Here is a 56,750-nt window from a genome sequence, read left to right on the forward strand (position 1 = left end):
ACCAGCAAATGATCTCGCTGTTATCACCGTTCCAGAACAAAGGCAAAGCGCAGCTGGAAGTGAAAATAGGCGAAACCAATGGTCGTCTGGAAGGCGATCGTGACAAAGTGCGTTTTGTACAGACCAATATGGGGCGGTTGATTCTGGCAGCACAAATGGATCGCACTGGTGCCGACTTTGCGGTGATGAGCGGAGGCGGAATTCGTGATTCTATCGAAGCAGGTGATATCAGCTATAAAAACGTGCTGAAAGTGCAGCCATTCGGCAATGTGGTGGTGTATGCCGACATGACCGGTAAAGAGGTGATTGATTACCTGACAGCCGTCGCACAAATGAAGCCAGATTCAGGTGCCTACCCGCAATTTGCCAACGTTAGCTTTGTGGCGAAAGACGGCAAACTGAACGACCTGAAAATCAAAGGCGAACCGGTCGATCCGGCGAAAACTTACCGTATGGCGACATTAAACTTCAATGCCACCGGCGGTGATGGCTATCCGCGCCTTGATAACAAACCGGGCTATGTGAATACCGGCTTTATTGATGCCGAAGTGCTGAAAGCGTATATCCAGAAAAGCTCGCCGCTGGATGTGAGTGTTTATGAACCGAAAGGTGAGGTGAGCTGGCAGTAATGAACCCCGTCGCGGCGTCATGATATGACGCCGCCATTTATGAATATTGAAATCTTGCATCGTAATCGCGATGTGTCAAACCAAATGCCATCAGCATATAATTCTGCGGATCACCAGGCTGTTCTTCATCTGCTTCAAACCAAAGTGTCACGCCTGAGCGATTGACGTGGATTAAGAGTGTATGGGGCGATTGACGGCGGATTTGCAGATCAGCGCCTTCGTTAACAAGCATGTTAAATACACGCGTAACGTTCAACTCAGCGACGTTATTCAATATTCCTTTATCAAATCGGATCGCTTTGCCCAAATGGATTTGGCTCAGATAATCGCACCAAATCATATATAGCTTGTTGTTTTCGAAATGAAACTCAACATTACCAAATAGCCAGATATAAAAACCATTTCCCATATCATTTTTAGAGTCCGGCTCAACAAAGTTTTGTTCCAACCATGCCATTGTTTGCCCCAGTTCGACAAAATCGAATTTTCCGTTAAAGACAAAATTGTGGAAGCTAACATCAACAAGATGGTCAAATTTCATCTTTCGCTCCTTTGTGAATTTTTTACATGCTTCAAAAGCCAGCGTAATTTACATCGGTGCAGGCGACTCTCCAGTGTTGAGCGAAAATTTGCGATGTCGACATTGGACCGATCTACCGCAGCAACCCCCGTGTATTGTGGGATCGGTGAAGGGATTTTTTGTAACTTTCCCAGCGCCAGCAGTTGTTGAATGATCCTGCTACCGTCGTGGTAATCATCGTAAATAGCCACTGGCAGAGGCTGCCAGGCGGGGGGCGATTTGATAAATCCGGAAAAAAAATACGGGTCCAGATCGCCGAAATCAAAGCCGTAGGCGAGGGGAACTTCAATATTTTGCTCTGTTTTTTTATTCTCAAATGTACAATGAAAACCGTGAAAACAATACTGCCACTTTCCCATTTTGCCTTTTCGCTTACGGTTGCATTTGAAGGGGGCAAAGGTAACTAGCGGGTTATTTTCCGCCATCTCAACGTTCAGTTGTTCAGCCAATGCAAATATAAGCTCTGTCGCCAGCTTACGATATTCTTTCGCGCAGTGTTCGAAAAAATCCTGATGGCGGTTAATCTCTTCAAGCGATATTAATCTGGCGATCCTGATAACCGGGTCGGCAGAATGCATGCCAACAACAAATTCATCGAGCTGTGCTTTCAGCACCAGCCCGAATTCCTCACGATACCTCTCTGCTTCGCTGGCAAAATGCAGATGTAATACCTTCTCTCTCGATGTTTGCCGAAGTAAGGCGATATCCGGTATCTCATCTGCACAAGCGATACTTAATGTCTCTGTAATCCTTTCCACATCTCATCTTCCGTGTGCATCACTTAATCGCGACGGGCGATATCAGCAAATTTGGCATCGAGTATCTTTGCCAGGTCGCTTGCCGCCAGTTCGATATCCAGTCCGCGCTTGCCGCCGGAAACATAAATAGTGGCAAATTCTTGTGCGGGGGCGTCGATAATCGTTGGCAGACGTTTTTTCTGCCCCAGTGGGCTAATCCCCCCTACCAGATACCCCGTCGAACGCTGCGCGACCATCGGATCGGCCATCTCAACTTTCTTGGCACCCAGCGCTTTTGCTACTTTTTTAAGATCCAGTTGACCTGCGACCGGCGTAACAGCCACGGCAAGGTGTTTCATATCACCGTTCACTGCGACCAGCAGCGTTTTGTAGACCTGATCCGGATTCAAACCTAATTTTTTGACGACTTCATCGCCAAAATTGGTTTCAGCAGGATCGTGCTCGTAGGTGTGGATTTGAAACGAAATCTTGTTTTTTTCGAGTAATTTAACTGCGGGTGTCATGGTAATTTTCCTGCCTTAAACAAAAAAACGAAGCAAGCATACGCCTGATGGCGGTCCAAAAAAAAGAGTCATCTTGCCTAAGAGTATTGGCAGGATGGTGAGATTGAGCGACAATCGAGTTACACCGTCGCTTAAAGTGACGGCATAATAATAAAAAAATGAAATTCCTCTTTGACGGGCCAATAGCGATATTGGCCATTTTTTTAGCGCAACATCTGCGGCAAATTCCCTTCTCCATACAGGTGTAGTGCACCGACCGCGACCACATAGCGCCCCGGCGGCATGGCGCGTAATTTGTCCCGCCAGGCGAGGTTTCGCTGATGCATCAGCACATCGTACAGCGACTGACTGAACGTATTGGGCAGCGTTATATCATTATTTTGCGGCGGTGCATTCAGCCACCAGCTCATCATTTGTTGCAGCAACCGTGCGTTGGTGTGCCAGTGGGTCAGCGTATCGTCCAGCAGCGCCAGTCCTTTGTCAGGGAGCTGGAGCAACATGGCAATCTGGTTTTCAGCCCCTTCCAGTTCAATCACGGGTTTATGTTGTTGCTTAGCCGCCTGCAATAGCTGGTAATCGATACCGTATTCTGCCCGCAGCCCCAGTTTTTGCGCCTGCGTCGCCTGAAGAACCATCGCGATTTGCCACAGCGGTTGGGTAGAAAAGAGCGACGGAGAAATGCCCATCTCCTGGCTAATGTGCTGCAGGTTTTGGAGTTGGTCCTCGCTAATGCGCTCTTCCAGGGCCTCGCAGGCAGGCAAATTGGCAAAAGGCGTATCGCTGGTGGAAACATCCGCCTCGACGATCAGCGCATCGGCGTTTTTGAGCTTTTTGAGCAAACGGGTGGGCAGGGGAGCCATATCGTGGCTACCCATATGAATACTGCCGATCAGATGAAAATGGCGATTGCCGGGAAGAGAGATATCGATAGCAGGCCAGGTGTAATGATTACCGCGCAGCGCGGCCCAAAGCGTTTTTACCCGGTACAACAGATCCATACGACCTCCCTTTGTGAAATATCATGCTAGCGCGCGGGGAGGGATGGCGCAAATGGAGTTGATTGTTGCACTTGTGCACAGTGCTTGTGTGCATTACAATGATTAAATAATGGACAAGGAGATGAGAGAGGAATGGCTCAAAAGAAAAATATAAGGAGTTTTCGTGATGCCTGGTTGGCTGATTTTTTTGTCCATTCAACGCCACATCGAAAGATCCCTGCTGAAATCCATACCACGTTATCACGAAAGTTGGACATCATTAATGCTGCCACTTCTCATCGGGATTTACGCTCCCCTCCGGGGAACCGATACGAAGAGTTATCCGGGAAATTACAGGAATACTCCTCCATTAGAGTGAATAAACAGTACCGACTGATTTTTAAATGGGTTAATGGCAAGGCCGAAGAATTGTTTTTAGACCCACACAACTACTAAAACATAGCTGTCGTATTGACGAGAAAGGTAAAACTATGAAACAGGCAACAAGAAAACCGACGACACCCGGAGATATTCTTCTCTATGAATATCTGGAACCGCTCGATTTGAAAATCAATGAGTTAGCAGAGTTGCTGCATGTTCATCGTAATAGCGTCAGTGCACTGATCAATAACAATCGTAAACTCACCACTGAGATGGCATTCCGTCTGGCGAAAGTTTTTGATACCACAGTCGATTTTTGGCTAAACCTCCAGGCGGCAGTTGATCTTTGGGAAGTTGAAAACAACATGCGTACCCAGGAAGAATTGGGACGGATTGAAACAGTGGCTGAATATTTGGCACGCCGTGAAGAGCGTGCAAAAAAGGTCGCGTAGAATAATTTCCCTATAACGGATGCGCCACCCTAAAGCAGCGCATCCGCAATGATGTACTTATTCCTTCGGTTTAAACCGCAGCAATCGGTTGGCGTTACTCACTACGGTGATCGACGAGAGCGCCATTGCCGCTCCGGCAACCACCGGGTTAAGCAGTGTTCCAGTGAACGGCCACAAAATACCGGCGGCGACCGGAATACCAATGCTGTTGTAGATAAACGCACCGAGCAGATTCTGCTTCATGTTGCGCAGCGTTGCGCGGGAAATTGCAAGCGCATCCGCAACACCCATCAGGCTATGGCGCATCAGGGTAATCGCCGCGGTTTCAATGGCAACATCACTGCCGCCACCCATCGCAATACCGACATCCGCCTGAGCCAGCGCTGGCGCGTCGTTAATGCCGTCGCCTACCATTGCCACCTGACGTCCTTCACTTTGCAGACGTTTGATCGCTTCGGCTTTACCGTCTGGCAGCACGCCGGCTATCACCTCATCAATCCCTGCTTCTTTGGCGATCGCATTGGCGGTGGTCGGGTTATCCCCGGTTAGCATCACCAGGCGATATCCCGCTTTATGCAGGCGTTGCAGCGCCGCCACGCTATCACTACGCAACGGATCGCGTACAGCCAGCAGGGCTACCGCTTTCCCGTCAACCGCCAGCAGCACAGGCGTTGCCCCTTGCGATGCCTGAGCTGAAATATCTGCTTCAATTGCTTTGGTATCGACCTGTTGGTCATTTAACAGCGCCTGATTGCCCAGCAATAACGCATGACCTTCAGCTTCACCGCTCACGCCCAGCCCGCGCAATGTGCGGAAACCGTTGACCTGCGGTAGCTGCATATCACCTGCTTTATCGAGGATCGCCCGTGCCAGAGGGTGGCTGGAACCTTGCTCCAGCGCCGCCGCCAGACGCAATGCTTGCGCTTCATCAATATCAGCAAATGTTTTTACTGCGACAACCTGCGGCTTCCCTTCGGTCAGCGTCCCGGTTTTATCGAACACTACGGTGTCGAGCGTACTGGCGCGTTGCAGCGCGTCGGCGTCCCGTACCAGCACGCCAAACTCAGCCGCCCGCCCGACGCCCGAAATAATCGACATCGGCGTCGCCAGCCCCAGCGCACACGGACAGGCAATAATCAGCACCGTGGTGGCAATCACCAGGGTATAGACAATCTGCGGTGCCGGACCAAAGAAATACCAGATTGCCGCACTGATCAGCGCAATCACCACCACTACCGGCACAAATACGGCTGAGATTTTATCCGCCAGCTGACCGATTTCTGGCTTACTGCTCTGGGCCTGGCGCACCATACGAATAATCCGCGACAGCGTAGTATGGCTGCCAACCGCACTGGCGCGAAACAGCACGCTACCGTCCTGCACCACTGTCCCGGCATGGACGCTATCGCCTTCGCCTTTTTGCTGCGGGATAGGTTCGCCCGTCAGCATCGCTTCATCCAGCCATGCTTCGCCCTGGGTAATCTCTCCATCTACCGGTACGCGATCGCCGGTCGTCAGGCGCAGCAACATACCTGGCTGCACTTCCGCCAGTGGCACGCTTTTTTCACCTTCGTCAGTAACCAGGCGCGCCGTCGGCGGAGTTAAATCGAGCAATTTCTCCAGCGCCTTTGAAGAACGCTGACGTGCGCGCGCTTCCAGCATATGACCGAGATTAATCAGACCGATAATCATCGCACTGGCTTCATAGTAAAGATGCCGCGCTTCCATCGGGAACCACTGCGGCCACAGGTTGACGCTCATCGAATAGAGCCACGCCACACCCGTTCCCAGCGCCACCAGCGTATCCATCGTCGCCGCACCGTTCAGCAGGCTTTTCCATGCGCTGCGGTAAAAATGCCCGCCGGCGAAAACCATTACCGCCAGGGTTATCAGGCCGATAACTAACCACAGGCTGCGGTTGTCAGCGGTGACCATCATGTTATCGCCGATCATCCCCCAGACCATCACCGGGATACCCACCGCCAGCGCGACAATTGCCTGCCAGCGGAAGCGCTTCATCGTAGCGACGGCGGTTTCTTGCTGGCGCTCGCGGCGTTTAGCGTCATCTTCAATCGCTTCCGCGCCGTAGCCCGCTTTTTCCACCGCCTGCACTAAATCTTGTGGGGAGGCACTGCCCATCACCAGCGCAGTACGCTCCGCCAGGTTTACCCGTGCCTGAGTGACGCCCGGTACGCTTTGCAACGCATTTTGTACGCGGGTGACACAGCTGGCGCAGCTCATGCCGCTCAGCAGCAACTGCTGGCTGTCATCGTCATCGGCGGTCGCTGCCGGAAGCGCCTCAGAAACCGCTGTCAGTGCTTCCGACGGGATTGATGACTCCGCCAGCGGTTTAGCCTTTGGGTGGCTTACAGATGCGTCATAACCCGCTTGTTTGATGGTTTCGATTAGCTGTTCTGCACTGGCAGTCCCGGTAACGTGCGCTTCAGTGATAGACACATCCGCCTGTTCAACATCCGGGCGCTGTTCGAGACTTTCTTTCACGCGTTTAACGCAGTGACCGCAGGACAGGCCGTCCAGGGTCAGGTCGATAGTTTGTGACATAAAACACTCCTTTAAGACAGTTTTGACTGGCTGTGATAAAGGTTAAACCTTCCAGCAAGGGGAAGGTCAAGAAATTAATAAACCAGGCGGGTAAAAGTCCGTAAAGATTAAAAAATCGGCTCGATTTGCATCAGGATTAGACATTTATCTCTTTGTTTTCCTGTAGTTAAGTTGCGGGTGCTAAGTTAAATCAGGATGCATGAAAATCGGCACCGGGGTGAGGAATTACCTCCCGCATCTATAAAAAGGAGTTAACAAAAAATGTTAGATGCAAACAAATTACAGCAGGCAGTGGATCAGGCTTACACCCAATTTCACTCACTTAACGGCGGACAAAATGCCGATTACATTCCCTTTCTGGCGAATGTCCCTGGTCAACTGGCGGCAGTGGCTATCGTGACCAGCGATGGCAACGTCTATAGTGCGGGTGACAGTGATTACCGCTTTGCGCTGGAATCCATCTCGAAAGTCTGTACGTTAGCCCTTGCGTTAGAAGATGTCGGCCCGCAGGCGGTACAGGACAAAGTTGGCGCTGACCCGACCGGATTGCCCTTTAACTCAGTTATCGCCTTAGAGTTGCATGGCGGCAAACCGCTTTCGCCACTGGTAAATGCTGGCGCTATTGCCACCACCAGCCTGATTAACGCTGAAAATACTGAACAACGCTGGCAGCGAATTTTACATATCCAACAACAACTGGCTGGTGAGCAGGTAGCGCTCTCTGATGAAGTCAACCAGTCGGAACAAACAACCAACTTCCATAACCGGGCCATTGCCTGGCTGCTGTACTCAGCCGGATATCTCTATTGTGATGCAATGGAAGCCTGTGACGTGTACACCCGTCAGTGCTCCACGCTCATCAATACTATTGAACTGGCAACGCTTGGCGCGACGCTGGCGGCGGGTGGTGTGAATCCGCTGACGCATAAACGCGTTCTTCAGGCCGACAATGTGCCGTACATTCTGGCCGAAATGATGATGGAAGGGCTGTATGGTCGCTCCGGTGACTGGGCGTATCGCGTTGGTTTACCGGGCAAAAGCGGTGTAGGTGGCGGTATTCTGGCGGTCGTTCCTGGCGTGATGGGAATTGCCGCGTTTTCACCACCACTGGACGAAGAAGGCAACAGTGTTCGCGGTCAAAAAATGGTGGCATCGGTCGCTAAGCAACTCGGCTATAACGTGTTTAAGGGCTGATCATGATGAACACGGAAGGTAATAACGGTAACAAACCCCTCGGTCTATGGAACGTCGTTTCCATCGGCATTGGGGCAATGGTGGGGGCGGGGATCTTCGCGCTGCTGGGGCAGGCTGCGTTGCTAATGGAAGCCTCGACCTGGGTCGCCTTTGCTTTTGGCGGTATTGTGGCGATGTTTTCCGGTTATGCCTATGCGCGTCTGGGGGCGAGCTATCCCAGCAATGGCGGTATTATCGACTTCTTTCGTCGCGGATTAGGCAACGGCGTTTTTTCGCTGGCGCTCTCGTTATTGTACCTGTTGACGCTGGCGGTGAGTATCGCCATGGTCGCCCGTGCTTTTGGCGCTTATGCCGTGCAGTTTTTGCATGAAGGCAGTCAGGAGGAGCACCTTATTTTGCTCTACGCATTGGGGATCATTGCGGTGATGACGCTTTTCAACTCCTTAAGCAACCATGCGGTAGGGCGGCTGGAAGTGATCCTCGTCGGCATTAAAATGATGATCCTGTTATTGCTGATTATTGCCGGTGTCTGGTCGCTGCAACCGGCGCATATTTCCGTTTCTGCGCCCCCCAGCTCCGGGGCGTTCTTCTCCTGTATCGGGATAACCTTCCTTGCCTATGCGGGCTTTGGCATGATGGCGAACGCGGCGGATAAAGTGAAAGATCCGGAGGTCATAATGCCACGGGCGTTTCTGGTGGCGATTGGCGTTACCACGTTGCTTTATATCTCGCTGGCGCTGGTTTTGCTTAGCGATGTATCGGCATTAGAGTTAGAAAAATATGCCGATACCGCCGTAGCGCAGGCTGCTTCTCCGCTCCTCGGGCATGTGGGGTATGTGATCGTCGTCATCGGCGCTTTACTGGCGACGGCTTCAGCCATCAACGCAAACCTGTTCGCCGTGTTTAACATCATGGACAACATGGGTAGCGAACGCGAACTGCCGAAGCTAATGAATAAACCTCTGTGGCGGCAGAGTACCTGGGGTAACATCATCGTCGTGGTGTTGATTATGCTGATGACGGCGGCGCTGAATTTAGGCTCACTCGCCAGCGTTGCCAGTGCCACCTTTTTGATCTGCTATCTGGCGGTGTTTGTGGTGGCGATCCGCCTGCGTCATGATATTCACGCCTCGTTGCCGATTCTTATCGTTGGTACGTTGGTTATGTTGTTGGTGATCGTTGGCTTTATCTACAGTCTCTGGTCCCAGGGCAGCCGTGCGCTGATATGGATTATTGGCGCACTCTTACTCAGCCTTATTGTGGCAATGGTCATGAAGCGCAATAAAACCGTATAACATCTCTCTGTGCGCAGTACCTCCTGTATTATTGTGGTGGCGGTCGATATTCGCACTGGCAAAAAAACGTGCTTGAATATCTGTTGAAACCCTTTAACAAAGCACAGGAGGCGTTGCGCGAACGATGAACATTAGCGATGTAGCAAAAATTACCGGCCTGACCAGCAAAGCCATTCGCTTCTATGAAGAGAAGGGGCTGGTGACGCCGCCGATGCGCAGCGAAAACGGTTATCGCACCTACACGCAGCAGCATCTCAACGAACTGACCTTACTGCGCCAGGCACGCCAGGTGGGCTTTAACCTGGAAGAGAGCGGCGAACTGGTGAATCTGTTTAACGATCCGCAGCGTCACAGCGCCGACGTCAAACGTCGTACGCTGGAGAAAGTAGCGGAGATCGAACAGCATATCGAAGAACTGCAATCCATGCGTAACCAGCTGCTGGCGCTGGCGAATGCCTGCCCCGGTGATGACAGCGCCGACTGCCCGATTATCGAAAATCTCTCCGGCTGCTGTCATCATCGGGCGGGGTGATTAAGGCTTGCGAAAATAGTCGTCCATTATTTTCGTTAGCTCCGGACGTTCCCCGTCATCATTGATGGCAAAATCCAGAAAAAAAGCATCTGCTTGCGGCGTTCGGTTTTGCGCCATCAACCGGAAGGTGAGGGGGCCTGACCAGGTTTCGGATGGGCTGATGTGCTTATCAGGGCCGAAACTCTCCCATGCGCTGGGCGGTAATGTTTTGCACGCGGTGAGTTTTGGTATGTGGTATTGCAGCTCTGTTTTGTGCAGACATTCCCCGCCAGGAAATACCAGGGTTTGTTGCTCATCATTAAAATGGGTTGCCGTGCTGAGCACCAGTGTTTTGAGCGGTCGCCCTTCCAGCGCGGCGGCAGTAGCCTTATGGTGTCCGTCGAGTAGAACGCAGAGATAGGAATCAGGGAGATACCAGGCCAGACCACGGGCAATTCCAGTTTTCGAGAGCAGACAAAAACCGGGCGGCTCCCTGTTCATCCTCCGCAAAACCGCTGTAGACAAATTCCGCACAGGTAGGGCATCCAGCCTCGGACCAGAAACGTATTAACGGGACATCCTGCCAGCAGAGCGAATGGATAAGACCGTGCGAGTGCGGATCGTAAATCACACATTGACGCAGAAATCCTTTCCCGGACTTCACCGAAAAAATGACGCCCGCAGCGGTATTTTTCAGCAGACGTACTTCAGGTTTTCGAAAGGGGGAAACATGGCTACTCCTTAGCCGAACATTCAATTAACACTATGTGGGGGGCTATATGCCGGATGCGGCGTAAACGCCTTATCCGGCATGGGTTTTGGTACAGATTTCCAGGTGTGATAAGACGCGTCAGGCGATGACCGCACGGATAATCAGCGTTATTCCTTCTATCGCAATCACCTCAACATGCGTACCAGCGCCGAGATCCTCGCTGGCGCTGACAGGCCATGAACTGTCACCGACGCGCATATGACCGCGCCCGTTGACCAGCGGAGATTCCAGAACAAAACGTCGGCCAATCAACTGCTGCCCGCGCTGGTTTAAATGACTGTCGCTGTGCTTTTGTTCGCGCACCCGCCGCGACAACCATTTCCACCACAGCCAGGCGGCGAGCAGCGTCAGGACGGCAAACATTACCCCTTGCCACTCCCAACCCAGCGGCAGCAACCAGACCACCAGACCGGTAATCACCGCTGCCACGCCGCTCCACAACAGATAACCATTGCCGCCCAACATCTCGGCTGCCAGCAGCAAACCGCCGAGACTTAGCCAGAAAATATGTGGATGAACGACCATTAACTCCATCATGGCTGAGTCCGTTTGTTGGCGCTGTCTTTCACCAGCTCAGCAATCCCGGCAATCGACCCCATCAGGCTGCTGGCCTCTAATGGCATCATCACCACTTTGCTGTTACTGGACGAACCGATCTGCTGTAACGCTTCGGTGTATTTCTGTGCGACGAAGTAGTTCACCGCCTGAATATCACCGGAGGCGATGGCTTCAGACACCATTTTGGTGGCGCGGGCTTCTGCTTCAGCGGAACGTTCACGCGCTTCAGCCTGTAAAAACGCCGACTGACGTTCGCCTTCCGCTTTCAGGATTTGTGACTGTTTTTCACCTTCGGCTTTGAGGATTTCCGCCTGACGGATCCCTTCCGCTTCAAGGATGTAAGCGCGTTTGGTACGTTCCGCTTTCATCTGCGCGTTCATTGAAGAGATAAGCTCTGCGGGCGGGCGCACATCACGAATTTCGATACGGGTGACTTTAATCCCCCACGGGTTGGTGGCCTCATCGACAATATGCAGCAGACGCGAGTTAATGCTGTCGCGCTGAGAGAGCATTTCATCAAGTTCCATTGAACCCAGCACGGTACGGATGTTAGTCATGGTCAGGTTGATGATCGCCAGCTCCAGATTGCTGACTTCATAAGCCGCGCGCGGCGCGTCAATCACCTGAATAAAGCACACAGCGTCGATGGTAACGTTGGCGTTATCTTTCGAGATAACTTCCTGGGAAGGGATGTCGAGCACTTGCTCCATCATATTGATCTTGCGACCAATGCGATCCATAAACGGCACCACCAGGCTTAGACCTGGCTGTAACGTTTTGGTATAGCGACCAAAGCGTTCTACCGTCCATTGATAGCCCTGCGGCACGATTTTGACGCCCGCGCCGACAATGACCAGCGCGACAAAAATGAGAATCGGGATAAAGATAAGCATCGGAAAAACCTCCTGTTGTACCGTCCATAATCAGCAAAATTGCTGCTTGATTAAACAAATTATACCTGATTACTGAAAGAGAGTTCCCCCTTATTCCTGCGAAGGATAAACTGTTTTTAGTAAAAATCAGAAAAAGGGAACAGCGATGCAGGAAAATAGTCCTTTGCTTCAGCTACAAAACGTAGGATATCTGGCGGGTGATACGAAGATTCTTAATAACATCAATTTTTCGCTGCGTGCTGGCGAATTTAAGTTAATTACCGGTCCTTCTGGTTGTGGCAAAAGTACACTGCTAAAAATAGTTGCTTCATTGATCAGCCCAACCAGCGGAACGTTACTGTTTGAAGGTGAGGATGTCAGCACACTAAAGCCAGAAATCTACCGTCAGCAAGTCTCTTACTGCGCCCAGACGCCGACGCTGTTTGGCGATACGGTATACGATAACCTGATTTTTCCCTGGCAGATCCGTAACCAGCAGCCTGACCCGGCCATTTTTCTCGATTTTCTTGAACGCTTCGCTTTACCGGACAGCATTTTGACGAAGAATATCGCCGAGCTATCTGGTGGTGAAAAACAACGCATCTCATTGATTCGTAACCTGCAATTTATGCCGAAGGTTTTATTGCTCGACGAAATCACCAGTGCGCTGGATGAAAGTAATAAACATAACGTTAATGAGATGATCCACCGTTATGTACGCGAGCAAAATATTGCTGTGCTGTGGGTGACACACGATAAAGACGAAATTAATCATGCGGATAAAGTGATTACACTGCAACCGCATGCTGGAGAAATGCAGGAAGCACGCTATGAACTCGCATAATATTACTAACGAATCATTAGCACTGGCATTAATGCTGGTGGTGGTGGCAATCTTAATTAGCCATAAAGAAAAACTGGCGCTGGAGAAAGATATTCTCTGGAGCGTCGGGCGCGCGATAATCCAGCTGATTATTGTCGGCTATGTGCTGAAGTATATTTTCAGCGTGGATGATGCCAGCCTGACATTATTGATGGTGTTATTTATCTGCTTTAATGCGGCGTGGAACGCGCAAAAACGCAGTAAATATATTGCTAAAGCTTTTATCTCATCGTTTATTGCCATTACGGTCGGGGCGGGAATTACCCTGGCGGTACTGATCCTCTCTGGGTCGATTGAATTTATCCCGATGCAGGTGATCCCTATCGCCGGGATGATAGCCGGTAACGCCATGGTAGCGGTGGGGTTGTGTTACAACAATTTAGGGCAACGGGTCATTAGCGAACAGCAACAGATTCAGGAGAAACTGAGTCTTGGCGCGACGCCGAAACAGGCTTCAGCGATATTGATTCGCGACAGTATTCGCGCGGCTTTAATTCCGACGGTCGATTCAGCAAAAACGGTAGGCTTAGTGAGTTTACCAGGAATGATGTCCGGGCTGATATTTGCCGGGATTGATCCGGTGAAGGCGATTAAATATCAGATTATGGTGACCTTTATGCTGCTCTCAACCGCCAGCTTGTCGACCATTATTGCCTGCTATTTAACCTATCGTAAGTTTTACAATTCGCGCCACCAATTGGTGGTGACGCAATTGAAGAAGAAATGATGCGATGCCGGATGCGTCTTATCAGACCTACATGGCACCTGCAATGTATTGAATTAGCACGGTTTGGTAGGCCGGATAAGGCGTTCACGCCGCATCCGGCGGCTATGCGCGGATGCCTGATGCGACGCTGGCGCGTCTTATCAGGCCTACAAACCAGCACAGCATCGCATTTCAACGGAAAATCAATACAACAACGCATACAGCTGGCGGCGATACTTCGACGCCAGTGCATCACCCGTACCCAGCGCAGCGAGGATCTCCTGGAATGTTTTACGTGTCTGACCATCTGCGGCGGTGAGATCTTTACGCAGATGCCCAAACAGTAACTCCAGCGCCTCTTCATTGCGCCCAACCTGGTGCAGTTGCAGTGCCAGTTGCGTCGCCAGTGCGGCATCTTCTGGATTCTCCGCCACCTGCTGTTGCAACTGTTGAATTTCCGGCGTATCAGCCGCCTGCTTCAGCAGTTCGATTTGCGCCACCAGCCCCTGATAGCGGGTGTCCTGATCCTGCAACGGAATGGTTTTCAGCACGGCTTCTGCATCTTCAGAACGGTTCAGCGCAATCAGCGTTTCTGCCAACAGCAGGCCGATTTCCCCGTTCTGATTCGACAACTGCCAGGCGTCTTTCAGCAATGGCAGGGCGTCGGTGTAATTGCCTTCCTGCATCAGTTGCATCGCCTGCTGCGCTTTCAGCTCTTCTTCACGCGGCAGCACTTTATCCAGCAGGGCGCGGATCGCCTCTTCCGGTTGCGGCCCCTGGAAGCCGTCTACTGGTTGCCCGTTCTGGAACAGATATACGGTCGGAATCGCGCGCAGACCAAACTGGGCGGCAATCATCTGCTCCGCGTCGCAGTCCAGCTTCGTCAGAATAAATTGCCCGTTGTACTGCGCCGCGAGGCTTTCCAGAATTGGGGTTAACTGCAAACAGTGCTGGCTACGTTCAGACCAAAAATAGAACAGCACCGGAGTGGTCATCGACTGTTCAAGAACCTGTTGCAGGTTAGATTCGTTAATGTTGACAATATTTTCTACGGACATGGAGTCGCTCTCTGTTGTCGATATTTTCTTTGACATGGGGGCTTAAGCGCGCGCTTCAACTCACCCCTGCAATATTTTGTCCATCACGCGCCCCGGCAGCAGGCGCTTAAGCACCATTACCGCCCTGGTCACCAGCGTCACCGGATAGCGCATCTTCGGCTTCTCGCTAATAAAAGCATGGCGCACTTTGCCGACCACCGCTTCCGGTCCCAACGTAAAGCGGGCGGCGATGCCAGGATTTTCGACTGGTTTATCACTTTGCGTCTGGTTGACGTTGTCGGTGAAGCGAGTACGAATGGGACCAGGTTCGATCAGGCTGACTTTAATTCCGCTGTGGCGCAGCTCCATGCGCAGTGCGTCTGACCACGCCTCCAGCGCATATTTACTGGCCGCGTAAGCGCCACGACCCGGTGTGGAGATTAATCCCATCACCGATGAGGTCATCACAATACGCCCTTCACGGTGCGGCAACATCGCGGGTAACAGGCGCATGGTGAGCTGGTGTGCGCCGAAAAAGTTAGCGGAAAACTGCTGTTCCATCTGCGCACGGCTGATGGTGGAAAGGGGGCCATACATGCCGAATCCGGCATTGTTAAAGATCCCATACAGACAATTATCGGTCAGGGCGATCACTTCGTCGGCTGCGCGATCAACACTTTCTGGCGAATCCAGATCGATCAACACGCCGGTAAATCCCATGCTGTTCATGCGCTCAACATCATCCGGTTTCCGGCAACCTGCCAGCACATGAAAACCCTGGCGTTTTAATTCGAGTGCGCTTTCCAGGCCAATACCACTGGAACATCCGGTAATTAAGACCGATTTTTGCATAACTTTACCTGTCAGGATCTCCGTTGCTTTATGAGTCATGATTTACTAAAGGCTGCAACTGCTTCGCCATCCAGTCGGCAATAAACGGCTGGGCGTCGCGGTTGGGATGAATACCGTCATCCTGCATCCATTGTGGCTTGAGGTAGACCTCTTCCATAAAAAAGGGCAGCAGCGGAACATCAAACTCTTTGGCGAGTTTGGGGTAAATGGCGCTAAAGGCTTCATTATAACGGCGACCATAGTTTGCAGGCAGACGTATTTGCATTAACAATGGTTCAGCGTTGGCGGCTTTGACATCCTGCAAAATCTGGCGCAGCGTTTGCTCGGTTTGCTGTGGCTGAAAACCACGCAAACCGTCATTGCCGCCCAGTTCAACCAGCACCCAGCGCGGCTGATGCTGTTTCAGCAGAGCCGGAAGGCGCGCCAGCCCTTGTTGCGAGGTGTCACCGCTGATGCTGGCATTGACTACCGACGTTTTACTCTGCCACTTATCATTCAACAAGGCAGGCCAGGCCGCGCTGGCAGACATTCGATACCCGGCGCTCAGGCTATCACCCAGAATCAATAACGTGTCCGCTGCGGCGGCACGGAAGGTTAACAGGACCAGGAACAGGAAGGGCAAATGCCAGCGGAAAACATTGTTGAAGTTCATCATCTTAAGAAGTCCGTCGGTCAGGGGGAGCATGAACTCTCCATCCTCACCGGAGTTGAGCTGGTTGTCAAACGTGGCGAGACCATCGCACTGGTGGGCGAGTCGGGATCGGGTAAGTCAACCTTGCTGGCGATCCTCGCCGGGCTGGATGACGGCAGCAGTGGCGAAGTGAGTCTGGTGGGACAACCGCTACATAATATGGACGAAGAAGCGCGGGCAAAGTTGCGCGCGAAGCACGTAGGCTTTGTTTTTCAGTCATTTATGTTAATTCCTACCCTTAACGCGCTGGAAAACGTCGAGCTTCCGGCGCTGCTGCGCGGTGAGAGTAGCGCAGAAAGTCGTAACGGGGCGAAAGCGTTGCTCGAACAGTTAGGGCTGGGTAAACGTCTTGATCATCTTCCGGCACAGCTTTCTGGCGGCGAACAGCAACGAGTGGCGCTGGCGCGAGCCTTTAATGGTCGACCTGATGTGCTGTTTGCCGACGAACCCACCGGTAACCTTGACCGCCAGACGGGCGATAAAATTGCCGATCTGCTTTTTTCCCTCAACCGTGAGCATGGCACCACGTTGATTATGGTGACCCACGACCTGCAACTGGCGGCACGCTGTGACCGCTGCTTACGGCTGGTGAACGGGCAGTTGCAGGAGGAAGCATGATTGCACGTTGGTTCTGGCGCGAATGGCGCTCGCCGTCGCTATTAATTGTCTGGCTGGCGCTTAGCCTGGCGGTGGCCTGCGTGCTGGCGCTGGGCAATATCAGCGATCGCATGGAGAAGGGCTTAAGCCAGCAAAGCCGTGAGTTTATGGCGGGCGATCGGGCGTTGCGCAGTTCGCGCGAAGTGCCGCAAGCATGGCTGGAGGAAGCGCAAAAGCGCGGCCTGAAAGTTGGCAAGCAGCTGACTTTCGCCACCATGACCTTTGCAGGCGACACGCCGCAACTGGCGAACGTCAAAGCGGTGGATGATATCTACCCGATGTATGGCGATCTGCAAACTAATCCCCCTGGCCTGAAACCGCAGGCGGGCAGCGTATTGCTGGCCCCACGCCTGATGGCACTGCTTAACCTGAAAACGGGCGATACCATTGACGTGGGCGATGCCACCTTGCGGATTGCCGGAGAAGTGATTCAGGAACCGGATTCCGGTTTTAATCCTTTCCAGATAGCCCCACGCCTGATGATGAATCTGGCGGATGTTGATAAAACCGGAGCCGTGCAGCCGGGGAGTCGGGTCACCTGGCGTTATAAATTCGGCGGCAGCGAGAACCAGCTCGACGGCTATGAGAAATGGTTGTTACCCCAGCTTAAACCCGAACAACGCTGGTACGGTCTGGAACAGGACGAAGGCGCGCTGGGGCGATCGATAGAACGTTCGCAACAGTTCCTGCTGCTTTCGGCGCTTCTGACCTTGCTGCTGGCGGTGGCGGCGGTCGCGGTGGCGATGAATCATTACTGTCGCAGTCGCTACGATCTGGTGGCGATCCTCAAGACGCTGGGGGCAGGGCGAGCGCAACTGCGTAAGTTAATCGTCGGTCAGTGGTTGATGGTGCTGGTACTTTCAGCCGTTACCGGTGGGGCGATAGGCCTGTTGTTCGAAAACGTGTTGATGGTGCTGCTCAAGCCCGTTCTGCCTGCTGCACTACCGCCAGCCAGCCTCTGGCCGTGGCTGTGGGCGCTCGGCACCATGACGGTTATTTCGCTGCTGGTGGGGCTACGACCATACCGCCTGTTGTTGGCAACGCAGCCTTTACGCGTATTACGTAATGATGTGGTAGCGAACGTCTGGCCGCTGAAGTTTTATCTGCCGATTGTCACCGTGGTGGTTGTGCTACTGCTCGCCGGGCTGATGGGCGGCAGTATGCTGCTCTGGGCGGTGCTGGCGGGCGCGGTAGTACTGGCTTTGCTGTGCGGTGTCCTGGGCTGGATGCTGCTGAATGTACTTCGCCGCATGACGCTGAAATCGCTACCTCTGCGCCTGGCGGTTAGCCGCCTGTTACGTCAGCCGTGGGCGACGTTGAGCCAGCTTTCGGCATTTTCGCTCTCCTTTATGCTGCTGGCACTGTTGCTGGTGTTGCGTGGCGATCTGCTCGACCGCTGGCAACAGCAGCTACCGCCAGAAAGTCCTAACTACTTTTTAATCAACATCGCTACGGAACAGGTTACGCCGCTGAAAGCGTTTCTCGCGGAACATCAGATAGTCCCGGAATCGTTTTATCCGGTGGTGCGGGCGCGGTTGACGGCGATTAACGACAAGCCGACAGAAGGCAATGGAGATGAGGCGCTCAACCGCGAGCTGAATCTCACCTGGCAAAATACGCGGCCTGATCATAACCCGATCGTCGCCGGTAACTGGCCGCCAAAAGCCGGTGAAGTGTCGATGGAAGAGGGGCTGGCGAAACGCTTAAACGTTGCCCTCGGCGATACCGTGACTTTTATGGGCGATACCCAGGAGTTCCGCGCTAAAGTGACCAGCCTGCGCAAAGTGGACTGGGAAAGTCTGCGGCCTAATTTCTATTTTATTTTCCCGGAAGGGGCATTAGACGGGCAACCGCAGAGCTGGCTTACCAGTTTCCGCTGGGAGAATGGCAACGGCATGTTGACGCAACTCAACCGCCAGTTCCCGACCATTAGCCTGTTAGACATTGGCGCGATTTTAAAACAGGTCGGTCAGGTGCTGGAGCAGGTAAGTCGGGCGCTGGAAGTGATGGTGGTGCTGGTCACCGCCTGCGGTATGTTGCTGTTGCTGGCACAGGTGCAGGTGGGAATGCGTCAGCGTCATCAGGAGCTGGTGGTGTGGCGCACTCTCGGTGCGGGCAAAAAACTGCTGCGCACGACATTGTGGTGTGAGTTCGCCATGCTCGGGTTTGTATCCGGCCTGGTGGCCGCAATTGGTGCGGAAACGGCACTGGCGGTACTGCAATCGAAAGTGTTTGATTTCCCGTGGGAGCCAGACTGGCGATTGTGGATTGTGCTGCCGTGCAGCGGTGCGCTACTGCTGTCGCTTTGCGGCGGCTGGCTGGGTGCGCGACTGCTTAAGGGTAAGGCGCTATTCAGGCAGTTTGTGGGGTGATGTGATAAAGCCGTTTATTTCTACCTGGTAGATAAACGGCTTTATTATTAGTGCATCACGTAATTAAAAAAATGTTATGCCCAAACATATAATTAATATACATTACTAAATGAGATGTTTATTAAGTTTATATTATATAATTAAAATCTATGAAATGGGTATAATCATATGGGTGACATTATATATTTACGCATTACAGGGGAGCAACAAGGGGATATTTCTGCAGGATGCGGGACGCAAGTCTCTGTCGGGAATCGGTATCAACAGGGACATGAGGATGAAATATTTGTTTTTAGTTTTCAGGGAGGAGTAAGTAACACAGGATTTGGCATTAATCATCAAGCGATACAATTTTGTAAAATTCTCGATAAAAGCTCACCGCTGCTGATGAATTGCATTAATAATAACGAACGATGCCGTTTTGAGTTTTATTTTTATCGTATTAATAAATATGGAAAATGGGAAAGGTATTATTATATTGAAGTCCGTGGTGCCACGTTAACTCAGAATCAGATTATAATAAAAGAAAATGAACTCGACTATCAGTATATAACAATACACTACGAATATATCTACTGTAAGCATCTTACAGCCAATACAGAATTTAGTTATTTACTCACACCTGAAAATTATAATCGCCTTTTCCCACCGACGCTCTTACCTGTCGAGGAAAAACCAGAAATACCGCCTGAACGAGAAATTATCCTCACCATTGGCGTATTCTTTGATGGCACAGGAAACAATTTAACCAATACGAATTTACGTATGAGTTTTTGCCAACCAGAAACCTATGGTCTGGATGTCCAGGATTTGGCCTCGTTTAATAAACAATGTATGAGCAAGCAGGGTAAAACGGGATCCGGAGTACAGAGCTATTTGAATTACTATACGAATATTCATTGGTTGAATAAGTTGTATCATCGGCAATTAGTTTTAGATGATGATGTATTTAATATTCAGGAAAAAATATATATTGAAGGTATTGGCACTGAAAATAATAAAGCAGACTCTCTGGTAGGAATGGGGCTAGGAAATAATGATACTGGGGTAATTGCCAAAACTGACCGTGCGATATCACTGCTTCGTGAGACACTGGCAAAGATTATTGTTGATTTAAAGGATGCTAAACTAGTAATTAAGCGTCTACAGTTTGACGTATTTGGCTTTAGTCGTGGGGCGGCAGCCGCACGGCACTTTACTAATCGCGTATTTGAACGTGATCCCGTACTGATTAAAACCATTGCGACGGCATTTCAGTCAGTTGAATATTTAGGTAAACCTTCCGGGGAAGTGCAATTTTTAGGTATTTTTGACACAGTTGCAGCCATCGGAGGGCTGATGGATGGTTTTGACCCTCATGATGGTAATAACTTTCCGGTAAAAGTGAAGTTACCGCCAGGTGTGGCCAAACATGTATTCCAGCTCACAGCAATGAACGAATGTCGCTATAACTTTTGCCTCAACAGCATAAAGGAAAGCTGGCCAGAATTAAGTTTCCCTGGATCACATGCTGATATTGGTGGCGGCTATGACCCACTGGAAGATGAGTACCTGTTTTTAAGTCGCCCGGCGATTGAAACGGTACTGGGAAATGTGCCGGTGGAAGCGACAAGCGCTTACCAAAAAGCAGCACAGCAGGCAGAGTTATTGTGGCGCCATTCAACGCTGGCTCCGATTCTGCCTTCTGGTGTCCTAAAAATTGAATCCAATATTGATGAAATAGCGTCGCCTGACCACTTAGGTAATGTGAGAAAACGGGTCGCTGCAGCGGTGACATTTCGCAGAACGATCACCAATGACTGGTCAAAGATTGCGTTAAGAGTAATGTATGAAGTCGCTAAAGAGGCAGGGGTAGTATTTGATGCCATTTCTGTTGCTGATAAGGAATTAAAAGTTCCCAGTCATTTAAAGGTAATATGTGAAAAAGCAATTTCTCAGGGTAAAGCCGTTCTCTTGTGTACAGCGCCGATGCCTTTTTCTGATGATGAGCTTAAAACCATTGGGAAATATTTACACTGCTCTTCCAACTGGAATACCGTCGATTATCGATTAAAAAATAAGGTGTCTGCTGAAGTATCAGCGTTTAAGACGTTTAGTTTTGTTAATCGGCCGGATGAAAATTGGACCAGAACTATATACGATATGCAAGGGAATAAACAAAATGGAATTTAATATAAAATTACTGTTTGTTATTACGTCTATGGTTCTTAACTTTAACGCAGCAGCGAAAGAAAAAATATCACTGCTTGCACCCTATGATGAATGGTATTTCAATTTTTTTTACCCTAATTCCCTACCAGCAGAAGTTACCTATGTGGAGTTATTAGATACCGATGGCATCTATTATCAGTTCAGAACTCTGGCGAGTACTAATGCCAGTCCAGGAAGTGTTGGACAATGGAGCGAGAAAGTATCAGGGATGTCGTCAGTTTTTAATAAAGCCAAAAACCCACCAATGTCTATCCATTTTTGCTGGGATTCAGTGATTGATAAAAAAGTGTATGAAACCTGGATAACACTGGCGGGAGACGTCTGGAAATTGATGCTCACACCTTATTCACCACCAGGCGGTGGCAGTGAAAAGTATTATCTGCGGTATCTGTTAATCGGGCTGGCTCCGGAAGGGAAAATAGGAGTGTGGCTGGAGAAACCTGACAAGCCCAATATTCGCCTGACGGATAAGCAGATTCTGATAGAAACGGTTTCAGGTGAAAAAATGGAAATGTGTAACGGCCGAAGTGCCTATAAACATGGGTATTCTTATCCGGAAAGTACAAAAAACTTTATCAAAGATAAAAAATATCCCTATGGTAACTGGTAAGTAACAATGAAAATAACAGCTAAAATAATTTATAGATTAACCATTGCGTTAATGATAGCCGGATCAGTCCAGACAGCAGCGAAAGAAAAAATATCACTGCTTGCACCCTATGATGAATGGTATTTCCTTTTTTTCTACCCTAATGCGCTACCAGCACAAGTTACCTATGTAGAACTATTGGACACTGATGGTATCTATTATCAGTTCAGAACGCTGGATGCTACCGCTCCGAGTTCCACTACTATTGGTCAGTGGAGAGATAATCTTCGGGTTGGGGTGTTATCATTCAATAAAGCCAAAAATCCCCCTATGTCTATCCATTTCTGCTGGGATTCAGTGATTGATAAAAAAGTGTATGAAACCTGGATAACGCTGGCGGGAGAAGTCTGGAAATTGATGCTCACACTTTATTCACCACCAGGCGGTGGCAGTGAAAAGTATTATCTGCGGTATCTGTTAATCGGGCTGGCTCCGGAAGGGAAAATAGGAGTGTGGCTGGAGAAACCTGACAAGCCCAATATTCGCCTGACGGATAAGCAGATTCTGATAGAAACGGTTTCAGGTGAAAAAATGGAAATGTGTAAAGGAATTTCCCGGCATGATTTTTCTCTTGGAGACGATGAATATGTTCTTGAGTTTATCAAAGATAAAAAATATCCCTATGGTAACTGGTAAGTAACAATGAAAATAATAGCTAAAATAATTTATAGATTAACCATTGCGTTAATGATAGCCGGATCAGTCCAGACAGCAGCGAAAGAAAAAATATCACTGCTTGCACCCTATGATGAATGGTATTTCAATTTTTTTTACCCTAATTCCCTACCAGCACAAGTTACCTATGTGGAATTATTAGATACCGATGGCATCTATTATCAGTTCAGAACTCTGGATAGCACTATCCCTGTCTCAACAACAATAGGACAATGGCAGGAAAATCTTAGTGGTGGAATGACGGCATTCAATAAAGCCAAAAATCCCCCTATGTCTATCCATTTCTGCTGGGATTCAGTGATTGATAAAAAAGAGTATGAAACCTGGATAACGCTGGCGGGAGACGTCTGGAAATTGATGCTCACACCTTATTCACCACCTGGCGGTGGCAGTGAAAAGTATTATCTGCGGTATCTGTTAATCGGGCTGGCTCCGGAAGGGAAAATAGGAGTGTGGCTGGAGAAACCTGACAAGCCCAATATTCGCCTGACGGATAAGCAGATTCTGATAGAAACGGTTTCAGGTGAAAAAATGGAAATGTGTAACGGCCGAAGTGCCTATAAACATGGGTATTCTTATCCGGAAAGTACAAAAAACTTTATCAAAGATAAAAAATATCCCTATGGCAACTGGTAGTTAACCAGTTGCACAATTTATTAAAGAGGAACGGAAAAGCATTTTTGTGGGTTAATAACCACAGGCATAAGTCTTAACCCATTCCGCCACTTCCGCCCACTCACCGCGAAAGACAACTTTTTCCGCTTTTTTCTCAAGCTGATAGCGATACATCGGGTCGTAATATTCTTCAAGTAACGGCACCAGCCAGGCCAGATGACCGTCGGTGCTGCCGGTGGTGAGTTGCGTTGTCAGCGCCGCATCCAGCCTTGCAGCCAGTTCGTTATAGCGTTGTAGTCCCAGCCGACGTTTAATCGCCGAAAGCCCGTGATGCAGGTATTCGCAATACTCCTGCCAGCCCTGTTCGTCGCCATAAGCGTGGGTAAAATCATGATGCATACGCAAGAAATATTCTTCGTTCAGGCGTTCAAGACGGATCTCAAACGGATCTTCTACCACCGCAATCGTCGCCTGAGTCATTCGTTCGCGCAGACATTCCGGCAGGTGATTCGAACCGATCATCCGGCTTTCATCTTCCAGCACCCACAGGCGCAAATCCTGATGGGCGTCGGTTTTTAGCATTTCGGCAGCCAGCATGTTTTCAAAACTCGCCTGGCTAAGTTGTGGTTGTAAGGTGCGACCAAACGCCGAACCGCGATGACGCGCCAACCCTTCCAGATCAACACCGTTCGGCTGTTGCTGCACTAACAGCGTTTTACCGCTGCCGGTACAACCGCCAATCAGCACTATCGGTTTTTGTGCCAGTTCAATAGTCGCCTGAATCGCGGTCTGGCGCAGTGCCTTATAACCGCCTTCCACCAGCGGATAATCAATCCCCGCGTCATGCAACCAGCTTTGCACAATATGTGAGCGCTGACCGCCACGGGCGCAGCAGAGAATACCGTGCGGATTTTGCAGGCACGCTGCCCGCCAGGCGTCCATGCGCTGCTGACGAATTTCACCCGCCACCAGTTTATGCCCCAGTGCCAGCGCCGCGTCTGACCCTTGCTGTTTATAGCAGATGCCAACGGCGGCGCGTTCATCGTTATTCATTAACGGCAGGTTGATAGCGGCGGGCATTGCGCCTTGCTCAAACTCGATGGGGGCGCGAACATCAATAATGGGCGTATCAGCAATCAGCAGGGCACGATAGTCCTGTTCCGTGTGTCTCTCTTGCATAGTAAAAAGTGAACCTCAAATCAGCTTGCGCGCTATTTTACGCGCCAACGCGCAAGGAAACTTGATTTTTAACTGCGTGGGTTGCCGAAAATTTCTAAAAATCCGCTGATTTCCGGCCTGCGCTGGGTAAACAAGGTCACAATATCTTCTACCGCTTTGCCGCTGCCAAATTTGCGCCATGCCAGACTCAATGGCGAAGGAGGGCGCATCGTTGGGATTACCCGGCTGACCAGTTGTTGATTATCGAGCATTGACTGGCAAAGTGATTTTGGCAAAAAACCAATGCCAACGCCCGCCAGATGGGCGGCGATTTTCGTTTCCATATCGGGAACAATAATCTCTTTTTGCCCCGGCAATCGCCAGGCGACGCGTTTGGTTAAGGTGCGGGCGCTGTCTTCAATATTGACCGCCGGAAAGCGCCGCAACTGTGCTTCTGTTAGCGGCTCTTCAACGTTCGCCAGCGGATGATCCGCCGCCATGACAAAGCGCCATTGCACCGATCCTAAGGGATCAAGACTAAAGGTATTTGCCAGCGCCTCGGTTCCCGTGACGCCGATAGCCAGTGAAAAACCTTCGTACAATAGCGAGTCCCAGACGCCCATATAGATTTGTCGGGAGATGTGAAATTGGGTAAACGGGTAACGTTCATTTAGCCACGCCAGCAGCCTGGCAACGGCCTGGGGGTTATAGAGCAGGTTGTTGATGACGATATTCACCTGGCGTTCCACGCCATCATTCACCTGTTGTAACTCGCTGGGCATACTTTCCAGCCAGCTCAGCCAGTCTCTGGCCTGACAAAGTAGATGCTCGCCAGCCGCCGTCAACGTCACGCTGCGAGTCGTGCGGAAAAACAGCGCCACTCCGGTATTCTCTTCCAGAAGTTTAATGCGATAACTGATCGTCGCCGTGGTTTTACATAATCGTTCTGCCGCTTTTGAAAAACTACCTGTTTCAGCAACCGCAATGAAAGTCCGCAAGGTTTCTGGATCGAACATCTTCAGGTATCCCCTTTTAAATCCGCAAGTTGCGTGATTTTCTTATCCTCTGATTTATCAGTATTTTTACATGATAACCCTGTTCAATTTGTGGACTAAATCTAGTTTTGGAAAAATATTCCAACTTTTGTGTTGATGTTGTTCTCTTAAGGTTTTAGATTGCCTGTTATTGAAACCAAGCTGACCGGTCGGCGGTGGTTGAACGGAATTATGTTACAAGGACAAAAAGATGAAACTTCAGGTATTACCGTTAAGTCAGGAAGCCTTTAGTGCTTATGGCGACGTAATCGAAACGCAGAAACGGGATTTTTTCCATATTAACAATGGACTGGTGGAGCGTTACCACGATTTGGCGCTGGTTGAGATTCTTGAGCAAGACCGTACGCTTATCAGCATTAACCGCGCGCAACCGGCGAATCTGCCGCTGACCATTCACGAACTCGAACGTCATCCGCTGGGTACACAGGCGTTTATCCCGATGAAAGGTGAAGTGTTTGTGGTGGTGGTGGCGTTAGGTGACGACAAACCAGACCTGTCAACCCTGCGGGCGTTTATTACCAATGGCGAACAGGGAGTGAATTACCATCGTAACGTCTGGCATCACCCACTTTTCGCCTGGCAGCGCGTCACCGATTTTCTGACCATCGATCGCGGCGGCAGTGACAACTGTGATGTTGAAAGTATTCCTGAACAGGAACTCTGTTTTGCGTGACGCCTGCAACCGACTTGCATAAGATAAACGAATTGTTCATTGTTTATGCTCATTTGTAGGTCGGAGTTAACGTAGGTATGACGGAAGTTAGACGGCGCGGCAGGCCAGGACAGGCGGAGCCTGTAGCACAGAAGGGCGCACAGGCGTTAGAGCGGGGAATTGCGATTCTGCAATATCTGGAAAAAAGTGGGGGAAGTTCGTCGGTTAGCGATATCTCTCTCAATCTGGATTTGCCGCTCTCCACGACCTTTCGCTTGCTGAAGGTTTTACAGGCAGCGGATTTTGTCTATCAGGACAATCAGTTAGGCTGGTGGCATATAGGATTAGGTGTCTTTAACGTCGGTGCAGCGTACATCCATAACCGCGATGTCCTCTCCGTCGCCGGGCCGTTTATGCGCCGCCTGATGTTACTTTCCGGCGAAACGGTCAATGTCGCGATCCGTAACGGCAATGAAGCGGTATTAATTGGTCAGTTAGAGTGTAAATCGATGGTCAGGATGTGTGCGCCGCTGGGCAGTCGTCTGCCGCTGCATGCTTCCGGAGCGGGCAAGGCGCTGCTTTATCCGCTGGCGGAAGAAGAGTTGATGAGCATCATTCTGCAAACCGGTTTGCAGCAGTTTACGCCAACGACACTTGTGGATATGCCCACCTTGCTGAAGGACCTGGAACAAGCGCGTGAACTGGGCTATACCGTAGATAAAGAAGAGCATGTTGTCGGCCTGAATTGCATAGCTTCAGCAATTTACGATGATGTAGGTAGTGTTGTTGCCGCTATCTCCATCTCCGGGCCTTCATCAAGACTGACAGAAGATCGTTTTGTCAGTCAGGGTGAGCTGGTCAGAGACACCGCCCGCGATATCAGCACGGCGTTGGGACTGAAAGCACATCTATAGTGTCTGTCGTATCCCGCTCTGCGGAGCGGGTTTTTTTGACAAAATTTGAAAGTTGGAAAATTTTTCCAATTAATAGAGGTAGGAATAAAATGGCAAAAATGAGAGCCGTTGACGCGGCAATGTATGTGCTGGAGAAAGAAGGTATCACCACCGCCTTCGGCGTTCCGGGAGCTGCAATCAATCCGTTCTACTCAGCGATGCGTAAGCACGGCGGTATTCGTCACATTCTGGCGCGTCATGTGGAAGGTGCTTCGCACATGGCGGAAGGTTATACCCGCGCAACGGCAGGGAATATCGGCGTATGTCTGGGGACTTCCGGTCCTGCGGGCACGGACATGATCACCGCGCTCTATTCCGCATCTGCTGATTCCATTCCTATTCTGTGTATTACCGGCCAGGCTCCGCGCGCCCGTCTGCATAAAGAAGATTTCCAGGCCGTTGATATTGAAGCAATTGCTAAACCGGTCAGCAAAATGGCGGTTACAGTTCGTGAAGCGGCGCTGGTGCCTCGTGTGCTGCAACAGGCGTTTCACCTGATGCGTTCTGGTCGACCGGGTCCGGTACTGGTGGATTTACCGTTCGACGTACAGGTTGCGGAAATCGAGTTTGATCCTGATATGTACGAACCGCTGCCGGTCTACAAACCTGCTGCCAGCCGTATGCAGATCGAAAAAGCTGTAGAAATGTTAATCCAGGCCGAACGTCCGGTGATTGTTGCCGGAGGCGGGGTAATTAATGCTGACGCAGCTGTACTGTTACAACAGTTTGCTGAACTGACCAGCATTCCGGTGATCCCAACGCTGATGGGCTGGGGCTGTATCCCGGACGATCATGAACTGATGGCCGGGATGGTGGGCCTGCAAACCGCGCATCGTTACGGTAATGCAACGTTGCTGGCGTCCGACATGGTGTTTGGTATCGGTAACCGTTTTGCTAACCGTCATACCGGTTCGGTAGAGAAATACACCGAAGGGCGCAAAATCGTTCATATCGATATTGAGCCGACGCAAATTGGCCGCGTGCTGTGTCCGGATCTTGGCATTGTCTCTGATGCTAAAGCGGCGCTGACGCTGCTGGTTGAAGTGGCGCAGGAGATGCAAAAAGCCGGTCGTCTGCCGTGTCGTAAAGAGTGGGTCGCCGACTGCCAGCAGCGCAAACGCACTTTGCTGCGCAAAACCCACTTCGACAACGTGCCGGTGAAACCGCAGCGCGTGTATGAAGAGATGAACAAAGCCTTTGGCCGCGATGTTTGTTATGTCACCACCATTGGCCTGTCACAAATCGCTGCGGCACAAATGCTGCATGTCTTTAAAGACCGCCACTGGATCAACTGTGGGCAGGCAGGCCCGCTGGGCTGGACGATTCCGGCGGCGCTGGGGGTTTGTGCCGCTGATCCAGAGCGCAATGTGGTGGCGATTTCCGGTGACTTCGACTTCCAGTTCCTGATTGAAGAATTAGCCGTTGGCGCACAGTTCAACATTCCGTACATCCATGTACTGGTCAATAACGCCTATCTGGGTCTGATTCGCCAGTCGCAACGTGCCTTTGATATGGATTACTGCGTACAGCTCGCGTTCGAAAATATTAACTCCAGCGAAGTGAACGGTTATGGCGTCGACCACGTAAAAGTAGCGGAAGGTTTAGGTTGTAAAGCAATTCGCGTTTTCAAACCGGAAGATATTGCACCAGCCTTTGAACAGGCGAAAATCTTAATGGCGCAATATCGGGTACCGGTAGTCGTGGAAGTTATTCTCGAGCGTGTGACTAATATTTCGATGGGCAGTGAACTGGATAACGTCATGGAATTTGAAGATATCGCCGATAACGCAGCGGATGCACCGACTGAAACCTGTTTCATGCACTATGAATAAGGGAGATAAATAATGTTACGTTTCTCTGCTAATTTATCGATGTTATTTGGTGAATATGATTTTCTCGCCCGTTTTGAGAAAGCTGCGCAGTGTGGTTTTCGCGGCGTTGAATTTATGTTCCCTTATGACTACGACATTGAAGAATTAAAACAGGTGCTGGCGAGTAATAAACTTGAACATACGCTGCACAATTTACCGGCAGGTGACTGGGCGGCGGGCGAGCGGGGTATTGCCTGTATTCCTGGCCGTGAAGAAGAGTTTCGGGATGGCGTAGCAGCAGCGATTCGTTATGCTCGTGCGCTGGGTAATAAAAAAATTAACTGTCTGGTCGGTAAAACACCGACTGGTTTCAGCAGTGAACAGATTCACACAACGCTTGTAGAAAACCTGCGTTATGCTGCGAATATGCTGATGAAAGAAGATATTTTATTACTGATTGAACCTATTAACCATTTTGATATTCCTGGTTTTCATCTCACCGGAACCCGGCAGGCACTGAAACTGATTGACGATGTTGGTTGCTGCAATTTGAAAATTCAGTATGACATTTATCACATGCAGCGGATGGAAGGTGAATTAACCAATACCATGACTCAGTGGGCCGATAAAATTGGTCACCTGCAAATTGCTGATAATCCGCATCGCGGCGAACCGGGAACCGGAGAAATTAATTACGAATATCTCTTTACGGTAATTGAAAATTCTGACTACAACGGTTGGGTTGGCTGTGAATATAAACCCCAAACCACCACGGAAGCCGGTTTACGCTGGATGGACCCGTACCGTTAAAACGTAACGCTATTCAGACAATGCTTTTTTAGGCCGCTAAGTTGGCAGGGGATCGTGTTGTCTGAATTCAGGAAAAGCGAAATTTAAAAGAGGTTAATTATGAAACTGGGATTTATTGGCTTAGGCATTATGGGTACACCGATGGCCATTAATCTGGCGCGTGCCGGTCATCAACTGCATGTCACAACCATTGGTCCGGTTGCTGATGAATTACTGTCACTGGGCGCCGTTAGTGTTGAAACTGCGCGCCAGGTAACAGATGCATCGGACATCATTTTTATTATGGTGCCGGATACGCCACAGGTTGAAGACGTTCTGTTTGGTGAAAATGGTTGTACCAAAGCCTCGCTGAAGGGCAAAACCATTGTTGATATGAGCTCCATTTCCCCGATTGAAACTAAACGTTTCGCTCGTCAGGTGAATGAACTGGGCGGCGATTATCTCGATGCGCCAGTCTCCGGCGGTGAAATCGGCGCGCGTGAAGGGACGTTATCGATTATGGTTGGCGGTGATGAAGCAGTATTTGAACGTGTAAAACCGCTGTTTGAACTGCTCGGTAAAAATATCACTCTCGTGGGCGGTAACGGCGACGGTCAAACCTGCAAAGTGGCAAATCAGATTATCGTGGCGCTCAATATTGAAGCGGTTTCTGAAGCCTTGTTGTTTGCTTCAAAAGCCGGTGCGGACCCGGTACGTGTGCGCCAGGCGCTGATGGGCGGCTTTGCTTCCTCACGTATTCTGGAAGTTCACGGTGAGCGCATGATTAAACGCACCTTTAATCCAGGTTTCAAAATTGCGCTGCACCAGAAAGATCTCAACCTGGCACTGCAAAGTGCGAAAGCACTGGCGCTGAACCTGCCAAACACCGCGACCTGCCAGGAATTGTTTAATACCTGTGCGGCAAACGGTGGCAGCCAGTTGGATCACTCTGCATTAGTGCAGGCGCTGGAATTAATGGCTAACCATAAACTGGCCTGATACCCGCAATAAAAATGGCCGATATCAGAAAATGAATCGGCCAGCAATATTAAAAAAAGAAAGCAGCCAAAGATGTTGCTTCAGTATTAAAAATAATATTTTTATTTTATTTGTTCCTCATAGCTAGATTAAAACAACGTTATTCGATACGTGAAATTAAGAGGGATTTATGGAACATCAGAGAAAACTATTCCAGCAACGCGGCTATAGCGAAGATCTACTGCCGAAAACGCAAAGTCAGCGGACCTGGAAAACATTTAACTATTTTACCTTATGGATGGGTTCGGTTCATAACGTTCCCAATTATGTGATGGTTGGCGGCTTTTTTATTCTCGGCTTGTCTACCTTTAGTATTATGCTGGCAATTATCCTCAGTGCCTTTTTCATTGCCGCGGTAATGGTATTAAACGGTGCTGCGGGCAGTAAATACGGCGTACCGTTTGCCATGATCCTGCGTGCTTCTTACGGCGTACGTGGTGCACTGTTTCCCGGATTATTAAGAGGCGGTATTGCTGCCATTATGTGGTTTGGCCTGCAATGTTACGCGGGGTCACTGGCCTGCTTGATTCTGATTGGCAAAATCTGGCCGGGATTTTTGACTCTCGGTGGCGATTTCACGCTGTTAGGCCTTTCTCTACCGGGATTAATTACTTTCTTACTCTTCTGGCTGGTTAACGTTGGTATTGGTTTTGGCGGCGGAAAAGTTTTAAATAAATTCACTGCCATTCTTAACCCGTGCATCTATATCGTTTTCGGCGGTATGGCGATTTGGGCGATTTCGCTGGTCGGGATCGGTCCAATCTTTGACTACATTCCGGGCGGTATTCAGAAAGCAGAAAACAGTGGCTTCCTGTTTCTGGTGGTGATAAACGCGGTGGTTGCGGTCTGGGCGGCACCGGCGGTGAGCGCATCCGACTTTACGCAAAACGCCCACTCGTTTCGTGAGCAGGCGCTGGGGCAAACGCTGGGTTTAGTTGTGGCCTATATTCTGTTTGCGGTCGCCGGGGTATGTATTATTGCCGGAGCCAGTATTCATTACGGCGCTGACACCTGGAACGTGCTGGATATTGTTCAGCGTTGGGACAGCCTGTTCGCCTCGTTCTTTGCGGTACTGGTTATTCTGATGACGACTATCTCTACTAACGCCACCGGTAATATTATTCCGGCTGGTTATCAGATTGCCGCCATTGCACCGACGAAACTGACCTATAAAAACGGCGTACTGATTGCCAGTATTATCAGCCTGCTGATCTGTCCGTGGAAATTAATGGAAAATCAGGACAGTATTTATCTGTTCCTCGATATTATCGGCGGAATGCTTGGTCCGGTAATTGGTGTGATGATGGCGCATTATTTTGTGGTGATGCGTGGGCAAATTAATCTTGATGAACTGTACACCGCACCTGGCGATTATAAATATTACGATAACGGTTTTAACCTCACCGCGTTTTCAGTAACTCTGGTGGCCGTTATTTTATCTCTTGGCGGTAAGTTTATTCCCTTTATGGAACCGTTATCACGTGTTTCATGGTTTGTCGGCGTCATCGTCGCCTTTGCGGCCTACGCCTTATTAAAGAAACGTACAACAGCAGAAAAAACAGGAGAACAAAAAACCATAGGTTAATTAATCACGATATTGAACATTGAGTTAAAAACCAATCTGTATTTTACAAGGAGTTTGTTATGTCTTTTGATTTAATCATTAAAAACGGCACCGTTATTTTAGAAAACGAAGCTCGCGTTGTAGATATCGCCGTTAAAGACGGAAAAATTGCTGCTATCGGCCAGGATCTGGGCGATGCAAAAGACGTTATGGATGCGTCTGGTCTGGTGGTTTCGCCGGGCATGGTTGATGCGCACACCCATATTTCTGAACCGGGTCGCAGCCACTGGGAAGGTTATGAAACCGGTACTCGCGCAGCAGCAAAAGGTGGTATCACCACCATGATCGAAATGCCGCTCAACCAGCTGCCTGCAACGGTTGACCGCGCCTCAATTGAACTGAAGTTCGATGCCGCTAAAGGAAAGCTGACTATCGATGCGGCACAACTCGGTGGCCTGGTGTCTTACAACATTGACCGTCTGCATGAGTTGGATGAAGTGGGTGTTGTCGGTTTCAAATGCTTCGTTGCGACCTGTGGCGATCGCGGTATCGACAACGACTTCCGTGACGTCAATGACTGGCAATTCTTCAAAGGCGCGCAGAAGCTGGGCGAACTGGGCCAGCCAGTGCTGGTGCACTGCGAAAACGCGCTGATCTGTGACGCACTGGGCGAAGAAGCGAAGCGTGAAGGTCGCGTAACTGCCCATGACTATGTGGCTTCGCGTCCGGTATTTACCGAAGTGGAAGCGATTCGCCGCGTACTGTACCTGGCGAAAGTCGCTGGTTGCCGTCTGCACGTTTGCCACGTCAGCAGCCCGGAAGGTGTTGAGGAAGTGACTCGTGCACGTCAGGAAGGTCAGGATGTTACTTGTGAATCCTGCCCGCATTACTTTGTGCTGGATACCGATCAGTTCGAAGAAATCGGTACTCTGGCGAAGTGTTCACCGCCGATCCGCGATCTGGAAAACCAGAAAGGCATGTGGGAAAAACTGTTTAACGGTGAAATAGACTGCCTGGTTTCCGACCACTCTCCATGCCCGCCGGAAATGAAAGCCGGTAACATCATGAAAGCGTGGGGCGGTATCGCTGGTCTGCAAAGCTGCATGGACGTGATGTTCGATGAAGCGGTACAGAAACGCGGAATGTCTCTGCCAATGTTCGGCAAATTAATGGCGACTAACGCAGCAGATATTTTCGGTCTGCAGCAAAAAGGCCGTATCGCCCCAGGAAAAGATGCCGACTTCGTCTTCATTCAGCCGAATAGCAGCTATGTTCTTACCAATGACGATCTGGAATATCGCCACAAAGTCAGCCCGTATGTTGGCCGTACTATTGGCGCGCGTATCACGAAAACCATCTTACGTGGTGATGTGATTTACGACATCGAACAGGGCTTCCCTGTTGCGCCGAAAGGTCAATTTATCCTTAAACATCAGCAGTAATCTGGCCCTGCAATGCCCGTCCTTGTGGCGGGCATTCTCCGGTTAAGGTGTGTTTATGTTCAATTTTGCAGTGGGCCGCGAAAGCCTGTTATCAGGATTCCAGTGGTTTTTCTTTATTTTTTGCAACACGGTTGTGGTTCCTCCTACGCTACTTTCTGCTTTTCAGTTGCCGCAAAGTAGCCTGCTTACGCTCACGCAATATGCTTTTCTTGCTACCGCACTGGCCTGCTTCGCTCAGGCGTTCTGCGGTCATCGTCGCGCTATTATGGAAGGGCCGGGCGGCCTGTGGTGGGGAACCATCCTGACTATCACCCTTGGCGAAGCATCGCGCGGGACACCGATCAACGATATCGCTACCAGTCTGGCGGTGGGGATTGCGCTCTCCGGCGTGCTGACGATGTTGATTGGTTTTAGCGGATTAGGCCATCGCCTGGCACGGTTATTTACGCCGTCGGTGATGGTCTTGTTTATGTTGATGCTGGGTGCGCAACTGACCACTATCTTTTTCAAAGGTATGCTCGGGCTGCCGTTTGGCATAGCCGCCCCGAATTTTAAAATTCAATTACCGCCGTTCGCGCTCTCGGTGGCGGTGATGTGCCTGGTACTGGCGATGATTATTTTCCTGCCACAACGTTTTGCCCGTTACGGCCTGCTGGTCGGCACGATAACTGGCTGGTTGTTGTGGTACTTTTGCTTTCCTTCTTCGCATTCGCTCTCCGGTGAGTTGCACTGGCAGTGGTTCCCGCTCGGCAGTGGCGGTGCTTTGTCGCCGGGGATTATTCTGACGGCGGTGATTACAGGTCTGGTAAATATCAGCAATACCTACGGTGCGATTCGGGGCACGGATGTTTTTTATCCGCAGCAGGGCGCGGGGAATACGCGTTATCGTCGCAGCTTTGTGGCGACCGGATTTATGACACTGATAACCGTGCCGCTGGCAGTAATTCCATTTTCACCGTTTGTTTCATCCATTGGTTTATTAACCCAGACAGGCGATTACTCGCGGCGTTCGTTTATTTATGGCAGCGTTATTTGCCTGCTGGTGGCACTGGTTCCGGCACTCACGCGACTGTTTTGCAGTATCCCTTTACCAGTGAGTAGTGCGGTCATGCTGGTTTCTTATCTGCCTTTACTCTTTTCCGCGCTGGTGTTTAGCCAGCAAATAACGTTTACCGCTCGCAATATTTATCGACTCGCATTGCCGTTATTTGTCGGCATATTTTTAATGGCATTACCGCCTGTGTATCTGCAAGACCTTCCATTAACGCTTCGTCCTCTGCTCAGTAACGGCTTACTGGTCGGAATTTTACTGGCTGTTCTTATGGATAATCTTATTCCGTGGGAACGCATCGAATAATTTGTTGAAAAAGGATTGATAATGAAGATTGTCATTGCGCCAGACTCTTTTAAAGAGAGCTTAAGTGCAGAAAAATGTTGTCAGGCAATTAAAGCCGGGTTTTCGACCATATTTCCCGATGCGCACTATATCTGTTTGCCGATAGCGGATGGCGGCGAAGGGACGGTGGAGGCGATGGTCGCCGCGACGGACGGTAACATCGTGAAGCTTGAAGTCTGCGGGCCGATGGGCGAAAAAGTGAATGCTTTTTATGGCATTACCGGCGACGGGAAAACGGCGGTGATTGAGATGGCAGCAGCAAGTGGCCTGATGCTGGTCGTGCCTGAAAAGCGTAATCCGTTGCTGGCCTCCAGTTTTGGTACGGGGGAGTTAATTCTCCATGCGCTGGATAATGGCATTCGCCATATTATTCTCGGCATTGGCGGCAGTGCGACGGTCGACGGCGGTATGGGCATGGCGCAGGCGCTCGGTGTGCGTTTCCTTGATGCCGACGGTCAGCCGCTGGCGGCTAACGGCGGCAATTTAGCGCGCGTGGCAAGTATTGAGATGAATGAATGCGATCCGCGTCTGGCGAACTGTCATATTGAAGTAGCATGTGACGTTGATAACCCGCTGGTAGGGGCACGCGGCGCGGCGGCGGTGTTTGGCCCGCAAAAAGGGGCAACGCCGGAGATGGTCGAAGAGCTGGAACAGGGGCTGCAAAATTACGCCCGTGTTTTACAACAGCTAACTGAAATCAACGTCTGCCAGATGGCGGGTGGTGGCGCGGCGGGCGGTATGGGCATTGCGGCGGCGGTATTCCTCAATGCGGATATTAAACCGGGTATTGAGATTGTGTTGAATGCGGTCAATCTTGCGCAGGCAGTGCAGGGTGCAGCACTGGTGATCACCGGGGAAGGGCGCATCGACTCGCAAACGGCAGGCGGTAAAGCGCCGCTGGGTGTGGCATCGGTGGCGAAGCAGTTTAATGTCCCGGTGATTGGGATTGCTGGCGTATTGGGTGATGGCGTGGAAGTGGTGCACCAGTACGGCATTGATGCGGTATTCAGCATTTTGCCACGTCTGGCTCCTTTAGCCGAAGTGCTCGCCAGCGGTGAAACCAATCTCTTCAACAGTGCGCGAAATATTGCCTGCGCCATTAAAATAGGTCAGGGAATTAAAAACTGACTATTACCTTTAAAGCGGATGCGATTTATATCGCATCTTTTTTTACCTGAATTGACTACAAAAAAAGCCACGGAATAAACCGTGGCAAAATCCAACATAGCTAAAAATAATCAGGCGAGTGGTATGACTTAAATCTCTACGTCGCGGTTGCAATCTTTCGAGTAAATATAGCTGAACGCTTCACCACGCCCTACGCCATAACCAGCCTGTAAAGAATAAGCGCCCATAAAGATGTAATCGCCTTTTTTCACCGGGATCCAGTTATTGTCGAGGTTATAAACCCCCTGACCGGAAAGAATATAGGCACCGTGTTCCTGAACGTGGGTTTCGATATAACCGTGGCTGGCACCTGGTGCAAAAGAGAGGATATGCATGTTCATATCAAAACCTAACTCTTTGGGCAGAAAATCCAGCAGAATAACATCGTCCATGCCTTCATAATGAATGCGTTCCAGTTCGCTGGCATTGCCATAAACCAGCCACGGCGCATGACCTTCTACCGGAATATAGCGACGCTTATATAAAAAGATTTGGCTGTCTTCGGCCTGGGCGTTAACAAACGTCATTAAGGAGCCTGGCGGGCAATAAAGATAGCCACCTTCGCTTAAGGCAAATGTTTTCCCTTCGGCTTTGGCAGTGATATTTCCAGAGATCACATACAGGAACGTTTCAATGCCTTCGCCACCGAAGCCCTGTTGGTTGCCGCCGTTTTGATGCAGTGTGACCAGATAATCAACAAAAGAGGCACCCAGCTTTGGCGTGGAGAGGATTGTCGCGTCACAATTTACAAAGCCCGGAATAATATTTTTTACCAGACCGTCTGGTGTTAACAGTGCGAAATTACCGTGTTTAACAATCGCACGGTTAGCCAGTAAATCATCGCGGTAACCGGTGACGTTATTTAAATATCCCATTTATAACTCCTTATTTCTGCCAGGCAAGTTGATAAAGCATGAGTGCCAACGTTTTGACCCCTTCGGCAAGGTCGGTAATATTGGTGCGTTCCGCCGGGTTATGGCTGATCCCGTTGATGCTGGGAATGAAAATCATGCAGGTCGGCACGCGAGGCGCGAAAATTTGCGCGTCGTGCCCGGCACCACTGTGCATCACCCGGTAATTCAGTTTTTCGCTTTCACACAATTCTGTCAGGGTGGCGACCAGCTCCTTATTCATCGGCACGGGTTCTTCGTCCATCCATAAATCGATATCAATACCAATATCCATTTCATCGCAAATCGCCCGCATGTCGTTTTCTAACTGTTGGGTGAAATCGCGCAGCACGGTAGCATCGGTATGACGACAATCAATGGTGAACGTGGTTTTACCCGGCACTACATTCACCGTATTCGGGCGCGGCTCTACTTTGCCAAAAGTCAGAACCAGCGGGTCGCCCATCTTTTTCGCTTTTTCGACAGACTGATGGCAAATGCGACTGAAAGCGTAAACCGTATCACGACGATAACCCATCGGCGTGGTGCCTGCATGGTTTGATTCACCGTTCAGCGTCACCGTATAGCGACGTTGCCCGACAATTGCATTCACCACGCCAATTGACTGCCCATTACTTTCCAGCACACAGCCCTGTTCGATATGCAGTTCGACAAAGGCTTTAATATCCTGACGCGGAGTTAGTGGGGCGTTCGGCAGAGTAAATCCGCAAGCCTTCATCGCATCGACAAAACTATTTCCTTTGGCATCACAGATATTCCGCACGTCGTCAGGATTCGCCAGCCCAAAAATATTTTTACTGCCCCAGAAAACATACGGGAAGCGGCTGCCTTCTTCTTCTGCCATCGCCACCACTTCGACCGTACGTAACGGCGCGCCGTATTGCGTTTTCAGCCAGTCAATTGCCAGCCACGCCGCCAGCGCACCGAATTGCCCGTCGAGGTTACCGCCGTTAACCACGGTATCGATATGCGAACCGCTCAGAACCACTTCCTGTGGATATTCGGTGCCATTCAGGCGACCGTATAAATTCCCCACTTCATCGAAACGTGTTTCCAGCCCGCTTGCTGCCATTCTTTTTTTAAACTGCTGCTGGGTTTCCAGCCATTCCGGCGAATAAAGTAAACGGGTCATCCCACCCGCTGGGTCAGCGCCAAAAGAGGAAAGCCAGGGCAGCGTTTCTTCTATAGCTTGACGGAAATGTGTAATCATAAGAAAGTCCTGTCTCAATAATTATTGCGCAAAGGGATTTTTCGTTTCGTATGACGTGTTATAAAGCGCGTCGGAAATTAAATACTGGTAAATATCATCAACAATTTCGATGCCTTCGACGGCGGCTTTGCGTTGTTTAATATCCTGATCCTGTCCGGGATAATAAACCTGATTAAAACCGGGCGCGGGGGTAATGGTATTTAATTCGCGCATGGTCTGGCTAAGATGTTGACGGAATAATTCGCTGGAGGAGAAAAAGTTCGGGTTAATAACTATATGTAATTGCCCCAAATTACGCCCGGCGTGTAAATCGTCATACATCGAACTAACCTGTCGCCCGAACGGTAAGCCGAGTAAGACGCCTGAGAGGACGTCAATCATCATCATCAGGCCATACCCTTTTGGCCCAGCGGCGGGGAGCAGAGCATGTACCGCGAACGGATCGGTTGTTGGTGCACCGTTTTTATCGACTGCCCAGGTATCCGGGATAGACATATTGCGCGAGCGGGCGTCGAGTACTTTTCCCCATGCCTGTACGGTAGTCGCCATATCAAAGGTAAGGATCTCGTCGCCTTCTCCCGGCGCGGCAAAGGCCAGTGGGTTAGTGCCGTAGTAAATTTCCGCGCCGCCAAACGGCACCACCATTGGATCGGACTGGCACAGCGAAATGCCAATCAATCCGGCGCGGGCAGCCTGCTGCACAAAATAAGAGATTGCGCCGCTGTGACCCATCCGGCTGATACCGACCACCGCAACGCCTTTTTGCTGGGCGGTTTTGATGGCATGTTCCATACCCATTTTCGCCGCGACCTGTCCGGCGGCATTGTCGGCATGTAAAATTGCCGAGCACGGTCCGGTTTCCTCAAGACGAAACTCCGGTTCGCGGTTGGTGCCGCCTTTTGAAATGCGTTCGGCGTAGTATTCAACGCGCACCGCGCCATGAGAGTGGATCCCTCTGGCATCGGCGTAAACCAATACTTCAGCCACGGTTGCAGCGTGCTCACGTTTTAACCCAGCCTGGCAGAGTTTATTCTCGATTAGCTGGTGGAGTGTTTCCCGACTGATTTTCATCTGTCTTCCTTTTTAACGACGGTGTGAAGCATGACTGCAATTAACATACAGGGAAAATATCTGGATTATGTGATCCAGACAGGCAAAAAAATATAGTTAGAATTTATTTGATAATCTTCGTGCTTTTAACCTGGTTTTTAAAACAACCATGCTTATTAAAAAATAACGCGTAATAGTCTGGCGGTTATTTGAATTCTTTTGTTAATAATCCCCGTGTGATATTCATCACCTTATTTACTCGTTGTCATCGATACCGTAATCGCCACATTAACACTGCTCGTGCAATTGCCATGGGTGCAATTTTTAAGGAGTTGTTATGATCCACGCCTTTATTAAAAAAGGGTGTTTTCAGGATTCGGTCAGTTTAATGATTATTTCACGAAAACTCAGCGAATCAGAAAATGTTGATGATGTTTCCGTAATGATGGGTACGCCCGCCAATAAAGCGTTATTAGATACTACAGGTTTCTGGCATGACGATTTTAATAACGCCACGCCGAACGATATTTGCGTGGCAATTCGTAGCGAAGCGGCGGATGCGGGGATCGCGCAGGCGGTTATGCAGCAGCTTGAAAAGGCGCTAAAACAACTGGCGCAGGGTTCAGGCAGCAGCCAGGCGTTGACGCAGGTGCGTCGCTGGGACAGTGCCAGTCAGAAATTACCCGATGCCAATCTGGCGCTGATTTCAGTGGCTGGTGAGTATGCGGCGGAGTTGGCGAACCAGGCGCTGGATCGCAACCTCAACGTGATGATGTTCTCCGATAACGTCACGCTGGAAGATGAAATCCAACTTAAAACCCGCGCGCGGGAAAAAGGCTTGCTGGTGATGGGGCCAGACTGCGGTACGTCGATGATTGCTGCCACGCCGCTGGCTTTTGCTAATGTGATGCCGGAAGGCAACATTGGCGTCATAGGCGCTTCCGGTACCGGGATTCAGGAGCTGTGCTCACAGATTGCGCTGGCAGGGGAGGGAATTACTCACGCGATTGGTCTTGGCGGGCGCGATCTCAGCCGTGAAGTGGGCGGCATCAGTGCGCTAACGGCGCTGGAAATGCTCAGTGCAGACGAGAAAAGCGAAGTGCTGGCATTTGTTTCAAAACCACCTGCCGAAACTGTGCGTCTGAAAATTGTTAATGCCATGAAAGCAACTGGCAAACCGACGGTGGCGCTGTTTTTAGGTTATACCCCGGCGGTGGCCCGCGACGAGAATGTCTGGTTTGCCTCCTCGCTGGATGAGGCCGCTCGTCTGGCTTGTCTGCTTTCACGCGTCACTGCGCGACGTAACGCGATAGCGCCTGTCAGCAGCGGATTTATTTGCGGTTTGTATACCGGCGGTACGCTGGCTGCTGAAGCGGCGGGATTACTTGCCGGACACCTTGGCGTGGAAGCCGACGATACCCATCAACATGGCATGATGCTGGACGCCGACGGACATCAGATCCTCGACCTGGGCGATGATTTTTACACCGTCGGGCGTCCCCATCCGATGATCGACCCGACCTTACGCAACCTGTTAATTGCCGATCTCGGCGCTAAACCGCAAGTGCGAGTGTTGCTGCTTGATGTCGTGATTGGCTTCGGCGCGACCGCCGATCCTGCCGCCTCGCTGGTGAGCGCCTGGCAAAAAGCCTGTGCCGCGCGTTCAGACAATCAACCACTGTATGCCATTGCCACGGTGACAGGCACTGAACGTGACCCGCAATGCCGCTCGCAGCAAATCGCCACGCTGGAAGATGCGGGGATCGCGGTAGTGAGTTCGCTACCGGAAGCCACCTTGCTGGCTGCGGCGTTAATTCATCCGCTCTCGCCTGCCACACAGCAACACACACCGTCATTACTGGAAAACGTCGCCGTGATTAACATCGGATTACGCAGCTTTGCGCTGGAGCTACAAAGCGCCAGCAAACCGGTTGTGCATTACCAATGGTCGCCAGTCGCCGGCGGCAATAAAAAACTGGCTCGTTTATTAGAACGTTTGCAATAAGGGGTTCCCATGTTTACATCAGTGGCGCAAGCCAATGCTGCGGTTATCGAACAAATTCGTCGTGCTCGTCCACACTGGCTGGATGTGCAACCGGCTTCTTCACTTATCAGCGAACTAAACAAGGGCAAAACACTGCTTCACGCCGGGCCGCCAATGCGCTGGCAGGAGATGACCGGACCCATGAAAGGGGCGTGCGTGGGCGCATGTCTGTTCGAAGGCTGGGCGAAAGATGAAGCGCAGGCGCTGGCAATACTGGAGCAGGGGGAAGTGAACTTCATTCCTTGTCACCATGTGAATGCCGTCGGGCCAATGGGCGGCATTACTTCTGCCAGTATGCCGATGCTGGTGGTCGAGAACGTGACCGACGGCAACCGGGCGTACTGCAACCTCAACGAAGGTATCGGCAAAGTGATGCGTTTTGGCGCTTACGGCGAAGATGTCCTGACTCGCCATCGCTGGATGCGCGATGTGTTAATGCCAGTATTAAGCGCGGCGCTGGGGCGCATGGAGCGCGGTATCGATCTCACGGCAATGATGGCGCAGGGCATTACCATGGGCGATGAGTTCCATCAACGCAATATTGCTTCCTCAGCACTGTTAATGCGTACGCTGGCCCCACAAATTGCTCGCCTCGATCATGATAAACAGCACATTGCGGAAGTGATGGATTTTCTCAGCGTGACCGATCAGTTCTTCCTCAACCTCGCGATGGCCTACTGCAAGGCGGCGATGGATGCAGGCGCGATGATCCGCGCAGGCAGCATCGTTACGGCTATGACCCGCAACGGCAATATGTTCGGGATTCGGGTAAGCGGGCTGGGTGAACGCTGGTTTACTGCGCCTGTAAACACTCCGCAAGGTCTGTTTTTCACCGGCTTCTCGCAGGAGCAGGCGAACCCGGATATGGGCGATAGCGCGATTACCGAAACCTTTGGTATCGGAGGTGCGGCAATGATCGCAGCGCCTGGCGTAACGCGCTTTGTCGGTGCGGGTGGCATGGAAGCGGCCAGAGCGGTATCTGAAGAGATGGCGGAAATTTACCTTGAACGCAATATGCAGTTGCAGATCCCCGGCTGGGATTTCCAGGGGGCGTGCCTGGGGCTGGACATTCGTCGCGTGGTAGAAACCGGCATTACGCCACTCATCAATACCGGTATCGCCCATAAAGAGGCGGGGATCGGGCAGATTGGCGCAGGCACCGTGCGGGCACCGCTGGCGTGCTTTGAACAGGCGCTGGAAGCACTGGCTGAAAGCATGGGGATTGGTTGAGGAACGCACAATGACGATCATCCATCCTCTGCTTGCCAGCCGTAGCGCACCGAATTATCGCCAGTCCTGGCGGTTAGCGGGAGTGTGGCGGCGGGCGATTAACCTGATGACGGAAAGCGGCGAACTGTTAACGCTGCATCGTCAGGGGAGTGGTTTCGGCCCCGGCGGATGGGTGCTTCGCCGCGCGCAATTCGATGCGTTATGCGGTGGATTATGCGGCAATGAACGACCACAGGTTGTGGCACAAGGTATTCGTCTCGGGCGTTTCACGGTTAAACAGCCACAGCGTTATTGTTTGCTACGTATTACGCCGCCTGCGCATCCTCAACCGCTTGCCGTTGCATGGATGCAACGCGCGGAGGAAACCGGGCTTTTCGGGCCACTGGCATTGGCGGCAAGCGATCCGCTGCCTGCTGAATTACGCCAGTTTCGTCACTGTTTTCAGGCCGCGCTCAATGGCGTTAAGACCGACTGGCGGCACTGGCTGGGTAAAGGCCCCGGATTAACGCCAAGTCATGATGACACGCTGAGCGGAATGCTGCTGGCGGCCTGGTATTATGGCGCTTTAGATGCGCGCTCCGGTCGCCCGTTTTTTGCCTGTTCCGACAATCTTCAACTCGTTACCACTGCGGTGAGCGTCAGTTATTTACGTTATGCCGCGCAAGGATATTTCGCCTCGCCACTCCTGCACTTTGTTCATGCGCTGAGTTGCCCGAAACGTACCGCAGCGGCGATCGATTCGCTGCTGGCGCTGGGGCATACGTCAGGGGCAGATACGCTGCTGGGGTTCTGGCTTGGCCAACAATTATTACAAGGGAAACCATGAAAACACTGGTTGTGGCTCTTGGGGGCAACGCCTTACTCCAGCGCGGTGAGGCGCTGACGGCAAAAAATCAATATCGCAATATTGCCAGTGCTGTACCCGCGCTGGCGCGCCTGGCCCGTTCTTATCGGCTGGCAATTGTTCACGGCAACGGACCGCAGGTGGGGCTGCTGGCGTTACAGAATCTGGCGTGGAAAGAGGTAGAACCGTATCCGCTGGATGTACTGGTGGCGGAAAGCCAGGGGATGATTGGCTATATGCTGGCGCAGAGCTTGAGCGCACAGCCGCAGATGCCGCCTGTCACGACGGTGCTGACGCGCATTGAGGTTTCGCCTGATGATCCGGCGTTTTTACAGCCAGAGAAGTTTATCGGTCCGGTTTATCAGCCAGAAGAACAAGAGGCACTGGAAGCGGCTTACGGCTGGCAGATGAAACGTGATGGTAAATATTTACGTCGGGTGGTGGCGTCTCCGCAACCGCGTAAAATTCTCGACAGCGAAGCCATCGAGTTGTTGCTCAAAGAGGGGCATGTGGTGATTTGCAGTGGCGGCGGTGGTGTGCCTGTGACGGAAGACGGGGCAGGGAGTGAAGCGGTGATTGATAAAGATCTCGCCGCTGCGTTGCTCGCCGAGCAGATTAATGCCGATGGACTGGTGATCCTCACCGATGCTGATGCGGTATATGAAAACTGGGGAACGCCGCAGCAACGTGCCATTCGCCATGCCACACCGGATGAGTTAGCGCCATTTGCCAAAGCCGATGGTTCGATGGGGCCGAAGGTAACGGCGGTGAGTGGCTATGTCAGAAGCCGTGGTAAACCCGCGTGGATTGGGGCGTTATCGCGGATTGAAGAGACGCTGGCGGGCGAAGCGGGGACTTGTATTTCGCTGTAGTGATGGGCACCAGGCAATTGGCACATCTAGCCTGATGCGATGCTGGCGCGTCTTATCAGGTCTACAGGCGGTGTCGGAACGGTAGGCCGGATAAGGCGTTCACGCCGCATCCGGCAATCGGCACACCATGCCTGATGCGATGCTGGCGCGTCTTATCAGGCCTACAGTCGGTGTCGGAACGGTAGGCCGGATAAGGCGTTCACGCCGCATCCGGCAATCGGCACACCATGCCTGATGCGATGCTGGCGCATCTTATCAGGTCTACAGGCGGTGTTGGAACGGTAGGCCGGATAAGGCGTTCACGCCGCATCCGGCAATCGGCACACCATGCCTGATGCGATGCTGGCGCGTCTTATCAGGTCTACAGGCGGTGTCGGAACGGTAGGCCGGATAAGGCGTTCACGCCGCATCCGGCAATCGGCACACCATGCCTGATGCGATGCTGGTGCGTCTTATCAGGTCTACAGGCGGTGTTGGAACGGTAGGCCGGATAAGGCGTTCACGCCGCATCCGGCAATCAAATGAGCACCAGGTTAACTGAACTTACTCTGCGCCCACATCACGCCGCTGGCATACTCCGGTGGCAGCAGCGGGATTAAGGCTTCCAGCGTCGCGGTCAGATGCGATGTGTCGCTGTCGGTCAAATTTAAATGCCCCACTTTACGGCCCGGACGGACTTCTTTGTCGTACCAGTGCAGATGCACAAGCGGCAGTTTCAGCCAGTCATAATTCAGATCGCTACCAATCAGATTGATCATCACCGACGGATTATTCACTACTGGTTGCGGTAACGGCAGATCGGTAATTGCCCGCAGATGTAGCTCAAACTGGCTGATGCTGGCACCGTTTTGCGTCCAGTGCCCACTGTTATGCACACGCGGAGCCAGTTCGTTGATCAGCAGACCTTGCGGCGTGACAAAACACTCCATCGCCATCACGCCCACATAGCCCAGCTCCTGCATAATCGCCGACAACATCTCTTCAGCTTGCGCCTGCAGCTGTGCGTTGGCCTGCGGGAAAGCGACGCTGGTGCGCAAAATGCCGTCCTGATGCAGGTTATGCGTCAGCGGATAAAACACGGTGCTGCCATCAAAACCGCGCGCGCCAACCAGCGACACTTCACCTGAGAAGTTTATGCCCTGCTCGACAATACATTCGCCGTAGCATTCAGCCGGTAACTGTTCGGTTTCAGCGGCGCGTAAACGCCATTGACCGCGTCCGTCATAGCCACCAGTGCGGCGCTTAACAATCGCCAGCTCACCTAAACGATCAAACACCGCAGGCCACTCGCTGCGTTCGGCAAGTAACTGCCACGGTGCGGTCGGCAGGTGGAGCTTATCGAAAAGCTGCTTCTGAGTCAGACGGTCGGCAATAATCGGGAACACATCGCGGTTCACAAAGGCCGGCTGGCGCGCCAGCTCGCGGGTTAATGCAGTTTCCGGCCAGCGTTCGATCTCAGCGGTAATCACGCTTTGTTGAAAAGGCACCGCCGCCGGTTCAGCGTCCAGCCCGACCGGCCAGACAGCAATGCCTAACGGTTCGCCTGCCTGACGCAGCATACGGCCTAACTGCCCGTTACCGAGGACGCAAACCTGTTTCATGCCGCACCTCGCGGGTCCGGGTTTTCCAGCACTTCATCAGTTTGTGCTTTGCGCCAGTCATTCAGACGCTGGTGCAGTTCTTTATCATGAGTCGCAAGAATTTGTGCTGCCAGTAACGCCGCGTTTGCCGCGCCAGCTTTACCAATCGCCAGCGTACCCACCGGAATGCCGCGCGGCATTTGTACGATGGAGTAGAGGCTATCGACACCGCTCAGTGCGGCGCTCTGTACTGGCACGCCCAGCACCGGCACCAGCGTTTTGGCGGCAATCATGCCAGGCAGGTGCGCTGCGCCGCCTGCGCCCGCAATAATCACCTGATAACCGTTCTCTTCGGCGCTTTCGGCGAAGCTGAACAGTTTATCGGGGGTGCGGTGAGCAGAAACCACTTCAACGTGGTGCGGGACATTCAGGATTTCGAAGATTTCGGCGGCGAACTGCATGGTAGCCCAGTCGCTTTTGGACCCCATCACGATGGCGACACGCGCCGGATTATTGCGGGAAGACATGCGTCTTAAAACTCCTGTGGTGCACAACTCTCGGCTTTAGAGGGCACAGAGAATAGCACGGAAAGAGTGCTAGGAAAACGGTTGCGTAGGCGGAATTAACCGTCAGTTGTTGAGTTTTTAATTTGTTCTGCGTGTTGATTATGCGCTCTGGCTGAACTGGCAAAGAATGCCCATATCAGCACAATGCTCCACGGTAAAAAGCATATACCGACAATCAATATATATCTTTCTACAAAGCGTTGGTTATGGGGGCGGGTGAGTACTAAATAAATGAGCCAGAAATAGACTATCCAGGAAATGACCGCCGCAGCTACCAGTGACAATGCGCCAAAATAGAAGCCGACAAGACCGAACCAGCTAATACACAGTGGCGCTCCTGCCGTAAGGGCGATGCCAGAAATCAAAAATCCGTTGCAGCGTTGCATAATAATATTCCCTGTTGTTATTTCACTCAGAGATTATTACCTTGCTGATTTTAAAAAAGATATACAGGTTGCGTTAGTTCGGTGCTTTTTCAGAATCTGTCCATTCGTGGTCAGAAAGGAAAATGGATTAGCTCAACGTCATCCGCCGTGACTTTCACCATCGAACCTTCTGTATGCCAGGCACCCAGTACCACGCGAAAAGCAGGTTGCTGATTGGCGATAAGTTCATGCACCGCCGGGCGATGGGTATGCCCGTGGATCAGCCATTGCACTTGATGTTTTTCCATCGCACTGACCACCGCGTTTTGGTTAACGTCCATGATCGCCAGCGATTTACTGCTGTTGGCTTCTTTACTGTTCGCGCGCATTCGCGCGGCAATGCGTTTGCGCACAAACAACGGCAGGGCGAGGAATAGCGTTTGCAGCCAGGGTTTGTGGACTTTGGCGCGAAAAGCCTGATAACCCGCGTCATCGGTGCACAGCGTGTCGCCATGCATAATCAACACCCGACGACCATAAAGTTCGAGCACCTTTTCTTCCGGCAATAACGTCATGCCGCTTTCACGGGCAAAGCGTTTGCCGAGCAGAAAATCACGGTTGCCATGAATGAAATAACAGGGAACGCCGGAATCGGATACCGCTTTGATCGCTGCGGCCATCTGGTGATGAAGTGGGTTGGGATCGTCGTCGCCGATCCAGGCTTCAAACAGATCGCCAAGAATATACAGCGCATCGGCCTTGCGGGCCTCCCCTGCTAAAAAACGCAGAAAACCGGCGGTGATCGCCGGTTCTTCCACGCAGAGATGAAGATCTGCAATAAAGAGTGTCGCCACGATTACTCGCTAACGGTCACGCTTTCAATGATAACGTCTTCTTTTGGCACGTCCTGGTGCATACCGCTACGACCGGTTGCCACACCTTTGATTTTGTCTACCACGTCCATGCCTTCAACCACTTCAGCAAATACGCAGTAGCCCCAACCTTGCAGGCTTTCGCCAGAGAAGTTCAGGAAGTCGTTATCAACCACGTTGATGAAGAACTGGGCAGTTGCAGAGTGCGGTGCCTGAGTACGGGCCATTGCCAGCGTACCACGGGTATTTTTCAGACCGTTGTTCGCTTCGTTTTTGATCGGGTCTTTGGTGGCTTTTTGTTTCATGCCCGGTTCAAAACCGCCGCCCTGAATCATAAAGCCGTTGATAACACGGTGGAAAATGGTGTTGTTGTAAAAACCTTCGCGGCAGTAGTCCAGGAAGTTTTTAACTGTTTCAGGTGCTTTATCGTCAAAAGTTTTGATGACAATATCGCCGTGATTGGTGTGGAAAGTAACCATTTTTGCATCCTGTTCCGTTTGATTGGTGCTTCAACCCGGTTCGGGTCATATATAGGGTGGTGTTATAGCATAACCGCACGATCGGATCATCTCGCAATGTATGCTGATTCGCGCGGGAAATATGGGTATTATACGCAACTCAATTACCCACACATGTCTAAACGGAATCTTCGATGCTAAAAATCTTCAATACTCTGACACGCCAAAAAGAGGAATTTAAGCCTATTCACGCCGGGGAAGTCGGCATGTACGTGTGTGGAATCACCGTTTACGATCTCTGTCATATCGGTCACGGGCGTACCTTTGTTGCCTTTGACGTGGTTGCGCGCTATCTGCGTTTCCTCGGCTATAAGCTGAAGTATGTGCGCAACATTACTGATATCGACGACAAAATCATCAAACGCGCCAATGAAAATGGCGAAAGCTTTGTGGCGCTGGTGGATCGCATGATCGCCGAAATGCACAAAGATTTTGATGCTTTGAACATTCTGCGCCCGGATATGGAGCCGCGCGCGACGCACCATATCGCCGAAATTATTGAACTCACTGAACAACTGATCGCTAAAGGTCACGCTTATGTGGCTGACAACGGCGACGTGATGTTCGACGTCCCGACCGATCCGACATATGGCGTGCTGTCGCGTCAGGATCTCGATCAGCTGCAGGCAGGCGCGCGCGTTGACGTGGTCGACGACAAACGCAACCCGATGGACTTCGTTCTGTGGAAAATGTCGAAAGAGGGCGAACCTAGCTGGCCGTCTCCGTGGGGCGCGGGCCGTCCTGGCTGGCACATTGAATGTTCGGCAATGAACTGCAAGCAGCTGGGTAACCACTTTGATATCCACGGCGGCGGTTCTGACCTGATGTTCCCGCACCACGAGAACGAAATTGCCCAGTCCACCTGTGCGCACGATGGCCAGTATGTGAATTACTGGATGCACTCCGGTATGGTGATGGTTGACCGCGAGAAGATGTCTAAATCGCTGGGTAACTTCTTCACCGTGCGTGATGTGCTGAAATACTACGATGCGGAAACTGTGCGTTACTTCCTGATGTCGGGTCACTATCGCAGTCAGTTGAACTACAGCGAAGAGAACCTGAAACAGGCGCGTGCGGCGCTGGAACGTCTCTACACTGCGCTGCGCGGCACAGACAAAACCGTTGCGCCTGCCGGTGGCGAAGCGTTTGAAGCGCGCTTTATCGAGGCGATGAACGACGATTTCAACACTCCGGAAGCCTATTCCGTACTGTTTGATATGGCGCGTGAAGTGAACCGTCTGAAAGCAGAAGATATGGCAGCGGCGAATGCAATGGCGTCTCACCTGCGTAAACTTTCTGCCGTATTGGGCCTGCTGGAGCAAGAACCGGAAGCGTTCCTGCAAAGCGGTGCGCAGGCAGACGACAGCGAAGTGGCTGAGATTGAAGCGTTAATTCAACAGCGTCTGGATGCCCGTAAAGCGAAAGACTGGGCGGCGGCAGATGCGGCGCGTGACCGTCTTAACGAGATGGGGATCGTGCTGGAAGATGGCCCGCAAGGGACCACCTGGCGTCGTAAGTAATTGCGCTATTGCCGGATGCGAGTTTTCGCATCCGGTTATCGTCTGCGCCACCACAACATTCCCATCAGTAACATCCCCGGCAACCACACCCACATCAATTCAGAAATAATCACCTGATGCCCGTACGGCGTGGTGTAACGAGACAATGCAAACGGCGCGACTTTAATCACCTGCCAGGGAGCGAAAAAGCGTTCATCTGACCACGGCCACAGCCAGCCAACCCATTTACCGCCAGTGGTTACCGAATCCAGCAAGCTGTGCGATAGCAACGAGACGGTTAAAAACAGCCAGCAGCGAATCAGCCCAGCCCTGAACCATCGACGTCCAATCAGCACACATAACAGCGGGACAACAAACGCAAACACCAGCGAATGGGTAAACCCGCGATGACCAAAAACATTTCCGTAAGCAACGCCAAATTTAAACGACAATACATCGGCATCGGGCAGCATCGCCAGGATGATTCCGGCAAATAACAGACGCGGAGGGATGGCTTTCGAACCCAACCCTAAACCAATGCATAGGGGAACGGCGGCGTGCGTAATAACGGTTGGCATGATGGTCGCTTCGGCAAAATGTCGATGCTATCAGCATGGATGAACGGGGCGTAGAGGGCAAAAGTCTGAAAAGAGAACCGGCCTGTTGATACAGGCCGGGAAAGGGATCAGGCAACAACCTGTACGCTGTGACCTGCAAAACTCACTGTCTGACCGGCGACGATTTTGCAGCGTTTGCGCGTTTCAACCGCACCGTCGACTTTCACCAGGCCTTCGGCTATCGCGATTTTCGCCTGCGCGCCGCTTTCGCTCCAGCCTTCCAGTTTCAGCAAGTCGCACAGCTCAACGTGCGGATGTTTACCTAAAGAAAATGTCGCCATGTTACTCACCCTGTGGATCATGATATTCAACGCACGCCTGTAGCGTGTTTTCAATCAGCGTGGCAACCGTCATCGGGCCAACGCCGCCCGGAACAGGCGTAATGTATGAGGCGCGTTTAGCCGCGTCTTCAAACACGACGTCGCCCACAACTTTGCCATTTTCCAGACGGTTGATGCCGACATCAATCACAATTGCGCCTTCTTTGATCCAGTCACCAGGAATAAAGCCCGGCTTGCCGACGGCAACGATCAACAAATCGGCATTTTCTACGTGGTGACGCAGATTTTTAGTGAAACGGTGAGTCACGGTGGTGGTGCAACCTGCCAGCAGCAGTTCCATGCTCATTGGGCGACCGACGATATTCGATGCGCCAATCACCACGGCGTTAAGGCCGAAGGTATCAATGTTGTAACGCTCAAGCAGCGTGACGATACCGCGCGGGGTGCAGGGACGCAGACGTGGCGCGCGCTGGCACAGACGACCGACGTTGTAAGGATGGAAACCGTCCACGTCTTTGTCCGGATGAATACGTTCCAGCACTTTGACGTTATCAATACCCGCCGGTAACGGCAGTTGAACCAGAATGCCATCAATGGTGTTGTCGGCATTCAGCGCATCGATAAGCTCCAGCAGCTCCGCTTCGCTGGTGGTTTCCGGGAGGTCATAAGAGCGGGAGACGAACCCGACTTCTTCACAAGCCTTGCGTTTGCTTGCGACATAAATTTGCGATGCAGGGTTGCTACCCACCAGCACAACGGCCAGTCCTGGCGCCCGCAGTCCGGCTGCAATACGCGCCTGAACTTTTTGAGCAACTTCAGAGCGCACCTGCTGCGCAATCGTTTTACCGTCAATAATCTTTGCTGCCATCAGAGAGAGGATTCCATCTGTTACGTAGGTCGAAGGGGATGCGCCTATTTTGTCAGAAGCGTGGCGCGCTGTCAGTTTTCGTTTTCTGAAAAGTAAAACCTTCTGTACCTGGCTGATTCACACCTATCATGATAACCGTCGTTGGTTTGCCGCCATAGTGAGCTACATCTGATGCGGTCGTACACTTGTTCAGCAACTGGTTCAAAAGCCATTGACTCAGCAAGGGTTGACCGTATAATTCACGCGATTACAGCACACCGTGGTATCAATGCGCCCTTAGCTCAGTTGGATAGAGCAACGACCTTCTAAGTCGTGGGCCGCAGGTTCGAATCCTGCAGGGCGCGCCATTAAAATTCAATCAGTTACGCCTTCTTTATTTCTTCTATAATTCCAGAGTGGGACATTATCACCAAAAATGTCGTCTATTTTCCTCGCGTGCTCAGTCAAATGATTAGGCGCAAGGTGAGCATATCTACGAACCATTTCTCTGGACTCCCATCCGCCCATTTCCTGAAGCACTGATAATGGGACGCCTGACGGAATCAACCTGCTTGCCCGGGTATGCCAGAGGTCATGGAAACGGAAATTTTCAACTCCTGCACGACGACAAGCTGATAGCCATGCTGTCTTGCTGTCAATGCGCATCTTCCTGAGCGCAGGCATTGATGTTCCATCTGCTCGCTTAGCCGCCCTGGTATGTACACCCACATTTGTGATGCTTGCCTGTTTGATCACGCAACACTTTAGAGGCGGTATCGTTCAGCGCCACACCAATGGCGCGATTTGATTTGCTATCTTCTGGATCCACCCTGGCAACTTGTCGCTGCATGTCAATCTGTTGCCACTCCAGATTTATGATGTTCGACTTTCTCAGAACAGTTACCAGCGCAAATTTGACGACAGATTTCAGTAGTTCGGGGCTCTCATCAATCAGGCGTTTTGCCTGATTCTTTTGTAAGTCTCTTGTGCCATTCCACCTCATACAGGTTTGCCTGCAAACAGTACCGATATTGCACCGCCAGATATTCCGGCTGGCTTCGTGGTTGTTTTCAACAGTGATGAGGCATCGTGGCATCTCGTTGAAGACCATCTGGGTAAAACGGTTTATGACGTGGCATCAGGGGACGCGTTATTTATTTCTGAACTCGGTCCGTTACCGGAAAATGTCACCTGGTTATCCCCGGCAGGGGAGTTTCAGAAGTGGAACGGCACATCATGGATAAAGGATACGGAGGAAGAAACCTCGTTGCTGGAAGCCTGGAAGATGTATCGGGTGTTGCTGAACCGAGTTGATACATCAACTGCCCCTGATATTGAGTGGCCTGTGAACCCTGTCAGAGAGTAATCATTGGGATTATGCCGCAGCACGTCGTGCGCAAGAACGTGCTGCGTCTGGATGCTATTTTTTCCCTGAAGCGGAAAACATTACTACAGTACCTTTAACCTTGGTTTTAACATTCTCGAAATGCTCTGAGAGTATATGTGTTAAGCCTTCTTCGGAATCTTTTGTGTTTGAAAAGATGCCTTTCTGATTGTAAATGCGCATCAGTTTTTGACCGAAGCTATTGTGCACAACGCCGTCACCAAGAATTGTGGCTCCGTATAGAGTTCCATCGTCAGTTAAGGCCTGCGCCGCATTGCGTATTACACAGCTTTTTGTAGATATATTTCCAGGCAGGCAGTGAAGAAGGTAAAACATGGAAATGGAATCAAATTGACCATGTAACGCCGCGGGATAAGGATCAAAAACATCATGGCTAATTTTATGTTTAATTTTTGATTCCCCAGCCCTTGTCGATGCCGCGTTCAGGCTAGCTTCGTTCAAATCCATTAAAGATATCAGACTACTCTCAGGTACGTGAGTAAGGTAAAACCCAGTTCCAACGCCAATATCCAGATGGTTGTTACCTAAATGTTCCAGAAAGTGTGGAAGAAGGTGTTCCTTTGTAGGACATCCCCATGCAAGCCGATTTGATACACCCAAAACCCACCAGTCATAAAGCTTTAGGGTAAGTGGTGTGTAAATTTTAGCCCCATCATCTGTGTTTTTTTTCATTAGTTTCACCATGTTATAGTTTTATTTGTGAATTAAATCAATTATAGCGATGAATTACAAGGGGTTAAATGATGCCACGGCATAACGAATTTGAATATATTGAGTCTTGTGTTGCGGTAAGAGGTTACACGCCAGGACGCAGGTTAAATGCTTACAAGATTAGGGGATATTGTTTGCTTTTAACGGTAAACAAATTCCCCGGGGCTATACAATACCACCGGGGAGAAAATCTATTTAACGTTGTTAAAAGGTGTACTTAAGACCAGCAGTAGTGATGAAGTTATAGTTTTCTATGCCTGCACCATTTTTGCTGTAGTCTGAAGTGTTATCATTGTGATCATAAAGTGAAGTATTACCTTTTTTATTCGTAACCCGATTCCATGCGCCTTCAATATAAACTTTTGCGTTAGGTGTTACGTAATAACCTGCATTGACTGCAACAGAATAGTAATTTTGGTCTTTGACTTTACTGCGATAAGTGATTCTTTTTCCTGGGTCATAGTGCTCATCGTTATCAGATGCTTCCACCCAGCCGCTGTATTTAAATGTGCCACCTAGCTCAAAATCTTCATAACGATAACTTCCAGTCAAGCCAATGTAGGGCATTTTAAAACGTTGTTTGTAGCCGATTGCTCTTTCTCCATTCGGGAAGGAGCCGATATCATCTCTGAATCCCTCCTCAGAACTGTAGATATAGGAACCACCTCTGGCTGTAAAGCTATAACGGCTTTCCTGATATCCGGCCATGAGTCCCAGGCGGTAATTGGGTTCGTTGAGGAGCCAGCCTTTGATATTCAGATCAAATTCGTTGGTATAATTGAGTTGTGTATCAGGGTGTCTACTTTCATCCGTCCAGGTTCCGGGGTTACTGGAATCCATCCAGTCCTGATCGACCATATTGCCACCTCGGCTGCCGAGTGTTGTCCAGCCAGCAGCCCCGATAGATATCTGGGGCATCAAATCCCAATTAATTGCCCCTTTAATAATTGCAGCGTTATTGAATTTCCAGTCAAGTTGACTGACTTTTCGGCCTCCTTCTTCGGCCAGATAAACACGCTCTTTTGTTTTTCCGCTCAGAGTTCCAAGACTAATGTCCGCATTTATGTTGTCAGGAGTAAACGATAAAGTCTCGGTAGAAGCAAAAGAGCTGATCGCAATAGGGGTTGTCAGGACTATTCCCAGAAGTTTCGCCCGCATAAAAGGTCTCCATTCAATCGTTTTAATGATTGAGTATGTATTTTTTATATCTAACTTAATGAGTCAATTGTATATTGCCCCACTGTTTATATTTTGTTTAACATTGAATTTTTGTCACAATGCACTGTCAGTTTTTTAGTTTAATTGTCTGTTTGTGTTTTGCATTGTGGTTTTATGGGCTAATTATTTTTTTCTTTGTGGAGTTTTTATCTATTCAAGTGCCATGCCTTTAGATGCATATTAGCGATAATAGCATGAGGTTTATCCTCAATTGCTGTGTTTTTTAGTATAAAAAAGAGGAACAAAACTGAGACACATAAGGCCTCGCAATGGCTTGCAAGGTTTTACATATTTTGAGGTAGTGGGACGTGTGAACGCAGAGATGGCGCGGTAATTTGTTGACTTAAAATGTCGTTCCTGGAGTTTCTAAGCCGTGGGCTACAGGTTCGAATCCTGCAGGGCGAGCCATTTATTTGTTCCCTTTTACAAATTACACCATCACTTTGTTGTCGCGGTTTTGCTAAATAATTGGAACACGTCAGACGAATAAAATGAAAACAGATATTCTGCTAAATAATTCATCTTGCCAGGATTTTGATTAGGAAAGTGAAAAGGAAAGGAGCAAGCTAAGTTGCTCCCTTTAATCATTAATACTCAAGGATACTCTGCGCGACGGGCAAATAGCGCAGAGAGAAATAGAGCGTGTCTTTACCGCAAGAGGAACGTTTCGCTAACAGCGAGGCGATCTCTGCATCCGGTTTCGGTTTCGCTGTAAACGTTTTACCTTTACCAGCGACAAACAGTTCATAAACAATGCCGCTTGCTGGGGCGGAACTTTGGCAATCGGCGCTGGCCTGTAGATAACGTTCACGCTGTTCAGCGGTCAGTTTATCCACGCCGCTGCCATCCTGTACCCAGACATTAACACCGGTTGCTTTAACTTGTTCCAGCAGTTGGCGATAGCCATCTGGCGACATGTTTCCGGCGAAAAAAATACTGATATAAACCGGTTTTGCTGAAACATCGCTAATCAACCGCTGCGCGTTGTTTAACCATGTTAGCAAAGGCTGACGGGCGGCTTCGCTGCGCCAGTTCAGGTCGTCAATTTCCGCGCTGATGTACCAGCCATCCGGCGTTACGCCAGGCACGGCGCTCCATAATCTGGCTTGCTGGAGATCGGCAGCCAGCAGGCGATTAAGATAGCTTTCCAGCGCTGCGGACGACTGTTTCTGGTGCATAAAAAATTCCGGATCGGCGTTCAGCCCGACAATCAGCTTCAGGCCAGCCTGTTGCGCAGCTGTAGCACGCTTAAACAATAACGCGCGCTGTTCTGGCTGGGTGAATGCATCGCCGTAACGGGTCCATTGCAAAACCAGTGTATCGAAGCCTTGCAAACGTAACTGACTCATCAGCCCCTGCCACTGGGTATCGGTAACCTGACTATCACGGTTTTGTGGTTGCCAGATAATACCTTTCATCGCAAAGGAAAAAGGGCTGACCAAAAGCAGTGTCAGCAATACGAAAATGAACTTACGCATTTACCAGTGCACTCCAATGGTGAGAAACGCGTTGTTGCGCTCTCCGTTACGTTGATTAATCGCCTTAAAGGTATGTTGATATTCGACGCCGAGACTGACTTTGTGCGGCCAGGCGTCGTAGTGCGTCTCGCCGGTCCAGATATTCCAGCGGACCCCGACACCGCCAAGCTGCGCGCCCTGAGTGCCTTTATCACGATAGCCGTTGTCCTGAACGT

55 protein-coding genes, 1 tRNA gene and 4 pseudogenes (2 of these 60 only partly in view) are annotated in these 56,750 nt (G+C 50.8%); 31 read left to right on the top strand and 29 right to left on the bottom strand.

Features of this window, described 5'->3' with window-relative positions; translation table 11 throughout:
- A protein-coding gene (ushA, locus tag ACJHX4_RS01380; RefSeq protein ID WP_000771748.1) for a bifunctional UDP-sugar hydrolase/5'-nucleotidase crosses the window boundary here: on the top strand, positions 1-629 show its 3' portion. The gene continues 1,024 nt to the left of window position 1, outside the view; only the last 629 of its 1,653 coding nucleotides appear in the window; the start codon falls outside the window, past its left edge; it ends in the stop codon at positions 627-629.
- Positions 630-666: 37 nt separating this feature from the next.
- Here the strand turns inward: ushA and ACJHX4_RS01385 are convergent, their stop codons facing one another.
- The 4 genes from ACJHX4_RS01385 to ACJHX4_RS01400 form a co-directional block, all read right to left on the bottom strand.
- Positions 667-1,170, bottom strand: coding sequence for a hypothetical protein (locus tag ACJHX4_RS01385; RefSeq protein ID WP_000667000.1), 504 nt, complete (start codon positions 1,168-1,170; stop codon positions 667-669).
- Positions 1,167-1,823 carry a DUF6896 domain-containing protein gene (locus ACJHX4_RS01390; protein ID WP_225088507.1) on the bottom strand — a complete coding sequence of 219 codons (657 nt, stop codon included), beginning with the start codon at positions 1,821-1,823 and terminating at the stop codon, positions 1,167-1,169. Before ACJHX4_RS01390 ends, ACJHX4_RS01385 begins: the two co-directional genes overlap by 4 nt.
- A 167-nt stretch (positions 1,824-1,990) precedes the next feature.
- Positions 1,991-2,470, bottom strand: a complete 480-nt coding sequence (gene ybaK / locus ACJHX4_RS01395; protein WP_000186633.1) for a Cys-tRNA(Pro)/Cys-tRNA(Cys) deacylase YbaK — start codon at positions 2,468-2,470, stop codon at positions 1,991-1,993.
- Between the two features lie 203 nt (positions 2,471-2,673).
- Entirely contained in the window at positions 2,674-3,468 is a 795-nt protein-coding gene (locus tag ACJHX4_RS01400) for a TraB/GumN family protein (protein WP_000365147.1), read from the bottom strand.
- A gap of 132 nt (positions 3,469-3,600) precedes the next feature.
- On the opposite strand from ACJHX4_RS01400, the gene ACJHX4_RS01405 reads away from it, so the two are divergent.
- Positions 3,601-3,903 carry a type II toxin-antitoxin system RelE/ParE family toxin gene (locus tag ACJHX4_RS01405; protein ID WP_000057523.1) on the top strand — a complete coding sequence of 101 codons (303 nt, stop codon included), beginning with the start codon at positions 3,601-3,603 and terminating at the stop codon, positions 3,901-3,903.
- 35 nt (positions 3,904-3,938) lie between these two features.
- Positions 3,939-4,280: a HigA family addiction module antitoxin gene (locus ACJHX4_RS01410; RefSeq protein ID WP_000806442.1), complete on the top strand. Its 342-nt coding sequence runs from the start codon at positions 3,939-3,941 to the stop codon at positions 4,278-4,280.
- A 57-nt stretch (positions 4,281-4,337) separates the two neighbouring features.
- Here the strand turns inward: ACJHX4_RS01410 and copA are convergent, their stop codons facing one another.
- Positions 4,338-6,842 (bottom strand): copper-exporting P-type ATPase CopA, encoded by a 2,505-nt coding sequence (gene copA / locus ACJHX4_RS01415; RefSeq protein WP_000083947.1) that lies wholly within the window; start codon positions 6,840-6,842, stop codon positions 4,338-4,340.
- Between the two features lie 261 nt (positions 6,843-7,103).
- On the opposite strand from copA, the gene glsA reads away from it, so the two are divergent.
- The 4 genes and pseudogenes from glsA (at position 7,104) to cueR (ending at position 9,863) form a co-directional block, all read left to right on the top strand.
- Positions 7,104-8,036 (top strand): glutaminase A, encoded by a 933-nt coding sequence (gene glsA / locus ACJHX4_RS01420; protein WP_000883041.1) that lies wholly within the window; start codon positions 7,104-7,106, stop codon positions 8,034-8,036.
- A gap of 2 nt (positions 8,037-8,038) precedes the next feature.
- Complete coding sequence (locus ACJHX4_RS01425) at positions 8,039-9,331, top strand: APC family permease (RefSeq protein ID WP_000982162.1); 1,293 nt, start codon at positions 8,039-8,041, stop codon at positions 9,329-9,331.
- A 30-nt stretch (positions 9,332-9,361) separates the two neighbouring features.
- Positions 9,362-9,459, top strand: a pseudogene (locus ACJHX4_RS01430) (hypothetical protein); the annotation flags it as partial.
- On the top strand, positions 9,456-9,863 hold the full coding sequence (cueR, locus tag ACJHX4_RS01435; RefSeq protein ID WP_001026743.1) for a Cu(I)-responsive transcriptional regulator: 408 nt from the start codon (positions 9,456-9,458) through the stop codon (positions 9,861-9,863). The pseudogene ACJHX4_RS01430 and the gene cueR, both read left to right, overlap by 4 nt.
- On the opposite strand, the pseudogene ACJHX4_RS01440 reads toward cueR, so the two are convergent.
- The 3 genes and pseudogenes from ACJHX4_RS01440 to ACJHX4_RS01450 all read right to left on the bottom strand — a co-directional run bounded on the left by ACJHX4_RS01440 (position 9,864) and on the right by ACJHX4_RS01450 (position 12,065).
- Positions 9,864-10,542 (bottom strand): annotated as a pseudogene (locus ACJHX4_RS01440) (hypothetical protein).
- A 150-nt stretch (positions 10,543-10,692) separates the two neighbouring features.
- Complete coding sequence (locus ACJHX4_RS01445; protein WP_000970318.1) at positions 10,693-11,151, bottom strand: NfeD family protein; 459 nt, start codon at positions 11,149-11,151, stop codon at positions 10,693-10,695.
- Positions 11,148-12,065: an SPFH domain-containing protein gene (locus ACJHX4_RS01450; RefSeq protein WP_000904497.1), complete on the bottom strand. Its 918-nt coding sequence runs from the start codon at positions 12,063-12,065 to the stop codon at positions 11,148-11,150. The genes ACJHX4_RS01445 and ACJHX4_RS01450 overlap by 4 nt, the downstream gene beginning before the upstream one ends.
- Before the next feature lie 145 nt (positions 12,066-12,210).
- Between ACJHX4_RS01450 and fetA the strand changes: the two genes are divergently transcribed.
- Positions 12,211-12,888, top strand: a complete 678-nt coding sequence (gene fetA / locus ACJHX4_RS01455; RefSeq protein WP_001157551.1) for an iron efflux ABC transporter ATP-binding subunit FetA — start codon at positions 12,211-12,213, stop codon at positions 12,886-12,888.
- A complete protein-coding gene (gene fetB, locus ACJHX4_RS01460; protein ID WP_001295323.1) occupies positions 12,875-13,654 on the top strand; it encodes an iron efflux ABC transporter permease subunit FetB in 780 nt (259 codons plus the stop codon). The genes fetA and fetB overlap by 14 nt, the downstream gene beginning before the upstream one ends.
- A 182-nt stretch (positions 13,655-13,836) precedes the next feature.
- Here fetB and cnoX read toward each other — a convergent pair whose 3' ends face one another.
- Genes cnoX through tesA form a run of 3 tightly spaced genes read right to left on the bottom strand, consistent with a single transcriptional unit; the run spans position 13,837 to position 16,174 of the window.
- Entirely contained in the window at positions 13,837-14,691 is an 855-nt protein-coding gene (cnoX, locus tag ACJHX4_RS01465; RefSeq protein WP_247773311.1) for a chaperedoxin, read from the bottom strand.
- A gap of 60 nt (positions 14,692-14,751) precedes the next feature.
- Positions 14,752-15,561, bottom strand: a complete 810-nt coding sequence (gene ybbO, locus ACJHX4_RS01470) for an NADP(+)-dependent aldehyde reductase (protein ID WP_000148965.1) — start codon at positions 15,559-15,561, stop codon at positions 14,752-14,754.
- Positions 15,551-16,174, bottom strand: a complete 624-nt coding sequence (tesA, locus tag ACJHX4_RS01475) for a multifunctional acyl-CoA thioesterase I/protease I/lysophospholipase L1 (RefSeq protein WP_001295836.1) — start codon at positions 16,172-16,174, stop codon at positions 15,551-15,553. Before tesA ends, ybbO begins: the two co-directional genes overlap by 11 nt.
- Here tesA and ybbA point away from each other — a divergent pair.
- The 6 genes from ybbA to ACJHX4_RS01505 all read left to right on the top strand — a co-directional run bounded on the left by ybbA (position 16,145) and on the right by ACJHX4_RS01505 (position 23,413).
- Positions 16,145-16,831, top strand: a complete 687-nt coding sequence (ybbA, locus tag ACJHX4_RS01480; protein ID WP_001110573.1) for a putative ABC transporter ATP-binding protein YbbA — start codon at positions 16,145-16,147, stop codon at positions 16,829-16,831. The genes tesA and ybbA overlap by 30 nt on opposite strands.
- Positions 16,828-19,242, top strand: coding sequence for a putative ABC transporter permease subunit YbbP (gene ybbP / locus ACJHX4_RS01485; RefSeq protein WP_000561827.1), 2,415 nt, complete (start codon positions 16,828-16,830; stop codon positions 19,240-19,242). The genes ybbA and ybbP overlap by 4 nt, the downstream gene beginning before the upstream one ends.
- A 168-nt stretch (positions 19,243-19,410) precedes the next feature.
- Complete coding sequence (gene tssD / locus ACJHX4_RS01490) at positions 19,411-21,414, top strand: type VI secretion system tube protein TssD (protein ID WP_000502301.1); 2,004 nt, start codon at positions 19,411-19,413, stop codon at positions 21,412-21,414.
- On the top strand, positions 21,404-22,063 hold the full coding sequence (locus ACJHX4_RS01495) for a DUF2931 family protein (RefSeq protein ID WP_022645035.1): 660 nt from the start codon (positions 21,404-21,406) through the stop codon (positions 22,061-22,063). The genes tssD and ACJHX4_RS01495 overlap by 11 nt, the downstream gene beginning before the upstream one ends.
- Positions 22,064-22,069: 6 nt before the next feature.
- On the top strand, positions 22,070-22,738 hold the full coding sequence (locus ACJHX4_RS01500) for a DUF2931 family protein (RefSeq protein WP_000704501.1): 669 nt from the start codon (positions 22,070-22,072) through the stop codon (positions 22,736-22,738).
- A gap of 51 nt (positions 22,739-22,789) precedes the next feature.
- Positions 22,790-23,413 (top strand): DUF2931 family protein, encoded by a 624-nt coding sequence (locus ACJHX4_RS01505; RefSeq protein ID WP_059323208.1) that lies wholly within the window; start codon positions 22,790-22,792, stop codon positions 23,411-23,413.
- 51 nt (positions 23,414-23,464) lie between these two features.
- On the opposite strand, the gene mnmH is transcribed toward ACJHX4_RS01505, so the two are convergent.
- Together mnmH and allS are read right to left on the bottom strand one after the other, a co-directional pair.
- Positions 23,465-24,571: a tRNA 2-selenouridine(34) synthase MnmH gene (mnmH, locus tag ACJHX4_RS01510; RefSeq protein ID WP_001157954.1), complete on the bottom strand. Its 1,107-nt coding sequence runs from the start codon at positions 24,569-24,571 to the stop codon at positions 23,465-23,467.
- A 68-nt stretch (positions 24,572-24,639) separates the two neighbouring features.
- The gene (gene allS, locus ACJHX4_RS01515; protein ID WP_000460119.1) at positions 24,640-25,566 is read right to left on the bottom strand and encodes an HTH-type transcriptional activator AllS; all 927 of its coding nucleotides are present in this window, start codon (positions 25,564-25,566) and stop codon (positions 24,640-24,642) included.
- A gap of 229 nt (positions 25,567-25,795) precedes the next feature.
- Between allS and allA the strand changes: the two genes are divergently transcribed.
- From allA to glxK, 9 genes are all read left to right on the top strand, one after another.
- Positions 25,796-26,278, top strand: coding sequence for an ureidoglycolate lyase (gene allA / locus ACJHX4_RS01520; RefSeq protein WP_000776372.1), 483 nt, complete (start codon positions 25,796-25,798; stop codon positions 26,276-26,278).
- Between the two features lie 77 nt (positions 26,279-26,355).
- Positions 26,356-27,171, top strand: a complete 816-nt coding sequence (allR, locus tag ACJHX4_RS01525) for an HTH-type transcriptional repressor AllR (protein ID WP_000141269.1) — start codon at positions 26,356-26,358, stop codon at positions 27,169-27,171.
- Positions 27,172-27,260: 89 nt separating this feature from the next.
- Complete coding sequence (gene gcl / locus ACJHX4_RS01530; RefSeq protein WP_001295838.1) at positions 27,261-29,042, top strand: glyoxylate carboligase; 1,782 nt, start codon at positions 27,261-27,263, stop codon at positions 29,040-29,042.
- 12 nt (positions 29,043-29,054) lie between these two features.
- Positions 29,055-29,831, top strand: a complete 777-nt coding sequence (gene hyi, locus ACJHX4_RS01535; protein ID WP_000943566.1) for a hydroxypyruvate isomerase — start codon at positions 29,055-29,057, stop codon at positions 29,829-29,831.
- Between the two features lie 99 nt (positions 29,832-29,930).
- Positions 29,931-30,809, top strand: a complete 879-nt coding sequence (gene glxR / locus ACJHX4_RS01540) for a 2-hydroxy-3-oxopropionate reductase (protein WP_000765828.1) — start codon at positions 29,931-29,933, stop codon at positions 30,807-30,809.
- Positions 30,810-30,978: 169 nt separating this feature from the next.
- Positions 30,979-32,433: an allantoin transporter gene (locus tag ACJHX4_RS01545; RefSeq protein WP_000401115.1), complete on the top strand. Its 1,455-nt coding sequence runs from the start codon at positions 30,979-30,981 to the stop codon at positions 32,431-32,433.
- A 59-nt stretch (positions 32,434-32,492) separates the two neighbouring features.
- The gene (gene allB / locus ACJHX4_RS01550) at positions 32,493-33,854 is read left to right on the top strand and encodes an allantoinase AllB (protein ID WP_000006873.1); all 1,362 of its coding nucleotides are present in this window, start codon (positions 32,493-32,495) and stop codon (positions 33,852-33,854) included.
- A gap of 55 nt (positions 33,855-33,909) precedes the next feature.
- A complete protein-coding gene (locus tag ACJHX4_RS01555; protein WP_001295839.1) occupies positions 33,910-35,211 on the top strand; it encodes a uracil/xanthine transporter in 1,302 nt (433 codons plus the stop codon).
- 21 nt (positions 35,212-35,232) lie between these two features.
- Entirely contained in the window at positions 35,233-36,378 is a 1,146-nt protein-coding gene (gene glxK, locus ACJHX4_RS01560) for a glycerate 3-kinase (protein ID WP_001295840.1), read from the top strand.
- A gap of 128 nt (positions 36,379-36,506) precedes the next feature.
- Here glxK and allE read toward each other — a convergent pair whose 3' ends face one another.
- Genes allE through allD form a run of 3 tightly spaced genes read right to left on the bottom strand, consistent with a single transcriptional unit; the run spans position 36,507 to position 39,609 of the window.
- Entirely contained in the window at positions 36,507-37,292 is a 786-nt protein-coding gene (gene allE / locus ACJHX4_RS01565; RefSeq protein WP_000540975.1) for a (S)-ureidoglycine aminohydrolase, read from the bottom strand.
- Between the two features lie 10 nt (positions 37,293-37,302).
- Positions 37,303-38,538 (bottom strand): allantoate deiminase, encoded by a 1,236-nt coding sequence (gene allC / locus ACJHX4_RS01570; protein WP_001295841.1) that lies wholly within the window; start codon positions 38,536-38,538, stop codon positions 37,303-37,305.
- Between the two features lie 21 nt (positions 38,539-38,559).
- On the bottom strand, positions 38,560-39,609 hold the full coding sequence (gene allD / locus ACJHX4_RS01575; RefSeq protein ID WP_000703882.1) for an ureidoglycolate dehydrogenase: 1,050 nt from the start codon (positions 39,607-39,609) through the stop codon (positions 38,560-38,562).
- Positions 39,610-39,925: 316 nt separating this feature from the next.
- Here allD and ACJHX4_RS01580 point away from each other — a divergent pair, with 316 nt between their 5' ends.
- From ACJHX4_RS01580 to ACJHX4_RS01595, 4 genes are read left to right on the top strand one after another with little or no spacing between them, the layout of a single operon-like run.
- The gene (locus ACJHX4_RS01580) at positions 39,926-41,593 is read left to right on the top strand and encodes an acyl-CoA synthetase FdrA (protein WP_000580890.1); all 1,668 of its coding nucleotides are present in this window, start codon (positions 39,926-39,928) and stop codon (positions 41,591-41,593) included.
- A gap of 9 nt (positions 41,594-41,602) precedes the next feature.
- Positions 41,603-42,862, top strand: coding sequence for a DUF1116 domain-containing protein (locus tag ACJHX4_RS01585; RefSeq protein WP_000495392.1), 1,260 nt, complete (start codon positions 41,603-41,605; stop codon positions 42,860-42,862).
- Between the two features lie 10 nt (positions 42,863-42,872).
- On the top strand, positions 42,873-43,688 hold the full coding sequence (locus ACJHX4_RS01590) for a DUF2877 domain-containing protein (protein WP_001295842.1): 816 nt from the start codon (positions 42,873-42,875) through the stop codon (positions 43,686-43,688).
- Positions 43,685-44,578, top strand: coding sequence for a carbamate kinase (locus tag ACJHX4_RS01595; protein WP_000855408.1), 894 nt, complete (start codon positions 43,685-43,687; stop codon positions 44,576-44,578). Before ACJHX4_RS01590 ends, ACJHX4_RS01595 begins: the two co-directional genes overlap by 4 nt.
- Before the next feature lie 533 nt (positions 44,579-45,111).
- On the opposite strand, the gene purK is transcribed toward ACJHX4_RS01595, so the two are convergent.
- The 5 genes from purK to ppiB form a co-directional block, all read right to left on the bottom strand.
- Positions 45,112-46,179, bottom strand: a complete 1,068-nt coding sequence (gene purK, locus ACJHX4_RS01600) for a 5-(carboxyamino)imidazole ribonucleotide synthase (protein ID WP_000815584.1) — start codon at positions 46,177-46,179, stop codon at positions 45,112-45,114.
- A complete protein-coding gene (gene purE / locus ACJHX4_RS01605) occupies positions 46,176-46,685 on the bottom strand; it encodes a 5-(carboxyamino)imidazole ribonucleotide mutase (RefSeq protein ID WP_001295318.1) in 510 nt (169 codons plus the stop codon). The genes purK and purE overlap by 4 nt, the downstream gene beginning before the upstream one ends.
- A gap of 95 nt (positions 46,686-46,780) precedes the next feature.
- Positions 46,781-47,110: a hypothetical protein gene (locus ACJHX4_RS01610; protein ID WP_001188440.1), complete on the bottom strand. Its 330-nt coding sequence runs from the start codon at positions 47,108-47,110 to the stop codon at positions 46,781-46,783.
- 110 nt (positions 47,111-47,220) lie between these two features.
- Complete coding sequence (gene lpxH, locus ACJHX4_RS01615) at positions 47,221-47,943, bottom strand: UDP-2,3-diacylglucosamine diphosphatase (protein WP_000212244.1); 723 nt, start codon at positions 47,941-47,943, stop codon at positions 47,221-47,223.
- A 2-nt stretch (positions 47,944-47,945) separates the two neighbouring features.
- The gene (ppiB, locus tag ACJHX4_RS01620; protein ID WP_000255987.1) at positions 47,946-48,440 is read right to left on the bottom strand and encodes a peptidylprolyl isomerase B; all 495 of its coding nucleotides are present in this window, start codon (positions 48,438-48,440) and stop codon (positions 47,946-47,948) included.
- A gap of 173 nt (positions 48,441-48,613) precedes the next feature.
- On the opposite strand from ppiB, the gene cysS reads away from it, so the two are divergent.
- Positions 48,614-49,999, top strand: a complete 1,386-nt coding sequence (cysS, locus tag ACJHX4_RS01625; RefSeq protein WP_000912352.1) for a cysteine--tRNA ligase — start codon at positions 48,614-48,616, stop codon at positions 49,997-49,999.
- A 35-nt stretch (positions 50,000-50,034) separates the two neighbouring features.
- Here the strand turns inward: cysS and ACJHX4_RS01630 are convergent, their stop codons facing one another.
- The 3 genes from ACJHX4_RS01630 to folD form a co-directional block, all read right to left on the bottom strand.
- Positions 50,035-50,556 (bottom strand): metal-dependent hydrolase, encoded by a 522-nt coding sequence (locus ACJHX4_RS01630; protein ID WP_001143517.1) that lies wholly within the window; start codon positions 50,554-50,556, stop codon positions 50,035-50,037.
- A gap of 107 nt (positions 50,557-50,663) precedes the next feature.
- A complete protein-coding gene (ybcJ, locus tag ACJHX4_RS01635; RefSeq protein WP_000190282.1) occupies positions 50,664-50,876 on the bottom strand; it encodes a ribosome-associated protein YbcJ in 213 nt (70 codons plus the stop codon).
- Position 50,877: 1 nt separating this feature from the next.
- Positions 50,878-51,744, bottom strand: a complete 867-nt coding sequence (gene folD, locus ACJHX4_RS01640; protein WP_000729155.1) for a bifunctional methylenetetrahydrofolate dehydrogenase/methenyltetrahydrofolate cyclohydrolase FolD — start codon at positions 51,742-51,744, stop codon at positions 50,878-50,880.
- 270 nt (positions 51,745-52,014) lie between these two features.
- Here folD and ACJHX4_RS01645 point away from each other — a divergent pair.
- Positions 52,015-52,091 (top strand) — tRNA-Arg (locus tag ACJHX4_RS01645).
- 15 nt (positions 52,092-52,106) lie between these two features.
- Here ACJHX4_RS01645 and ACJHX4_RS01650 read toward each other — a convergent pair.
- Positions 52,107-52,696, bottom strand: a pseudogene (locus ACJHX4_RS01650) (site-specific integrase); the annotation flags it as partial.
- Positions 52,697-52,714: 18 nt separating this feature from the next.
- Between ACJHX4_RS01650 and ACJHX4_RS01655 the strand changes: the two are divergent.
- Positions 52,715-53,089 (top strand): annotated as a pseudogene (locus ACJHX4_RS01655) (tail fiber assembly protein); the annotation flags it as partial.
- 54 nt (positions 53,090-53,143) lie between these two features.
- Here ACJHX4_RS01655 and ACJHX4_RS01660 read toward each other — a convergent pair.
- From ACJHX4_RS01660 to nfrA, 4 genes are all read right to left on the bottom strand, one after another.
- Entirely contained in the window at positions 53,144-53,812 is a 669-nt protein-coding gene (locus ACJHX4_RS01660; protein WP_000239877.1) for a class I SAM-dependent methyltransferase, read from the bottom strand.
- A gap of 231 nt (positions 53,813-54,043) precedes the next feature.
- Positions 54,044-54,997, bottom strand: a complete 954-nt coding sequence (gene ompT / locus ACJHX4_RS01665) for an omptin family outer membrane protease OmpT (protein WP_001531469.1) — start codon at positions 54,995-54,997, stop codon at positions 54,044-54,046.
- A gap of 647 nt (positions 54,998-55,644) precedes the next feature.
- Positions 55,645-56,535, bottom strand: coding sequence for a DUF4434 family protein (locus ACJHX4_RS01670; RefSeq protein ID WP_001224593.1), 891 nt, complete (start codon positions 56,533-56,535; stop codon positions 55,645-55,647).
- A protein-coding gene (gene nfrA / locus ACJHX4_RS01675) for a bacteriophage adsorption protein NfrA (RefSeq protein WP_001295846.1) crosses the window boundary here: on the bottom strand, positions 56,536-56,750 show its end. It continues 2,758 nt past the right edge of the window; only the last 215 of its 2,973 coding nucleotides appear in the window; the start codon falls outside the window, past its right edge; its stop codon occupies positions 56,536-56,538.

Origin of the sequence: Escherichia sp. WS2035 (genome assembly GCF_046487065.1) — a bacterium.
Lineage (GTDB): Bacteria > Pseudomonadota > Gammaproteobacteria > Enterobacterales > Enterobacteriaceae > Escherichia > Escherichia coli.

Bases quoted from the DNA above. Each gene is read 5' to 3' on its own strand.
- hyi (WP_000943566.1), top strand. From the start codon at position 29,055: ATGTTACGTTTCTCTGCTAATTTATCGATGTTATTTGGTGAATATGAT.
- ACJHX4_RS01405 (WP_000057523.1), top strand. From the start codon at position 3,601: ATGGCTCAAAAGAAAAATATAAGGAGTTTTCGTGATGCCTGGTTGGCT.
- fetA (WP_001157551.1), top strand. From the start codon at position 12,211: ATGCAGGAAAATAGTCCTTTGCTTCAGCTACAAAACGTAGGATATCTG.
- fetB (WP_001295323.1), top strand. From the start codon at position 12,875: ATGAACTCGCATAATATTACTAACGAATCATTAGCACTGGCATTAATG.
- ACJHX4_RS01670 (WP_001224593.1), bottom strand. From the start codon at position 56,535: ATGCGTAAGTTCATTTTCGTATTGCTGACACTGCTTTTGGTCAGCCCT.
- ACJHX4_RS01595 (WP_000855408.1), top strand. From the start codon at position 43,685: ATGAAAACACTGGTTGTGGCTCTTGGGGGCAACGCCTTACTCCAGCGC.
- allE (WP_000540975.1), bottom strand. From the start codon at position 37,292: ATGGGATATTTAAATAACGTCACCGGTTACCGCGATGATTTACTGGCT.
- cueR (WP_001026743.1), top strand. From the start codon at position 9,456: ATGAACATTAGCGATGTAGCAAAAATTACCGGCCTGACCAGCAAAGCC.
- allR (WP_000141269.1), top strand. From the start codon at position 26,356: ATGACGGAAGTTAGACGGCGCGGCAGGCCAGGACAGGCGGAGCCTGTA.
- ybbA (WP_001110573.1), top strand. From the start codon at position 16,145: ATGCCAGCGGAAAACATTGTTGAAGTTCATCATCTTAAGAAGTCCGTC.
- ACJHX4_RS01630 (WP_001143517.1), bottom strand. From the start codon at position 50,556: ATGCCAACCGTTATTACGCACGCCGCCGTTCCCCTATGCATTGGTTTA.
- purE (WP_001295318.1), bottom strand. From the start codon at position 46,685: ATGTCTTCCCGCAATAATCCGGCGCGTGTCGCCATCGTGATGGGGTCC.
- ACJHX4_RS01500 (WP_000704501.1), top strand. From the start codon at position 22,070: ATGAAAATAACAGCTAAAATAATTTATAGATTAACCATTGCGTTAATG.
- ompT (WP_001531469.1), bottom strand. From the start codon at position 54,997: ATGCGGGCGAAACTTCTGGGAATAGTCCTGACAACCCCTATTGCGATC.
- ppiB (WP_000255987.1), bottom strand. From the start codon at position 48,440: ATGGTTACTTTCCACACCAATCACGGCGATATTGTCATCAAAACTTTT.
- ACJHX4_RS01545 (WP_000401115.1), top strand. From the start codon at position 30,979: ATGGAACATCAGAGAAAACTATTCCAGCAACGCGGCTATAGCGAAGAT.
- glxR (WP_000765828.1), top strand. From the start codon at position 29,931: ATGAAACTGGGATTTATTGGCTTAGGCATTATGGGTACACCGATGGCC.
- allA (WP_000776372.1), top strand. From the start codon at position 25,796: ATGAAACTTCAGGTATTACCGTTAAGTCAGGAAGCCTTTAGTGCTTAT.
- glsA (WP_000883041.1), top strand. From the start codon at position 7,104: ATGTTAGATGCAAACAAATTACAGCAGGCAGTGGATCAGGCTTACACC.
- purK (WP_000815584.1), bottom strand. From the start codon at position 46,179: ATGAAACAGGTTTGCGTCCTCGGTAACGGGCAGTTAGGCCGTATGCTG.
- ACJHX4_RS01505 (WP_059323208.1), top strand. From the start codon at position 22,790: ATGATAGCCGGATCAGTCCAGACAGCAGCGAAAGAAAAAATATCACTG.
- ACJHX4_RS01610 (WP_001188440.1), bottom strand. From the start codon at position 47,110: ATGCAACGCTGCAACGGATTTTTGATTTCTGGCATCGCCCTTACGGCA.
- ACJHX4_RS01660 (WP_000239877.1), bottom strand. From the start codon at position 53,812: ATGGTGAAACTAATGAAAAAAAACACAGATGATGGGGCTAAAATTTAC.
- ACJHX4_RS01445 (WP_000970318.1), bottom strand. From the start codon at position 11,151: ATGATGGAGTTAATGGTCGTTCATCCACATATTTTCTGGCTAAGTCTC.
- ybaK (WP_000186633.1), bottom strand. From the start codon at position 2,470: ATGACACCCGCAGTTAAATTACTCGAAAAAAACAAGATTTCGTTTCAA.
- copA (WP_000083947.1), bottom strand. From the start codon at position 6,842: ATGTCACAAACTATCGACCTGACCCTGGACGGCCTGTCCTGCGGTCAC.
- allC (WP_001295841.1), bottom strand. From the start codon at position 38,538: ATGATTACACATTTCCGTCAAGCTATAGAAGAAACGCTGCCCTGGCTT.
- ybcJ (WP_000190282.1), bottom strand. From the start codon at position 50,876: ATGGCGACATTTTCTTTAGGTAAACATCCGCACGTTGAGCTGTGCGAC.
- ACJHX4_RS01450 (WP_000904497.1), bottom strand. From the start codon at position 12,065: ATGCTTATCTTTATCCCGATTCTCATTTTTGTCGCGCTGGTCATTGTC.
- tssD (WP_000502301.1), top strand. From the start codon at position 19,411: ATGGGTGACATTATATATTTACGCATTACAGGGGAGCAACAAGGGGAT.
- ACJHX4_RS01385 (WP_000667000.1), bottom strand. From the start codon at position 1,170: ATGAAATTTGACCATCTTGTTGATGTTAGCTTCCACAATTTTGTCTTT.
- ACJHX4_RS01400 (WP_000365147.1), bottom strand. From the start codon at position 3,468: ATGGATCTGTTGTACCGGGTAAAAACGCTTTGGGCCGCGCTGCGCGGT.
- ACJHX4_RS01580 (WP_000580890.1), top strand. From the start codon at position 39,926: ATGATCCACGCCTTTATTAAAAAAGGGTGTTTTCAGGATTCGGTCAGT.
- cysS (WP_000912352.1), top strand. From the start codon at position 48,614: ATGCTAAAAATCTTCAATACTCTGACACGCCAAAAAGAGGAATTTAAG.
- ACJHX4_RS01555 (WP_001295839.1), top strand. From the start codon at position 33,910: ATGTTCAATTTTGCAGTGGGCCGCGAAAGCCTGTTATCAGGATTCCAG.
- allB (WP_000006873.1), top strand. From the start codon at position 32,493: ATGTCTTTTGATTTAATCATTAAAAACGGCACCGTTATTTTAGAAAAC.
- ybbO (WP_000148965.1), bottom strand. From the start codon at position 15,561: ATGACTCATAAAGCAACGGAGATCCTGACAGGTAAAGTTATGCAAAAA.
- glxK (WP_001295840.1), top strand. From the start codon at position 35,233: ATGAAGATTGTCATTGCGCCAGACTCTTTTAAAGAGAGCTTAAGTGCA.
- allS (WP_000460119.1), bottom strand. From the start codon at position 25,566: ATGTTCGATCCAGAAACCTTGCGGACTTTCATTGCGGTTGCTGAAACA.
- folD (WP_000729155.1), bottom strand. From the start codon at position 51,744: ATGGCAGCAAAGATTATTGACGGTAAAACGATTGCGCAGCAGGTGCGC.
- ACJHX4_RS01495 (WP_022645035.1), top strand. From the start codon at position 21,404: ATGGAATTTAATATAAAATTACTGTTTGTTATTACGTCTATGGTTCTT.
- allD (WP_000703882.1), bottom strand. From the start codon at position 39,609: ATGAAAATCAGTCGGGAAACACTCCACCAGCTAATCGAGAATAAACTC.
- tesA (WP_001295836.1), bottom strand. From the start codon at position 16,174: ATGAACTTCAACAATGTTTTCCGCTGGCATTTGCCCTTCCTGTTCCTG.
- ybbP (WP_000561827.1), top strand. From the start codon at position 16,828: ATGATTGCACGTTGGTTCTGGCGCGAATGGCGCTCGCCGTCGCTATTA.
- cnoX (WP_247773311.1), bottom strand. From the start codon at position 14,691: ATGTCCGTAGAAAATATTGTCAACATTAACGAATCTAACCTGCAACAG.
- ACJHX4_RS01425 (WP_000982162.1), top strand. From the start codon at position 8,039: ATGATGAACACGGAAGGTAATAACGGTAACAAACCCCTCGGTCTATGG.
- ACJHX4_RS01410 (WP_000806442.1), top strand. From the start codon at position 3,939: ATGAAACAGGCAACAAGAAAACCGACGACACCCGGAGATATTCTTCTC.
- ACJHX4_RS01585 (WP_000495392.1), top strand. From the start codon at position 41,603: ATGTTTACATCAGTGGCGCAAGCCAATGCTGCGGTTATCGAACAAATT.
- gcl (WP_001295838.1), top strand. From the start codon at position 27,261: ATGGCAAAAATGAGAGCCGTTGACGCGGCAATGTATGTGCTGGAGAAA.
- ACJHX4_RS01590 (WP_001295842.1), top strand. From the start codon at position 42,873: ATGACGATCATCCATCCTCTGCTTGCCAGCCGTAGCGCACCGAATTAT.
- mnmH (WP_001157954.1), bottom strand. From the start codon at position 24,571: ATGCAAGAGAGACACACGGAACAGGACTATCGTGCCCTGCTGATTGCT.